Annotated in this window: 46 protein-coding genes (2 of these 46 only partly in view); 13 read left to right on the top strand and 33 right to left on the bottom strand. The window is 72.0% G+C overall.

Features of this window, described 5'->3' with window-relative positions:
- The 18 genes from ACZ6WH_RS15280 to ACZ6WH_RS15195 form a co-directional block, all read right to left on the bottom strand.
- A protein-coding gene (locus ACZ6WH_RS15280; RefSeq protein WP_469728723.1) for a family 2B encapsulin nanocompartment shell protein crosses the window boundary here: on the bottom strand, window positions 1–41 show its beginning. 1375 nt of this gene lie to the left of the window's left edge; 41 of the gene's 1416 nt are visible here — the first part of the coding sequence; it begins with the start codon at window positions 39–41; the stop codon falls past the left edge of the window.
- Between the two features lie 144 nt (window positions 42–185).
- Window positions 186–1619, bottom strand: coding sequence for a family 2B encapsulin nanocompartment shell protein (locus ACZ6WH_RS15275; RefSeq protein WP_469728721.1), 1434 nt, complete (start codon window positions 1617–1619; stop codon window positions 186–188).
- 281 nt (window positions 1620–1900) lie between these two features.
- Window positions 1901–3331 (bottom strand): xylulokinase, encoded by a 1431-nt coding sequence (xylB, locus tag ACZ6WH_RS15270; protein WP_469728719.1) that lies wholly within the window; start codon window positions 3329–3331, stop codon window positions 1901–1903.
- A 61-nt stretch (window positions 3332–3392) separates the two neighbouring features.
- Complete coding sequence (locus ACZ6WH_RS15265; protein ID WP_469728718.1) at window positions 3393–4358, bottom strand: acetylxylan esterase; 966 nt, start codon at window positions 4356–4358, stop codon at window positions 3393–3395.
- 184 nt (window positions 4359–4542) lie between these two features.
- Entirely contained in the window at window positions 4543–5385 is an 843-nt protein-coding gene (locus ACZ6WH_RS15260) for an amino acid ABC transporter ATP-binding protein (protein ID WP_469728717.1), read from the bottom strand.
- Between the two features lie 5 nt (window positions 5386–5390).
- A complete protein-coding gene (locus ACZ6WH_RS15255) occupies window positions 5391–6176 on the bottom strand; it encodes an amino acid ABC transporter permease (RefSeq protein WP_469728716.1) in 786 nt (261 codons plus the stop codon).
- Window positions 6177–6209: 33 nt separating this feature from the next.
- Window positions 6210–7007, bottom strand: coding sequence for a basic amino acid ABC transporter substrate-binding protein (locus ACZ6WH_RS15250; protein ID WP_469728715.1), 798 nt, complete (start codon window positions 7005–7007; stop codon window positions 6210–6212).
- Between the two features lie 185 nt (window positions 7008–7192).
- The gene (mmuM, locus tag ACZ6WH_RS15245; protein ID WP_469728713.1) at window positions 7193–8113 is read right to left on the bottom strand and encodes a homocysteine S-methyltransferase; all 921 of its coding nucleotides are present in this window, start codon (window positions 8111–8113) and stop codon (window positions 7193–7195) included.
- Window positions 8114–8126: 13 nt separating this feature from the next.
- Window positions 8127–11057: a glycoside hydrolase family 2 TIM barrel-domain containing protein gene (locus ACZ6WH_RS15240; protein ID WP_469728711.1), complete on the bottom strand. Its 2931-nt coding sequence runs from the start codon at window positions 11055–11057 to the stop codon at window positions 8127–8129.
- Between the two features lie 105 nt (window positions 11058–11162).
- Window positions 11163–12353, bottom strand: coding sequence for an SfnB family sulfur acquisition oxidoreductase (locus ACZ6WH_RS15235; protein WP_469728710.1), 1191 nt, complete (start codon window positions 12351–12353; stop codon window positions 11163–11165).
- A complete protein-coding gene (ssuE, locus tag ACZ6WH_RS15230; protein WP_469728708.1) occupies window positions 12350–12901 on the bottom strand; it encodes an NADPH-dependent FMN reductase in 552 nt (183 codons plus the stop codon). The genes ACZ6WH_RS15235 and ssuE overlap by 4 nt, the downstream gene beginning before the upstream one ends.
- A 164-nt stretch (window positions 12902–13065) precedes the next feature.
- Entirely contained in the window at window positions 13066–14304 is a 1239-nt protein-coding gene (locus ACZ6WH_RS15225) for an acyl-CoA dehydrogenase family protein (protein WP_469728707.1), read from the bottom strand.
- Window positions 14301–15440, bottom strand: coding sequence for a dimethylsulfone monooxygenase SfnG (gene sfnG / locus ACZ6WH_RS15220; protein WP_469728706.1), 1140 nt, complete (start codon window positions 15438–15440; stop codon window positions 14301–14303). Before sfnG ends, ACZ6WH_RS15225 begins: the two co-directional genes overlap by 4 nt.
- A gap of 231 nt (window positions 15441–15671) precedes the next feature.
- Complete coding sequence (locus tag ACZ6WH_RS15215; protein ID WP_469728704.1) at window positions 15672–15779, bottom strand: putative leader peptide; 108 nt, start codon at window positions 15777–15779, stop codon at window positions 15672–15674.
- A gap of 267 nt (window positions 15780–16046) precedes the next feature.
- Entirely contained in the window at window positions 16047–17408 is a 1362-nt protein-coding gene (locus tag ACZ6WH_RS15210; RefSeq protein WP_469728702.1) for a cytochrome P450, read from the bottom strand.
- A 233-nt stretch (window positions 17409–17641) separates the two neighbouring features.
- Window positions 17642–18610, bottom strand: coding sequence for an aminoglycoside phosphotransferase family protein (locus ACZ6WH_RS15205; protein ID WP_469728700.1), 969 nt, complete (start codon window positions 18608–18610; stop codon window positions 17642–17644).
- Between the two features lie 160 nt (window positions 18611–18770).
- Complete coding sequence (locus tag ACZ6WH_RS15200; RefSeq protein WP_469728699.1) at window positions 18771–20099, bottom strand: SWIM zinc finger family protein; 1329 nt, start codon at window positions 20097–20099, stop codon at window positions 18771–18773.
- Complete coding sequence (locus tag ACZ6WH_RS15195) at window positions 20096–23116, bottom strand: DEAD/DEAH box helicase (RefSeq protein ID WP_469728697.1); 3021 nt, start codon at window positions 23114–23116, stop codon at window positions 20096–20098. The genes ACZ6WH_RS15200 and ACZ6WH_RS15195 overlap by 4 nt, the downstream gene beginning before the upstream one ends.
- A 147-nt stretch (window positions 23117–23263) precedes the next feature.
- On the opposite strand from ACZ6WH_RS15195, the gene ACZ6WH_RS15190 reads away from it, so the two are divergent.
- Window positions 23264–23446: a hypothetical protein gene (locus ACZ6WH_RS15190; protein ID WP_469728695.1), complete on the top strand. Its 183-nt coding sequence runs from the start codon at window positions 23264–23266 to the stop codon at window positions 23444–23446.
- A 227-nt stretch (window positions 23447–23673) separates the two neighbouring features.
- Here ACZ6WH_RS15190 and ACZ6WH_RS15185 read toward each other — a convergent pair whose 3' ends face one another.
- Window positions 23674–24486, bottom strand: coding sequence for a hypothetical protein (locus tag ACZ6WH_RS15185; protein ID WP_432860975.1), 813 nt, complete (start codon window positions 24484–24486; stop codon window positions 23674–23676).
- Window positions 24487–24617: 131 nt separating this feature from the next.
- Entirely contained in the window at window positions 24618–24884 is a 267-nt protein-coding gene (locus ACZ6WH_RS15180) for a hypothetical protein (RefSeq protein WP_469728693.1), read from the bottom strand.
- Between the two features lie 139 nt (window positions 24885–25023).
- Here ACZ6WH_RS15180 and ACZ6WH_RS15175 point away from each other — a divergent pair, with 139 nt between their 5' ends.
- Window positions 25024–25923, top strand: coding sequence for an oxygenase MpaB family protein (locus tag ACZ6WH_RS15175; protein ID WP_469728692.1), 900 nt, complete (start codon window positions 25024–25026; stop codon window positions 25921–25923).
- Between the two features lie 41 nt (window positions 25924–25964).
- Here ACZ6WH_RS15175 and ACZ6WH_RS15170 read toward each other — a convergent pair whose 3' ends face one another.
- Window positions 25965–26612, bottom strand: coding sequence for a class I SAM-dependent methyltransferase (locus ACZ6WH_RS15170; protein WP_469728690.1), 648 nt, complete (start codon window positions 26610–26612; stop codon window positions 25965–25967).
- A gap of 317 nt (window positions 26613–26929) precedes the next feature.
- Between ACZ6WH_RS15170 and ACZ6WH_RS15165 the strand changes: the two genes are divergently transcribed.
- The 3 genes from ACZ6WH_RS15165 (at window position 26930) to ACZ6WH_RS15155 (ending at window position 30375) form a co-directional block, all read left to right on the top strand.
- On the top strand, window positions 26930–29095 hold the full coding sequence (locus ACZ6WH_RS15165; RefSeq protein ID WP_469728689.1) for a sensor histidine kinase: 2166 nt from the start codon (window positions 26930–26932) through the stop codon (window positions 29093–29095).
- Complete coding sequence (locus ACZ6WH_RS15160; protein WP_469728687.1) at window positions 29095–29517, top strand: roadblock/LC7 domain-containing protein; 423 nt, start codon at window positions 29095–29097, stop codon at window positions 29515–29517. The genes ACZ6WH_RS15165 and ACZ6WH_RS15160 overlap by 1 nt, the downstream gene beginning before the upstream one ends.
- Window positions 29518–29760: 243 nt before the next feature.
- On the top strand, window positions 29761–30375 hold the full coding sequence (locus ACZ6WH_RS15155) for a GTP-binding protein (protein WP_469728685.1): 615 nt from the start codon (window positions 29761–29763) through the stop codon (window positions 30373–30375).
- A 23-nt stretch (window positions 30376–30398) separates the two neighbouring features.
- Here the strand turns inward: ACZ6WH_RS15155 and ACZ6WH_RS15150 are convergent, their stop codons facing one another.
- Window positions 30399–30827: a PPOX class F420-dependent oxidoreductase gene (locus ACZ6WH_RS15150; RefSeq protein ID WP_469728683.1), complete on the bottom strand. Its 429-nt coding sequence runs from the start codon at window positions 30825–30827 to the stop codon at window positions 30399–30401.
- 164 nt (window positions 30828–30991) lie between these two features.
- Here ACZ6WH_RS15150 and ACZ6WH_RS15145 point away from each other — a divergent pair, with 164 nt between their 5' ends.
- Together ACZ6WH_RS15145 and ACZ6WH_RS15140 are read left to right on the top strand one after the other, a co-directional pair.
- The gene (locus tag ACZ6WH_RS15145; protein WP_361568405.1) at window positions 30992–31399 is read left to right on the top strand and encodes a roadblock/LC7 domain-containing protein; all 408 of its coding nucleotides are present in this window, start codon (window positions 30992–30994) and stop codon (window positions 31397–31399) included.
- Window positions 31400–31479: 80 nt separating this feature from the next.
- Entirely contained in the window at window positions 31480–32676 is a 1197-nt protein-coding gene (locus ACZ6WH_RS15140; protein WP_469728680.1) for a DUF6397 family protein, read from the top strand.
- Here ACZ6WH_RS15140 and ACZ6WH_RS15135 read toward each other — a convergent pair.
- Both ACZ6WH_RS15135 and ACZ6WH_RS15130 read right to left on the bottom strand, forming a co-directional pair.
- Complete coding sequence (locus ACZ6WH_RS15135) at window positions 32607–33476, bottom strand: acyl-CoA thioesterase (RefSeq protein ID WP_469728679.1); 870 nt, start codon at window positions 33474–33476, stop codon at window positions 32607–32609. The two genes, ACZ6WH_RS15140 and ACZ6WH_RS15135, sit on opposite strands and share 70 nt — an antisense overlap.
- Window positions 33477–33600: 124 nt before the next feature.
- Window positions 33601–36114 (bottom strand): DEAD/DEAH box helicase, encoded by a 2514-nt coding sequence (locus tag ACZ6WH_RS15130; RefSeq protein ID WP_469728677.1) that lies wholly within the window; start codon window positions 36112–36114, stop codon window positions 33601–33603.
- 175 nt (window positions 36115–36289) lie between these two features.
- Here ACZ6WH_RS15130 and ACZ6WH_RS15125 point away from each other — a divergent pair, with 175 nt between their 5' ends.
- Window positions 36290–37081, top strand: coding sequence for a metal-dependent hydrolase (locus tag ACZ6WH_RS15125; RefSeq protein WP_432860994.1), 792 nt, complete (start codon window positions 36290–36292; stop codon window positions 37079–37081).
- 791 nt (window positions 37082–37872) lie between these two features.
- Here ACZ6WH_RS15125 and ACZ6WH_RS15120 read toward each other — a convergent pair.
- Both ACZ6WH_RS15120 and ACZ6WH_RS15115 read right to left on the bottom strand, forming a co-directional pair.
- Window positions 37873–39654: an ABC transporter ATP-binding protein gene (locus ACZ6WH_RS15120; protein ID WP_469728676.1), complete on the bottom strand. Its 1782-nt coding sequence runs from the start codon at window positions 39652–39654 to the stop codon at window positions 37873–37875.
- Complete coding sequence (locus ACZ6WH_RS15115) at window positions 39651–42188, bottom strand: ABC transporter transmembrane domain-containing protein (protein WP_469728674.1); 2538 nt, start codon at window positions 42186–42188, stop codon at window positions 39651–39653. The genes ACZ6WH_RS15120 and ACZ6WH_RS15115 overlap by 4 nt, the downstream gene beginning before the upstream one ends.
- A gap of 330 nt (window positions 42189–42518) precedes the next feature.
- Here ACZ6WH_RS15115 and ACZ6WH_RS15110 point away from each other — a divergent pair, with 330 nt between their 5' ends.
- Window positions 42519–43367 carry a hypothetical protein gene (locus ACZ6WH_RS15110; protein ID WP_469728673.1) on the top strand — a complete coding sequence of 283 codons (849 nt, stop codon included), beginning with the start codon at window positions 42519–42521 and terminating at the stop codon, window positions 43365–43367.
- Window positions 43368–43713: 346 nt separating this feature from the next.
- Window positions 43714–45171, top strand: coding sequence for a cation:dicarboxylate symporter family transporter (locus ACZ6WH_RS15105; RefSeq protein ID WP_469728671.1), 1458 nt, complete (start codon window positions 43714–43716; stop codon window positions 45169–45171).
- Between the two features lie 73 nt (window positions 45172–45244).
- Here the strand turns inward: ACZ6WH_RS15105 and ACZ6WH_RS15100 are convergent, their stop codons facing one another.
- Entirely contained in the window at window positions 45245–46732 is a 1488-nt protein-coding gene (locus tag ACZ6WH_RS15100) for a Gfo/Idh/MocA family protein (RefSeq protein WP_469728669.1), read from the bottom strand.
- Between the two features lie 415 nt (window positions 46733–47147).
- Here ACZ6WH_RS15100 and ACZ6WH_RS15095 point away from each other — a divergent pair, with 415 nt between their 5' ends.
- Window positions 47148–48527: an alpha-amylase gene (locus tag ACZ6WH_RS15095; RefSeq protein WP_469728668.1), complete on the top strand. Its 1380-nt coding sequence runs from the start codon at window positions 47148–47150 to the stop codon at window positions 48525–48527.
- A 29-nt stretch (window positions 48528–48556) separates the two neighbouring features.
- Here the strand turns inward: ACZ6WH_RS15095 and ACZ6WH_RS15090 are convergent, their stop codons facing one another.
- Window positions 48557–51499, bottom strand: coding sequence for an FAD-binding and (Fe-S)-binding domain-containing protein (locus tag ACZ6WH_RS15090; RefSeq protein ID WP_469728666.1), 2943 nt, complete (start codon window positions 51497–51499; stop codon window positions 48557–48559).
- Window positions 51500–51527: 28 nt separating this feature from the next.
- Window positions 51528–52034, bottom strand: coding sequence for a MarR family winged helix-turn-helix transcriptional regulator (locus tag ACZ6WH_RS15085; protein ID WP_469728664.1), 507 nt, complete (start codon window positions 52032–52034; stop codon window positions 51528–51530).
- A 129-nt stretch (window positions 52035–52163) separates the two neighbouring features.
- Between ACZ6WH_RS15085 and ACZ6WH_RS15080 the strand changes: the two genes are divergently transcribed.
- Entirely contained in the window at window positions 52164–54047 is a 1884-nt protein-coding gene (locus ACZ6WH_RS15080; RefSeq protein WP_469728662.1) for an ABC transporter ATP-binding protein, read from the top strand.
- A 50-nt stretch (window positions 54048–54097) separates the two neighbouring features.
- On the opposite strand, the gene ACZ6WH_RS15075 is transcribed toward ACZ6WH_RS15080, so the two are convergent.
- From ACZ6WH_RS15075 to ACZ6WH_RS15065, 3 genes are all read right to left on the bottom strand, one after another.
- Window positions 54098–54931 carry an IS630 family transposase gene (locus ACZ6WH_RS15075; RefSeq protein WP_469728965.1) on the bottom strand — a complete coding sequence of 278 codons (834 nt, stop codon included), beginning with the start codon at window positions 54929–54931 and terminating at the stop codon, window positions 54098–54100.
- 95 nt (window positions 54932–55026) lie between these two features.
- Window positions 55027–55218 carry a helix-turn-helix domain-containing protein gene (locus ACZ6WH_RS15070; RefSeq protein WP_469728963.1) on the bottom strand — a complete coding sequence of 64 codons (192 nt, stop codon included), beginning with the start codon at window positions 55216–55218 and terminating at the stop codon, window positions 55027–55029.
- Between the two features lie 189 nt (window positions 55219–55407).
- Complete coding sequence (locus tag ACZ6WH_RS15065) at window positions 55408–56139, bottom strand: SDR family oxidoreductase (protein WP_469728660.1); 732 nt, start codon at window positions 56137–56139, stop codon at window positions 55408–55410.
- 84 nt (window positions 56140–56223) lie between these two features.
- Here ACZ6WH_RS15065 and ACZ6WH_RS15060 point away from each other — a divergent pair, with 84 nt between their 5' ends.
- Window positions 56224–56841: a TetR/AcrR family transcriptional regulator gene (locus ACZ6WH_RS15060; RefSeq protein ID WP_469728658.1), complete on the top strand. Its 618-nt coding sequence runs from the start codon at window positions 56224–56226 to the stop codon at window positions 56839–56841.
- A 406-nt stretch (window positions 56842–57247) separates the two neighbouring features.
- Here the strand turns inward: ACZ6WH_RS15060 and lacZ are convergent, their stop codons facing one another.
- On the bottom strand, window positions 57248–57313 hold the 3' end of the coding sequence (gene lacZ, locus ACZ6WH_RS15055) for a beta-galactosidase, LacZ type (protein ID WP_469728656.1). It continues 3120 nt past the right edge of the window; 66 of the gene's 3186 nt are visible here — the last part of the coding sequence; the start codon falls outside the window, past its right edge; the stop codon is at window positions 57248–57250.

Below are 57313 nucleotides of genomic sequence, written 5' to 3'. Positions count from 1 at the left end.
GAGTCGTCGAGGCCGGATGTCGGGTCGAGCGAAGTGGTCATGGAGAAGCTCACCTATTCCTGTGCCGGTGTGAAACGTGCAGCCGCAGGGCCGCCCGGTGGGGCGGTCGGCATTCGGCGGGGGTACCGTCCCCCGGTACGGGCCGCGCGGCTGAAATTGCTGCCTCGTTGGCCTGAATTACTCGCTCAGTGGCCGATGGACACGTCGTCGAGAATTCCGAGCGCATCCGGGACCAGGACGGCCGCGGAGTAGTAGGCGCTCACGAGGTAGTTCATGACGGCCTTGTCGTCGACGCCCATAAAACGGACAGAGAGGCTTGGCTGGTATTCATCGGGAATTCCGGTCTGGTGCAGCCCGACGACACCCTGACGCTCCTCGCCGGTGCGCATCACCATGAAGGAGGTGGTGTTGTCGGCGCCGACCGGGATCTTGCCGCTGGGGAAGATCGGCACCCCGCGCCACGACGGCAGGGAGTGGCCCATGAAGTCCACGGCGGTCGGGTACAGGCCACGCTTGCTGCACTCCCGCCCGAAGGCCGCGATGGCCTTGGGGTGCGCCAGCAGGAAGGACGGCTCCTTCCATACGGTGGACAGGAGTTCGTCCAGGTCGTCCGGGGTGGGCGGACCGCTCCGGGCGGGGATCCGCTGCCGCGGGTCGGCGTTGTGCAGGAGGCCGAACTCCTTGTTGTTGATCATCTCGTGCTCTTGCCGCTCGCGCAGCGCCTCGATGGTCAGCCGCAGCTGCTCCTCGACCTGGTTCATCGGGTCGTTGTAGAGGTCCCCGACGCGGGTGTGCGTGCGCAGCACGGTCTGCGCGACGCTCAGCTCGTACTCCCGCGGGCTGAGCTCGTAGTCCACGAACGTGCTGTCCAGGAGCGGCTCGCCGCGGTGGCCGGAAGCGATCTTTATGGCCGCCTCGCCGCTCTCGTTGTGCGGCGCCGGGGCGCCCGATCGCTGCGCTTCGAGGTGGTCCCGCAGCCCCTCCGAGCGGTCCCGGATCTCGGCCAGCGCGCTGCTCGGCAGGGAAAGGACGGTCACCCGGGTCACCGCGCGGTAGGTGAACTGCCAGGTCGCGTCCGCGTCGGTCAAGGGCGCGTCACCGAGGTGGTCGCCGCCGGCCAGCGCGCCGAGCGTGGTCTCGTCGCCGTACTTGCCCGCGCCGATCCGGTCGACCCTGCCGTGCGCGACGAGCACGACGCGGTCGGCGGGGCCCCCGGCCTCGGCGATCACATCACCCGCCGCGTACTGCCGCCGCTCGAACCGCTCGGCGAGCGCGGTGAGCACCTCGCCGTCGGTGAAGTTCCGCAGTGCCGGCAGCTCGCGCAGCTCGTCGGGGATGACGCGCAGGTCCCCGCCCTCCGAGGCGAACTCGATGTGCCCGTCCCCGATGGCATAGGTCAGGCGCCGGTTGACACGGTACGTGCCACCGGAGACCTCTACCCAGGGCAGCAGACGCAGCAGCCACCGCGAGGTGATGTTCTGCATCTGTGGCACGGTCTTGGTGGTGGTCGCCAGATTGCGCGCGGCAGTCGTGGCCAGACTGGTCAGGTTCACATTCTGGCTTTCGCCCGCGGTGTCGGAGAGTGTTTCTTCCGGAACCGTCACAGCTGCCCCACCCATCTCTGGAAGAAGTTGAAATCGGCTATCCGCCGAACAGAGAAGGTAGTCGCACTGATTTTATCTGCACAATCCCTCAAATGAGTGGCATGAAATAGGAATTGAGTGGATAGGCTCGCCGGAATAGCTGCATCGCCGGGCGCGCACGGGCCGGTTGGGTTGCACATATGCGCTGGCGTACGACGGTACGCACGAAGGGCGGCGCCCGCGGGGCGTTGAGGGGCGGCGCCCGCGGGGCTTCGAGGGGCGGCGCCCGCGGCGACGCCCCTCGTGCGTGGGGAACCTCACACCCCGAAGAGGGGCCCCGCCGCCGTGAGGGTCCCCGACAGCCGCTCCCACGCCGCCGCGTCCCGCTCGACCGCTTCGAACCGCTCGCCCCGGCCCGTTCCCCAGCGGCGTGCCACCGCCGCCGGATCCTCACCCAGTAGCAGCCCCGCCGCCTGTGCCGCCGCGCCCAGCGCCACCAGTTCGCCTTCGGCCGGTACCACCACGGACCGGCCCGACAGCCGCCGTACGGTGTCCCGCCAGGCCCGCCCGCGCGCCCCGCCGCCGATCAGCAACAACGCCTCGTCCGCCGCTGTTTCGGGTCCCGCCACCAGGTCCAGCGCCCGCAGCAACGCGAAGACCGCGCCGTCGTACGCCGCCTGCAGCACCTGCCCGCCCGTGGTGTCGTGCCGCAGGCCGTGCAGCAGGCCCGTCGCCTCCGGGAGGTTCGGCGTACGCTCGCCGTCGAGGAACGGCAGCACCACCGCCGAGCCGCCCGGCTCCACGGCCTCCCGGTCCCGGCCCAGCAGCGCCGCCATCCGGTCCACCGCGAGCGTGCAGTTCAGGGTGCAGGCGAGCGGCAGCCAGTCGCCGCGCGCGTCCGCGAACCCCGCGACCGTGCCGGTCGGATCGGCCGGGCGCCGCCCGGTCACCGCGTACACCGTCCCCGAGGTGCCGAGGCTGATCACCGGGTGTCCGGGGCGCAGCCCGAGGCCGAGCGCCGCCGCCATGTTGTCGCCCGTACCGGCCGCCACGAGTGCGCCGCGCGGCAGCGGCAACGAGTCGGGCCGTACGGTCCCCGCCGCCTCACCGGGGCGGGCCACCCGGGGCAGCATCTCCGTCCGCAGCCCCACGTGGTCCAGGATCTCCTTGTCGTAGCTCCCGGTGGCCGAGGACCACCAGCCCGTCCCGGAGGCGTCCCCGCGGTCGGTGACGGCCTCGCCGGTCAGCCGCTCGGTGAGGTAGTCGTGCGGCAGCCGTACCGCGGCGGTGGCCCGCGCCGCCGCCGGCTCCCGGTCGCGCAGCCAGGCCCACTTGGCCACCGTGAACGACGGGCCCGGCAGACTGCCGATCCGCTCCGCCCAGGAGTCCGGGCCGCCCAGCTCCTCCACGAGGCGGCGGCTCTGCGGCGCCGGCCGTACGTCGTTCCACAGCAGCGCGGGCCGTACCGGACGCCCGGCCGCGTCCAGCGTCACCAGCCCGTGCTGCTGGCCCGCGACGGAGACGGCGGACGCCTGCCGTGCCGCGTCGCCGCAGGCCCCCAGCGCCTGCCCGAGCGCGTCCCACCACTCCTCGGGGTCGCTCTCCTTGCCGGGGCCGGCGGCGACGGTGTGCGGCGCCTGGCCCCGTGCCGCGACCTCACCCGTCGACGCGTCCACGACCAGCACCTTGGTCGACTGCGTGGAACTGTCCACGCCGACCACCAGAGGTCCCGCTCCCCACGCGCTCATCGCCACTCCTCCCTCAGATGCCCGGCGTCCACCGGTACTTCATGGACCCGCGGACGCGGCCTCATGCGAACAGCTCCCGTACGAACATGATCTCGTCCGCCTGATGGTGCGTCCCGCCGCCCTCGTGTCCGTTGAACCGCCACACCCGGAGGTCCTTCGGACCCGCGTAGTGGTGGTAAGCGGCGAAACCGGTGGACGCCGGCGTGACGGTGTCGGCCAGGCCCGTACCGAAGAGCGCGGGAGCCTCCGCGCGGGCGGCGAAGTTCAGCACGTCGAAGTGGTCCAGCGTGTCCAGTGCGGTGTCGATGTGCAGCCGCTCCCCGGCGAAGTACGCGGCCAGTTCGGTGTACGGGCCGGTCTCGGCCACCTCCACGGCGCGCCGGATGTGGGCCATGAACGGTACCCGCACCAGCGCGGCGGCGAGCCCCGGCACCAGCCCGGCCACCGCGAGCGCCTGCGCGCCGCCCTGGCTGTTGCCCTCCACGACGATGCGGTCCGGGTCCACCGCCGCGTGTTCGCGCGCGGCCTCCACGGCCCGTACGGCGTCCGTGTAGAGCCGGCGGAAGTAGTACGCGTCGGGGTCGAGCACGCCCCGCGTCATCATGCCGCCGACGGAGGGGTTGTCGGAGCCCACCGGGTCGGGGGTGTCCCCTGACCGGTTCGGGCCGGTCTGGCCCCGGGGGTCCATCACGAGGGTGGCGTACCCGGCGGCCGGCCACAGCAGCCAGTCGTGCGGCAGGCTGCGCCCGCCCCCGTAGCCCAGGTACCGCACGACACAGGGGAGCGGCCGCCCCGCACCCCTCGGGGCAAGGAACCAGCCGCGGACACGGTGCCCGCCGAACCCGGAGAACTCCAGGTCGTAGGTGTCGAGCAGGTCCAGGCCCACGTCGACGGGGGTGAAGCGTGCGTCGAGGGGGAACGTGCGCGCCTCTTTGAGGGTGCGCTGCCAGAAGGCGTCGAAGCCGGCCGGTTCGGGCCGGGCGGGACGATAGGTGCGCAGGTCTTCGAGGGGCATGTCGAGGAACACCGGCGGGCTCCTGAGGCTCGGGGAAAACCGATCACCGGACACCATGCCCCGGGAGCGGCCGGTACGACCGCGGGCGGGCGCCACGCGTCTCCGCGCGCCACCCGTCCGTACGGCCGCGTACGGGCCGGAGGCGTCCGTACGGCCCCTCATCGGCCCGGGGGTCCGCCGCGGCCGCCCGCGGGGCTCAGCGGTCCACGCGCTTGCCCTCCGGACCGGTGTCGGCCACCTCGCCGACCCGGGCCGCCGCCGGGTCCAGCACACGGGCCAGGAAGGTACGCGTCCGCTCGTGCTGCGGGTCACCCACCACACGGTCCGGCGGCCCCTGCTCGACGATCACCCCGCCGTCCATGAAGACGACCCGGTCGGCGACCTCCCGCGCGAAGCTCATCTCGTGCGTGACGACGAGCATGGTCATGCCCTCGTCGGCGAGCGACCGCATGACGGCGAGCACGTCGCCCACCAGCTCCGGGTCGAGCGCGGAGGTCGGCTCGTCGAAGAGCATCAGCTCCGGGTCCATCGAGAGCGCGCGGGCGATGGCCACCCGCTGCTGCTGGCCCCCGGAGAGCTGGGCGGGGTAGGAGCGCTCCTTGTCGCTCAGTCCGACGCGTGCCAGGTTCGCCCGCGCGACCCGCTCCGCCTCGGCCTTCTCGCGGCGCAGCACGCGCCGCTGGGCGATCGTCAGGTTCTCCAGCGCGGTCAGGTGCGGGAAGAGGTTGAAGGACTGGAAGACCATCCCGATCCGGCGCCGTACGCGGTCGATGTCCACGTCCGGGTCCGTGACCTCGGTACCGGCCACCACGACCGTCCCCGAGGTGGGCTCCTCCAGCAGGTTGACGCAGCGCAGCAGCGTCGACTTGCCCGACCCCGAGGGGCCGATGACGCACACCACCTCGCCGCGCCGCACCGTGAAGTCGATGCCCTTGAGCACTTCGAGGTCGCCGAACGCCTTGTGCAGCTCGGTGACCTCGATGGCGGTCGGGTTCCCGGCCGCGGGCGCCCGGCCCGTCGCCGCCGAGTCGGTCGTCATGCCGGTCACCTGGCCTTCGCGGTACGGACTTCGAGCCGCCGGACCAGGTGGCCGAGCGGCAGGGTGATGACGAGGTAGAGCAGGCCGGCCACGAGGATCGGGGTCAGGCTCTTGTACTCGTTGAGCGCGTCCCGCCCGAAGTTGGCCAGCTCGTACTGGCCGAGCGACAGCCCCAGCAGGTACACCAGCGAGGAGTCCTTGGTCAGCAGGATCAGTTCGTTGGTGAGCGGTGGCAGGACGATGCGGAACGCCTGCGGGATGACGATGGAGACCATCGCCCGGCCGTGCGACATGCCGAGCGACCGGGCCGCCTCGGTCTGGCCCTTGGGCACGGCCCGGATGCCCGCCCTGATGGTCTCCGCCATGTAGGCGGCGCCGACCAGCCCCAGGGAGAGCATCACGGTGACGTACTGGTCCAGCGCGACCTCGAAGGCGAGCGGCACACCGAAGCCCAGCGCGATGAAGACCAGAAGGGCGGGCACGCCCCGGAAGAACTCGATGTACGTGACGGCGATCCAGCGGTACGGCGGTACCGAAGAGAGCCGCATCAGCGCCAGGACGAGCCCGACCACCAGCCCGAATCCGAAGCCGAGCAGGGTGTAGAGCACCGTGTTGACCAGCGCCGTGGTGACGATGTCGGGGAACAGATCCGCCACGATGCCGACATCGAAGAAGGCCCGCTGCAGTTGGCCCCAGTCGGCGACCAGCGCGACGACGGCCACGACGAGGACCAGAAGGGCGTACTGCGACCCGCGGACCGCGCGGGTCCGCTGCCGTTTGGTCAGGGGCATGCGGGCAGAGCTCCTCAGGGTGGACGGCCGGGATCAGCTCTGCGGCGTGGTACCGAACCACTTCTTGTAGATGCGGTCGTAACTACCGTTCGACCTGGCCTTCTTGAGGGAGGCGTTGATCTGCTTCAGGAGTGCGCCGTTGCCCTTGCGCACCGCGACCCCGTAGTGCTCACCCGTGTCGAACTCGGCGGTGACCTCGGTGTCGGGGTTGGACTTGACGTAGTCGAGCAGCACGCCGTTGTCCATGATGGCGGCGTCCACCTTGCGGGTCTTCACCGCGGTGAGCAGCAGTCCGAGGTCCTCGTACTCCACGAGGTCCACGTCCTTGCCCGCGTGCTCCTTGGCGTAGATGCCGCCGGTCGTGGCCTTCTGGTATCCCAGCTTCCGGCCCTTGAGGTCCTCGATCCTCTTGTAGGGCTCGCCCTTCTTCGTGATCAGCGCCTGCGTGGCGTTGAAGTACGGGTCGGAGAAGTCCATGACCTTCTTGCGCTCGGGCGTGATCGTCATGCCCGCCGCGGCCAGGTCGCACTTGCGAATATTGAAGTCCTGGCCGGTCTCGATGCCCTCGAAGGGCGTGTTCACGACCTCCTGCTCGACCTTCATGTCCTTGGCCACGAGGTCGATCAGGTCCACGTCGAATCCGACGATTTCGCCGCCCTTCTTCACCTGGAAGGGCGCGTACGGCAGGTGGGTGCAGGTCTTGAGCGTCCCCTTGGACACCAGCTGCAACCCGGAACCCTGGTTCCCCCCGGACTTCGTGCTGGTGCAGCCGGCCGCCAGGGCGACGGCCGCGACGGCGGCTATGACAGGCAGCGACGAGCGAGCTGACACCGGTCCTCCAGGGAAAGGTGAAGATCAACAGCAGGCTGCTGACGGCGAGTTGCGCTGAATCCTGCCACCGGCCGTGTCCGCTGTCTCCGCCGTGAGGGTTGCGTCTGCATAACGACCTTGATCCGACACGCACGGGGAGCGGCCCCGCCGCATACGGGCGGGGCCGCTGCTCGGCAGGGGGAGCGTCAGGGCGTGAGGAGGCCGGCGAGGGCGGAGACGGAGCCGGGTCCCACGCGGCAGCAGCCACCGATGAGGCGTGCGCCGCCCGCCGCCCATGCCGTCACCCGTTCCGCCGTGAACGTCGTGCGACCGCGCCACGCACGCGCCTGCGCGTCCCACTCCTCACCGCTGTTCGGATAGACCACCACGGGCTTGCCGGTCACCCGCGCCGCCGTCTCCACCGCCGCGTCCGCGTCCTCCGGCACGCAGCAGTTGACCCCCACGGCCACGATCTCCGGCGCCTCGGCAGCGAGCGCGAAGGCCTCCTCCAGCGGCTGCCCGGCCCGCGTCCGGCCGCCCTCGATGCTGTACGACAGCCAGGCAGGCACCCCGAGGCCGCGCACCGCGCTCACCAGCGCCCGGCCCTCCTCCGCGTCCGGCACCGTCTCCAGCGCCAGTACGTCCGGCTCCGCCGCCGCCAGCACCTCCAGCCGCGGCCGGTGGAACCGCTCCAGCTCGCCGACGCTCAGCCCGTACCGGCCGCGGTACTCCGAGCCGTCCGCGAGCATCGCGCCGTACGGGCCCGCGGAGGCCGCGACGTACAGGGGGCCCGGCACACCGCCCTTCATGGCGCGCCGGGCGGCCTCCCGGGCCAGCTCCACACTGCGGCGCAGCAGCCCGGCCGCCGCCTCTCCCTCGATGCCGCGCCGCGCGAAGCCCTCGAACGTGGCCTGGTAGCTGGAGGTGATCGCGACCCTGGCGCCCGCCTCGTAGTACGCCTGGTGCGCGGCGGTGATCGCCTCCGGCTGCTCGGCGAGCAGCCGGGCCGACCACAGCTCGTCACTGAGGTCGTGCCCGGCCGACTCCAGCTGGTTGGAGAGTCCGCCGTCGAGGACGACGGGGCCGCCGGCCAGGGCGGCCACGAAGGAGGGGGAGGTAGTGCTCATACGGTGAAGCCTGTCATTCCGCCGTCCGGAACGTGAAGGCGAACGCGGCCGGAGCGGCTTCGAGGCGGTAGCGGGGGAGCACCCCGGGGCCGCACGACTGGCTGCCGATCCCGTGCTGCGCGTGGTCCAGGTGGAGCCACACGCGGTCGCCCGGGACGAGGTCCGGCGTGTGCCGGGCGGAGTCCAGTTCCTCCGTGGTCCACCTCCGGGCCGTGAGGAAGAAGTCCGGCTCCCCTTCGATGCGCAGCCCCGTCCCGTCCGGGCCTGTCAGCTCCGCCCAGCGCACGCCGATGCGCGCGCCGTTCTCCTGCGGTCGCACGTACGGGGTCTGCCACTCGTCGACCGACAGCGCCCAGCGGCCCACGCGGGCCGCTGCGGACGTGTCCGGGTAGGCCTCGCCCGGACCGCCGCCGAACCACCGCACGGCGCCCAGATCGCCGCCGACGCCCATTCGCAGGCCCAGCCGCGGCAGCGCGACCGGCCAGTCTCCTTCCGGCGTCACGGCCACCTCCAGCCGCAGCGCGGCGCCGTCCGAGATCCAGCGGTGCGTCACCGCGAAGCCCAGTGCCGTGGCGGCCGGCGCGACCCTGGTGCGGACGACCAGCGCGTCCCCGTCCGCCACCACCGTGTCCGTGCGGTGCCGCATCCGGTGCAGGCCGATCCGCCGCCACTCGGGTCCGCAGCGCTGCCCCGGCTGCCAGGGCGCGCCCTCGTCGTTGTCCGTGGGCGCCCGCCAGACGTCCAGCCGCGGGCCGGCCACCGGCCGGCCCCCGAGCCTGCTCAGGACTCCAGTGACGGCGTCGAAGACACCCGGGCCGAGCGCGATCGTGCCCTCCTCGCCCCACCGCGGTGCCGCGGCCGCCACGACCGGGCGCGGTACCGGGCGCGGGCCGGCGGACAGCTGGCCCCACGCGACTTCGTGCCCGGCGGCGGCCCAGGCGGTGTCCTGGGCCAGGACCGCGCGTACCGTCCACAGCGCTTCGCCGGGCGCGGGCCCGTCGGCGGGCGGCGGCAGCTTCAGCTCGGCGCTCTCGCCGGGCAGCAGCGGCGGCACCGCGAGCGTCCCCTCCGCGACGGGGCGGCCCTCGACCTCGTAGCGCCACGGGAAGACGAGCGCCGACAGGTCCGCGAAGTCCTGCAGGTTGGTGACGCGCACCGCTCCCGGGGCGGCGTCCGGCCCGGCCGCCTCGATGCGCACCGGCTCGATGACCTTCTTGTACTCGATCAGCCCCGGCGAGGGTGTGCGCTCCGGGAACACGAGCCCGTCGCACACGAAGTTGCCGTCGTGCAGCTCCTCCCCGAAGTCGCCGCCGTACGCGTGGTACGGGACGCCGTCCGCGGTCTTCTGCCGCAGACCGTGGTCGATCCACTCCCACACGAAGCCGCCCTGGCAGCGCTCGTAGGTCTCGAACAGCCGCTGGTAGTCGCTCAGCCCGCCGGGCCCGTTGCCCATGGCGTGCGCGTACTCGCACAGCACGAAGGGCAGGTCGCGGCGCCGGGCGTCCAGTGCCGCGTCGTCCAGGGGCTCCTCCGTGCGCCGCCCGATGCGTTCCACCTCGGCGTGGTCGGCGTACATCCGGGAGTAGACATCGGTGTCGGCGCAGCCGGGGTCGCCTTCGTAGTGCAGCGGCCGGGACGGATCGCGCTCCCGCATCCACGCGGCCATCGCGGACAGCCCGCGGCCCGTACCGCACTCGTTGCCGAGCGACCACATGATGACGGACGGGTGGTTCTTGTCGCGCTCGACCATCCGCCGGGCCCGGTCGAGCAGGGCCGGCGTCCACCGCTCGTCGTCGACGGGGTTGCCCCGCCAGCCCTGCTGAGCGAAGCCGTGCGTCTCCAGATCGCACTCGTCGACCACCCACAGCCCCAGCTCGTCGCAGAGCTCCAGAAAGGCCGGATGGGGCGGGTAGTGACTGGTGCGCACGGCGTTGATGTTGTGCTGCTTCATCAGCAGCAGGTCGTGCCGCATCACGTCCGTGGTCAGCGCGCGGCCTTGCGCCGGGTGGAACTCGTGCCGGTTGACGCCGCGCAGCAGCAGTGGCCGCCCGTTGACCTTCAGCAGCCCGCCCTCGACGACGACCGTGCGGAACCCGATGCGCAGCCGCACGCGCTCCCCGGGGGTGGCCAGCTCCGCGTCGTACAGCCGGGGCGTCTCCGCCGTCCACGGCTCGACGGGAACCGTCGCGCTCTCGCCGGTCGCCAGGTCCAGGCCCAGTGCCGGCACGGTCACCCGCCCGGCCGGAGCACAGTCCACCCGGAGGGTGCCGCTTCCGGTGCGGTGGTCGTACCCGGCGTGCACGAAGACGTCCCGCACCGCGCCTTCGGGACGCTGCGCCAGCTCCACCTCCCGGAAGACGCCCGGCAGCCACCACTGGTCCTGGTCCTCCAGGTACGTGCCGGAGGACCACTGGTGCACACGGACGGCCAGGACGTTGCGGCCGGGCCGCAGCAGCGTCCCCACCTCGAACTCATGCGGCAGCCTGCTGCCCTTGAAGTGGCCCAGCTCGTTGCCGTTCAGCCACACCCGTGCGCAGGATTCGACGCCCCCGAAGCGCAGCACGGTGGAGCCGGCCGGCCAGTCTTCCGGAAGGTCGAACGCGTACCGGTGGTCACCGGTGGGGTTCTCGTCCGGCACCCGGGGCGGGTCCACGGGAAAGGGGTAGCCGGTGTTCGTGTAGGCCGGGGCGCCGTGCCCCTGAAGCACCCAGTGTCCCGGCACGGTCAGCCCGGCCCACGCCGAGTCGTCGTACTCGGGGCGGGCGAAGGTCTCGTCCTCCGTGGTCGCCGCCGGCGACAGCCGGAACCGCCAGGTCCCGTTCAGCGACAGCCGCCGGGCGTCCGTCCCGGGCAGCCACGCGGCGGGCGGCAGAGCGCCGCTCCCCGGCGACACGTCTTCGTAGTACGGCACGTCTTCCTCGGAATGCGCTTCGTCTCGCGGCACGTCTTCCTCGTACGACACCATGCCGCCAGCGAAGCACGCGCGTCCTCCGATTGCGACCACCGATGGCGACTGCATCCGCGTGTTCACCGGGGGTGCGCCCGCTGTTCAAAGGAGGCCGTGCCGGGGCGGCCGGGTGCCGTTCAGCACGTACCGGCCGATGTGCTGCACCTTCCAGCGCACCGGGTCGTGCAGCGTGTGGGTGCGTGCGTCGCGCCAGTGCCGGTGCAGGTTCAGCCCGTTCAGTGCCGCGCGGGTGCCGGCCGCTTCGAAGAGCGCGCTGCCGGCCTCCACCGCGGCACGGGCGGCCTGCACCTTCGCGGCGGCCACCGCGATCGACGCCGCGGCCGCGCTGTCGTCGGTGAGGCCGCCCGCTGCCGCGTCGACCGTGCGCGCGGCCTCGGAGAGCAGCGCGCCCGCCGCCCGTACGGCCAGCGCCAGCTCACCGAACTGCTGGATGAGCAGCGGATCCTCCGCCGCGGTTGCCGGCCGGCTCTCGAACCACGGGCGGCTCTTGACCCGGACGAACTCCACCGCCTCGGAGAGCGCCCCCTCGGCGATCCCGGTGTCGATGGCCGCGTGCAGCAACTGCGCGAGCGCGCCGTGCAGCTGCGGGCCGCGGAAGGTGAGGTGGTGCGGCACCACACGGTCCCGCGGGACCAGTACCGACTCCAGGCGCACCGTGCCGCTGGCGGTGGTCCGTTGGCCCATGCCGTCCCAGTCGTCCACGACCGTCACGCCGGGCGCGTGCCGGGGTACGTAGGCGACGTACAGCTCCTCGTCGGCGCCGCGGGCCAGCACCGGGATCCAGTCCGCGAACAGCGCGCCCGTGGAGTAGTGCTTGGTGCCCTCCAGGACGTGCGACCCGTCCGGCTGCGGGACGAGCCGGGTACGGATGTCCTGCACGTGCTTGGTGCCCGCCTCGGACTGCGCGTTGCCCAGCCGCCGTCCGGCCAGCACCTCCTGGAAGAAGAACTTCCGCTGCTCCTCGTCTCCCTGGCGGCGGAGCACCGCCACGTACACGAAGTGGCTCTGCGGGATCTGCGCCAGGCTCGCGTCAGCGGCGGCCAGCAGCCGGAAGACGCCGGCGAGCGTCTCGGCCGACACCGCGGCGCCACCGTGCTCACGCGGCACGGTGACGCCCAGCAGGCCGCTGTCGGACAGCCGGTCCAGCTCGGGGCCCGGCAGCCGGCGCTCGGCGTCCCGGCGGGCCGCGCCGGTGCGGAACTCCGCCGCCAGCTCGGCCGCCACGGCCAGCGCCTCCGCGTCGTCGGCGATCACATGCGCGGTGCCGGTCATGCCGCCACTCGCAGAGGCGCGCGGTCCAGCGCCGTCGCGAACTGGCCGACCACACCGTCCAGCGCCTCGCGCGTCTCCGGTGCCACGTGGACCCCGCCGCCCTCCTGCACGGTGATGTCGCGGTCCAGGACGAACCAGCCCGGCACGATGTGCGAGGCGCCCATGGAGGACAGCACGGGCCGCAGCGCGTAGTCGATCGCGAGGACGTGCGCGGTGGAACCGCCGGTGGCCAGCGGCAGCACGGTCTTCCCGGCCAGCGCGTACTGGGGCAGCAGGTCCAGGAGGGACTTCAGCAGCCCCGAGTACGCGGCCTTGTAGACGGGCGTGCCGACCACGAGGCCGTCGGCGGCCTCGACGAACCGGGTCGCCCGGACGATCGCCGGGTGGCCGAAGTCCGCGCCCAGCAGTGCCTCGGCCGGCAGCGTCCGTACGTCCAGTGGGATCACCTCGTGTCCCTGTGCGACGAGCGTGGCGTCCAGATGGCGCAGCAGTCGCGCCGTACGGGATGTGGGGGAGGGGCTCCCGGAGAGGGACAGCACGGTGGCCATGAATGTTCACCTCGAAGTGTGTGGTGCGGAGTCTGTGGTGGCGCGGAGCACGAGTACCGAGCGGGCCCCGCTTCACGAGTACCGAGCGGGAGCGGTCCTACGGGGGCGCGCGGGCTCACGAACACGAGGGAGCCCGCGCGCGCCGAGTACGAGCGGACGGGCCGTTACGAGTACCAGGTGGGCTGCGGCAGCTCGCCCGTGAGCACGAAGCGGCCGACCTCACGGCGCTTGTAGGCGACGGGGTCGTGGAGGGTGTGCGTACGAATGTTGCGCCAGAAGCGGTCCAGCCCCTCGGTGGTGGCCGTGGAGCGGGCGCCGGTGACCTCGAAGACCCGGTTCGCCACCTCCAGGGCCACGTCCGTGGCCCGCGCCTTCACGGCGGCGACGCGCACCTCGTGCTCTCCCCGCGTCTGCTCGGTCACCGCGTCGGGGTCCGAGTGCAGTTCCCAGCCCTCCTCGGCCACCTGGTCGGCCAGCGCCTCGGCCGCCCACAGTTTCGCCGTCAGGTCCCCGTAGACGTCGATCACGTACGGTTCGTCGACGGCCTGGTCGTGTCCCCCGTGCAGCCAGGAGCGGGACTTCGTACGGGTGTAGGTCCGCGCGGTCTCCAGGGCGCCGGCCGCGATCCCCAGGTAGAAGTGCGCGAACACCAGCTGGATCGTGGGCACGTTGAGCGTGTTGTAGACACGTCGCTGGAACGACTTGTCTACGTAGCCCGCCGCCGCGCTCCACGGGACGCGCACCGCGTCGATCGACACGCTGCCGCTCTCGGTGAGCCGCTGGCCGATGTTGTCCCAGTCGTCGTGGAAGGTCAGGCCCGCGCTGTCGGACGGCACGATGGCGAAGACGTGGTCGCCTTCGGGGTTGTCGGGGCCGACGCTGCCCTCCAGGACGCCTTCCAGCACGGTGACGTCGGAGACCTTGCTGCCGGTGGAGAAGGACTTGCGGCCGGTGAACGTGAGCGTCTCGCCCTCGTCCCGTACGGCCACGTCGTTGTCGCGCGGGTTGACGGCACCCCCGAAGAACCAGCGGTTGCGGGCGGCCTCGGCCTCGACGTGCTCCCACTGCTCCTGAGTGCCGACCAGCCGGGCCGCCCAGTTCCACAGGTAGTGGTAGCCGAGCAACTGCCCTATCGAGCCGTCGGCCTTGGCGACCTCGCGGATCACCCGGTACGCGGTCGGCCAGTCCTGGCCGCCCCCGCCGTGCCCGGCCGGCCCCAACAGGGTGACCAGCCCGGACTCCTTGAGCAGCCGGACCTCCTCGTACGGTGTGGCCCCTGCCCGGTCCCGGGCCGCGGCGTCGGTCGCGAGGACGGCGGCGACCTCGGCGGCGCGGTCGATCCACGCCTCCGGAGTGGCCGGCGCGGGACGGTGCTGCCAGTCGGTGTGTGCGGCGGTGCTCATACCAGTACTCCTTCGGTGCGGTCCTTCTCCTGGGCTTCCAGTTCGCGCACGAGCGGCAGCACCCGCTCGCCGAAGTACTCGACCTCCTCCAGGTAGTGCAGGAAGCCGAGCAGGAAGAGATCCACGCCGAGCCGCTTGTAGGCCACGATGCGCTCGGCGATCTGCTCCGGGGTGCCGATCAGCCCCGTACGGAATCCGTCGTTGTACTGGACGAGGTCCTCGAACGAGGAGTCCCGCCACATGCCCTTGCCGTCGCTGGTGGAACTGCCCGCCTGCTGGACGGCCCGGCCGAAGCCGTGGACCGCCTCGGTGTCCGCCTTGGCGACGATCTCGCGCAGAACCTGCCGGGCCTCCTTCTCGGTGTCCCGGGCGATCAGGAAGCCGTTGAGGCCGAATTTGGGGGCAGTACGGCCGGCGGCCGCGGCGGCCGCCCGGACGTCGGTGAGCTGTTCGGTGACGCCGTCGAAGTCCTTGCCGTTGCTGAAGTACCAGTCGGAGACCCGGCCGGCCATCGCGCGGGCCGCGGTGGAGTTGCCGCCCTGGAAGATCTCCGGGTGCGGCCGGTCCGCGCGGTTCAGGGGCTTCGGCTTCAGCGAGAAGTCCCGGATCCGGTAGAAGTCCCCGGCCAGTTCGGCGTGGTCCTCGGTCCACACCGACCGCAGGGCGCGGATGAACTCCTCCGCGCGCCGGTACCGTTCGTCGTGCTCCAGCCAGGGCTCGCCGAGCGCGGTGAACTCCTGCTTGAACCAGCCGCTGACGACGTTGACGGCGAACCGGCCACCGGAGAGGTGGTCGGCGGTGGCCCCGAACTTGGCGAGCACGCCCGGGTGCCACAGCCCGGGGTGGACCGCGGCGATGACCTTCAGGCGCTCGGTGGCGAGCAGCAGCGCCAGGCTGAAGGAGGTGGATTCGTGCTGGTTCTCGGCGCCGTAGCCGGCCATGTAGCGGACCTGGCTGAGCGCGTACTCGAAGCCGTTGTCCTCGGCGAGCCGGGCGAGCCGGCGGTTGTATTCGTAGCCCCAGTCGGTGCGCTGTTCGATGGTGCTGGTGACCAGGCCACCGCTGACGTTGGGTACCCAGTAGGCGAACCGCGCCGGATCACCGGCGGGCTGTGGAACTCGGTCGGATGCGGACATGGAAGAACTCCGGAGAGGTGGAAAAGGGCAGGGGGAATCGGAGAGCGATGTGCGAGAAAACCCCTTCGGGGCAGGCGGAATTACTGGACGCATTTCTGGCATGGGAAATGCGTGGCAGGCCTGCGCGAATGAGGGAGCCGGCGCGCAGGCATGCGTGAGACGTCACGCGGATGCGGCGCGCGGAGACGCGGAATCACCGGATCGGTGCAGGTCCGCGGAGTGGGAGGGCGCTCAGGCCGAACGTCGACACAGGGCGCTGGAGACCCTGACGAGGTCGACGTGGCGCCGCTCCGTCAGGCACTCCGCCGGGCGCTGGGCCGACTTCTGTCGGGGCTTCATCAACACGTCACCTCCCAGCAACATTTCGTTCGCATCGGGCCGCAAAGGCCTCGGAGGTGCCCACGGAATTACCGGCGGCACTGCCGGGGAGTTTACCTCGGAAACCGCAAGGTCGATACCCCCAACGCTGGGAACGCAACGGGCGGGACGGGCACGGGAAATGGGCCGGGAAAGAATTCCCGGCCCAGCGTTGCGCACTCGCGTACGGGGAAAGGCCACGCGCACGGAAGGCGCCACCCGGCGTGAACGGTGGTGCCCTGCGCCTGCTCAGCCGTCGGCGGCCGTGCCGCGCGGACGGCAGGTCATGAACAGCCGCCCGGGGCCGAGCGTGCCCCTGACCTGAACACGCAGGGTCGCCCCGGGGTCGGGCCGCACGCTCCAGCGGGCGCAGACGCTGGCCAGCGCCATGGTCATCTCGACCAGCGCGTACTGGTCGCCGATGCACTTGCGGTTCCCGCCGCCGAACGGCACGTGCGCCCCTCGGGGGAGGCAGTCGCCGCTCCTGTCGAGCCAGCGGTCGGGGTCGAAACGCTCGGGGTCGGGAAACAGGTCGGGCCGGTGGTGGAGGAGATAGGCGCTGTACAGGAGGGCCGTGCCCGCGGGGAGCCGGTGCCCGGCGAGCGTGGTCTCCGTAGTGGTGACGCGGGTGAAGAACCAGCCCGGTGGATACATCCGCAGCACTTCATGGACGACGCGTCGCGTGTAGTCCAGCCCGTCGAGGTCGGCCGGGGTGGCGGTCCGCCCGGCCAGGGTCCTGTCCACCTCGTCGTGCACCCGCTTCTCGGCCTCCGGGTGCTGGCTGAGCAGCCAGAAGGCGAACGCCAGCGAATTGGCCGTGGTCTCGAAGCCGGCGCCGCTCATCACCACCAGCTGGTCGCGGATGTCCTTGTCCGACAGCGGCTCGCCGGTGTCCTCGTCGCGCGCCTCCAGCAGCATGGCGACCAGGTCGTCGTCCCCGGGCGAGGCCCGTCGCTCGGCGATGATGCCGTCGATGGCCCGGTGCAGCCGGGTACAGGCGCTGCGGTAGCGGCGGTTTCCGGGGGTCGGCAGGCGGTAGAGCGGGCCGAGGGGCAGCATCACCCGCTGGTAGATGCCGTCGATGACGGTGTGCAGGCTGTGCTGTACGTCGGCAACGGCCTCGTCCTCGGCCTCCGCGGCGAGCACGCTGCGGGTCACGATGCGCAGCGTCAGAGTGGTCAGCGAAGCCGTGAGATCGAACCGCATACCGGGCCGCCAGGCGGCGGTCATCCGGTCGATCTCCTCGCCCATGACCCCGGCGTACGCATCGATGCGCTCGGGCTGGAAGGCGGGCTGCATCTGCCGGCGCTGCCAGCGGTGCTCCCGCCAGCCGGCCATCGGCAGGCTGCTGCCGAAGAGCACCCGCGCCTTGTCGAAGAACGGCCCGCCCTTGTCGAAGGTGCGGGAGTCGGTGAGCATCCGGTGGGCCGCCTCCGGCCCGCAGACGACGTAGGCCGGGTAGGGGCCCATGCCGATCCGTACGAGGTCGCCGTGGGCCGGCAGGGAGGACAGGAACTCCAACGGGCGGGAGTGGAGCTGCCAGGCGTGGCCGAGCAGCGGCCAGGCGCCGGGGGCGGCTCCCGTACGCGGGAGCGGGGTCGTGGTGGTCACAGCGGGACACCTCCGGGGAAAGAGCCAGGCTCTGAGCTCTTGTGGCCCCGAATATCCTCCCTCCCGGCACGGCCGGTAACCCGGCGCGAAGTAGCTCGCGACGGCGCGTCGGTGCCGTGTGCAACGTCGTGTGACGCGGCGGTGAGGGAACGTCCCATGCTGCGGAGACGGCCCGCGGCGGAGACCCCGGGAAGCGCGCGGGCCTCCGCCGGCAGTGGGGAGGCTCGGCTCCGCTAGCCGCCGAGGATGTCCGTCGTCAGTGGGGCACGCTGCCGCCACAGGTCGATCGTCGGTGCCATCATCGGGCCGAGCTCGGGCATCGACGGCACCACCGCCAGCGCTCCCACGATCTGCAGCAGCCGGGCCCGCTCCATGACGTCCAGCAGCGGGCGGTCCAGGGGGCGCCCGCTCACCCGCTCGTACGCCGCGACGGCGCGCGGCCCGACCAGGGCCAGGTCCCACTCCACCGGACCGCGCGTGGCGTCCTCGAAGTCGCTGAAGAGGTGCCCGTCGGCGGTCCGCAGCAGGTTGTACGACGGCCCGTCCCCGTGCAACGCCTGTATGCGTGCTTCGGGGAAGCGGCCCGGCAGGTCGGCCACAAGGGCTTCGAGGACCGCGTACTCCTGCTCCGCACGGTCCAGTTCGGCCGTTGTGAGCCCCTGCGGGTCCTTCCGCAGCCCTTCCAGGAGCGGTGCGATCGTGGGCACCAGAGGGGACAGCACCGGCAGATCGCCCGGATAGCGGGCGAGGAGGTCGTGCAGCTCCACGGCCCAGCCCGTCTGCTCGACGAAGCGGTCCTCCAGAGCCTCCGTACCGTCCGCCGCGACCTCCCGCATCGGGTCCTTCTCGTCGACGTACTCCCAGAGGACGAGTGACCTGCCGTCGCACTCGACGGGCTCCCGCGGCACCAGGGGGCTGGGCCGTACGACCGGCGCGCCCGCGTCGGCCAGCCAGCCCACCACGTCCAGCTCGCGCCGCTGCTTGCCCGCCAGCTCCTCGACCGGCACCAGAGTGAGCGACGGTACGCGCACCACCACCGGGTGCGGCGCGAGGTGCACCAGTACGTTGAACATGTCGTGCAGGACGCGCGGTTCGTCCGCCCGCAGGCCCAGCCGGCGCCCGGCTCTGACCGCGATGCCCACGGCGCGCTCGGCGCGTTCGCTGAGAGGGGTACCGGCAGGGTCCGGCTGGGGATTCGCCATGGGCCGATCATGACGGTTGCCGGGGCGGGTGTCGACGCAATTCCGGCGGAACGGCCGCGGGGACGGACTCGCCGATATGCGACCGGTGTACTCAACGGAGCCGGTGGGGGCCGGGCCCGAGGGCCCTGCGTCTGCTCGGCCCCCGGGCCCCGCTCTCCGTCTACCCCGAGGCAGGCTCCTCGGCCGCCCCGGTGAGGGACGCCAGTGCCGCTGCCGGGTCCTCGTCGGGCGGCCCCGAAGGCAGCCAGCGCCCCTGCTCCTTGCGGTACGGCCACCAGCGTCCGTCCCGGCCCAGCCGCAGCTGCGTACCGGTGCCGACCACCGTCCAACGGTTGCGCGAGGCCCGCATCCGGGGCCGGTCCGCCTCGTCTTCCCAAGCGGCGGCGAGCCCGGTGGTGGCGCGAGCCAACTCCTCGGCCCCGGGCGTCCACTCCTCCTCCAGCACCGCAAGCGCCGCCGGGCCGCCCTGCCGCCACGCCCGTACGGCAGCAGCTAGCCCCTTGGCGTCCCGCCCGGAGCCCGCGGCCAGCCGCGCGGCGACCGTGGCGGGCGGCCCTGCCGCCACGAGCCGCACCGCGTCCTCGGAGAGCGTCGGCTCGGCCGGCGGCGGGGTGTCGGCGTGCCGACCCGACAGCGCCTCGGCGAGGTGCCTTCTGGCCCGCTCCGCGGTGTTCCCGATCAGGAACTCCAGTGCCGGTGCGTCGATCCCGGAAGCGGGCGGGGTGCCGCCGCCCAGCGCCGGCACGGCACCCACCCCCTCCACCCGGGGCGGTGGCGCCGGCAGCGGGGCCAGGCCCTCCTGAGCCGCGAATGCCTTGGCCGCCGCCACACCGGACTCGGCAACCGTTACGCCCCCGGGTGCCTCGGCCGCTTCCGGCACGTAGGCCTGCGCGCGTGCGGCGCTCCGTTCCTGGAGCTCGCCGAGCAGCTCCTCCTCGCCGCGCCCGCGCAACAGGAGCAGCACGAACGGATCCTGGTCCAGCAGCCGCGCCATCTGGTAGCTGAGCGCCGCGGTATGGGCGCAGTGGTCCCATGCCTCACAGTCGCAGGAAGGTTCCAGATCCCCGATGCCGGGGAGCAGTTCGATGCCGGCCGCCGCCGCGTCCTCGACGAGCTGGGGTGGCATGTCGCGGTCCAGCAGCGCCGCGATGTGCCCCGCCCGGTCGGCGATCAGGTCCAGCAGGCGGTCCCATTCCGATGCGCTCAGCTCCTGGACCAGCACGTCCGAACGGTGCGCGGTGCGGTCGCGGTCCTGTACGACGGCGGTGATGCGGCCCGGCCGTACGGACACCGCGCCCACGGCACCCGCACGGGCGTGCCGGCGGCCCAGCTTCAGTTGCTGGGTGTCCAGCGCGGTGTCCTCCAGCGCCTTCAGCCAGGCCTGCCCCCACCAGGTGCGGGCGAAGCCGCGCCCATGGGCGGGCGGCAGCGCTTCGAAGGTCCGCGCGTCGCGGTAGGTGTCGTCCTCGTCGCTGTGGAAGTCGCTCATCGTTCGCCCCCTCGGAGCTCCACCAGCTCCGCCAGTTCCGCGTCGGTCAGTTCGGTGAGTGCGGCCTCGCCCGCCCCCAGTACCGCGTCCGCGAGGCGCTGCTTGCGGGCGAGCATGTCGGCGATCCGGTCCTCCACCGTGCCCTCGGCGATCATGCGGTGCACCTGTACCGGCCTGGTCTGTCCCATTCGATGGGCGCGGTCGGTGGCCTGTGCCTCGACGGCGGGGTTCCACCAGCGGTCGAAGTGCACGACGTGCGAGGCCCGGGTGAGGTTCAGCCCCGTGCCCGCGGCCTTCAGGGACAGCAGGAAGACCGGTACGCCGCCGTCCTGGAAGCGGCGCACCATCTCCTCCCGCCGTGCGACGGGCGTGCCACCGTGCAGCAGCTGAGTGGCCACCCCGCGTGCCGCCAGGTGCCCCTCCAGAAGACGCGCCATCCGTACGTACTGCGTGAAGACCAGCACGCCGGCCCCTTCGGCGAGCAGCGTGTCCAGGAGCTCGTCCAGCAGCTCGACCTTGCCCGAGCGCTCCGCGAACCGCCGCGCACGCTGTCCGTCGGCGCCGTCCTCCTTGAGGTACTGCGCCGGGTGGTTGCAGATCTGCTTCAGCGAGGTCAGCAGCTTGACGACCAGGCCGTGGCGGGCGAATCCGTCCGTTCCGGCGATGTCGGCCAGCCCCTCGCGGACCACCGCCTCGTACAGCCCGGCCTGTTCCGCCGTGAGTGCCACCGCGCGGTCGGTCTCGGTCTTGGGCGGCAGCTCGGGAGCGATGCCCGGATCGGTCTTGCGGCGGCGCAGCAGGAACGGCCGCACCAGCCGGGCCAGCCGCTCGGCAGCGGCCGGGTCGGCACCGCCCTCGACCGCTTGGGCGTACCGCGTGCGGAAGCGGCCCAGGGGCCCCAGGAGGCCCGGTGTGGTCCAGTCGAGGATCGCCCACAGCTCGGAGAGGTTGTTCTCCACCGGGGTGCCGGTCAGCGCGACCCGGGCCCGGGCCGGCAGCGTCCGCAGCTGCCGCGCGGTCGCGGAGAACGGATTCTTCACATGCTGGGCCTCGTCGGCCACGACCATGCCCCAGTGCACGCCGGCCAGTTTCCCGGCGTCCACCCGCATCGTGCCGTACGTGGTGAGCACGAACTCGTCGTCCGCCAGGTCCGAGAGATCACGCTGCCCGGCGTGGAAGCGGCGCACGGGCGTACCGGGTGCGAACCTCGCGATCTCGCGCTGCCAGTTGCCCATCAGGGAGGTCGGGCAGACCACCAGCGTCGGGCCGGCGGCTGCCGCGTCCGCCCGTCGGTGCAGGTGGAGCGCGATCAGTGTGATCGTCTTGCCCAGCCCCATGTCGTCGGCCAGGCAGCACCCGAGGCCGAGTGACGTCATACGGTGCAGCCAGCCCAGCCCGCGCAACTGATAGTCGCGCAGCGTCGCGGCGAGCGCGGCGGGCTGCTCGGGAGCGTCGCTCCCGGAGTGCTCGGGGGCGGCGAGCCTGTCGCGCAACTCCCGCAGCAGGCCGGATGCCTGCACCTCCAGCTGCTCGCCGTCTCCGCCGTCGACCGTCCCCGTGAGCGCCGCACCCAGTGCGTCCATGGGCGCGACCTTCCGGTCCCGCCTCTCGTGCGCGGTGCGCAGCGCTTCGGGGGCGACGAGCACCCACTGGTCCTGCAGCCGTACGAGGGGCCGCCCGGCCTCCGCCAAGCGGTCCAGCTCGGTCCGGCTCAGCTCGTGCTCCCCGACGGCGAACCGCCAGCTGAACGACAGCAGCGCATCGGCCGACAGCAGCGACGGCAGCCCGGACTCGGTGCGGTCCGGTGCCACGTCCGAGGAGTCCGCCGCATCCGACGGGCCCACGACGGCCCGTGTGGTCAGGCTCCGGGCGAGACTCCTGGGCCAGTGCACCTGGACCCCTGCGGCCGCGAGTGCCCGGGCCCCGGGGCCGAGCAGCTCGCCGATCTCCTCCTCGGCGAGGTCGAGGGCGTCCGGTACGGCGGCGGAGAGCAGTGGGGACAGCGGCGCCCACGCGGAGGCCGCGCGCCGCAGCGTCAGCAGGGAGTCGGTACGCGCGCGTGCCCCGAAGGCCCGCCCCGCGGGAGAGTCGCCGGCCCACACCTCGGAGACGTCGGCGACCAGCGTCGGGTCGGTCAGGCTGTGCAACTGGAGTACGGCGGTGAACCGGGGACGGGCGGGGGAGTCCCCCGCGGCGCCGGAGAACCTCTCCCCACGGCCGCCGGAGGGCCTGTCACGGGCGATGGCAGCCGCGTCCGCATCGCTGTCGTCCGCGGCGTCGTCCAGCCCGGAGACCGCGGGGTCGTCCAGCCCCGAGACCTCGATGCGAAGCGACAGGCGCACCCCGGCGTCGTGCCCCGCCGCCACATCGGCAGCCCAGGCCCGCTGCTCGGGGAGGTACTGCGGGAGCGCCGCCGCGTAAGCCGGTCCGCCCAGAGCCGTCCCGGCCGCGGGCGAACGCGGCAGTTCGTCGGCCACGGCGTCCAGGAACGAGCGCAACAGCCGCTCCGGCTCGGGCAGCCGCACCGGATCGCTTCCGGGGAGCGGCGTGGCGTGCGCGTACGGAGGCATCACGGCCGACAGCTCCCGTATGCGGGCCAGGTCGGACGGTTCGAGGGGGCCGCATCGCCAGGCGTCGTGATCGCCCGGGCTCAGCCCGGGGAGCAGTTTGCCGCGCGCCACCAGGTGCAGCGCGATCAGAGAGGCGGTGCCCCAGAAGGCCGCGGCCGGGTGCGCTGTACGGGAGGCGCGGGCCCGGGTCAGTACGGGGAGCGCGGTGCCGACGGGCAGCAGGAGGGCGGGCACCTCCCGGGTGAGGACCCGGCCTCCTTCGGCGAGGGCCACCGTCAGTTCCTCCAGGGCCGCGCCGTCCGGAGGGGAGCCCTCGGACAGCGGCTCGCCGCCCGGCCGCCAGAACGCGATCCGCCCCGTACGCGGTGGATCACCTGGCACGTAAGTGGCGGCGCACCGGGAGAGGCCGGCGATCCGGTCGAGGCTGAGCGCGGGAAGGGCTGGCACGTGCCGTCGGCTCCTCAAGTTTGACTACCTGCCTTTGGAGCGGCCGAGGGTACAGCACGATCCGGGCTTGCGTGGAACCTCCGGCGCCGATCCGGCGTTCAATGGAAGACAACGGACGCGGCATCCGCCGCGGAAAGGTCGTGAAGGATGTCCACTCGTGCGAAGGTCGCCGTCGGCGGTGTGGCGGCAGGCGTGATCCTGCTGTGGCTGCTGCCGTTCTGGGCGGCGTTGCTTGTCATGATCGGAGTTCCGGCGATCGCCTATCTGACGCTGGACTCCTCGCAGCGGCGGCGGCTGCGCCGCGTCTCCCGCAAGGAGCTGGGCCGCTGAACGTCCCGGGCGCCTCGGAGACGGGCCGAGCGCCCCGCGGGCAGGGCTCGGGTGATTCGACCGCCTGAGGACCCGGTGTCCGACGGGAGGACAGCATCGGGGCCCGGCCGCGGCTGGGCGTGTCCGGCGATCCGGCCGACCGGGACGCCGAGCGGCGGCCCCGCCGCGTACGGGGCCACGCGGTCGGGCCGCGGCCCGTGGTCCACGGAGGAGTGAGCCGAGCCGCCTCAGGCCGGCCGGGCCGCCATCGCGTCCAGCGACTGCAGCAGACCGGGGAGCTCCGGGCCGCGGCCCACCGGCAGGACCTCACCCGGCTCGTCGTCCAGCAGCACGAAGGCGATGTCGTCGGTCCGCGCGACCATGCTCCAGCCCGGCCCGTCCACCCGCAACGTGCGCGCCTCACCGGCCGCGAACGACGAGCGCACCCGCCCGGGCGGCGGAGGCTGCTGCACGTACCCCCGCGCCTCGTCCAGCACCCGGCGTACTCCCGGGTGCGGCTTGCTGCCGGGCTCGACGAAGGTGACCTCGCCGTCGACCTGCTCGCGCCACGCGGCCCACTGCAGCGCGATCTCGTCCGCACCGAGGCGCCGTTGGGCAGGCCCCCACTCCAGCGCGTCCGGCGGCGTCAGCGGCTCCGGATCGCCCTCCTCCGGCGCCGGGTCGTGGGGCGCCGGCACCCCGGGCGCCGCCACCGCGAGCGCGAGCGGCCAGCCAGGCAGCGCGGCGACGATGCTGTTCTCGTCGGGGGAGAGGTCGTACTCCATACCGCAGTCCCAGGCGGCTATCGCACAGGCGACCAGGGTGACGTCCTCCGTCGCGACGGTCCAGCGCGCACCCCGGCCGTCCTGCCCGAGCACCAGCCCGTAACCCTCTTCGTACGGTTCCAGGCGCAGCTTGGCGCAGACCTCGGGATAGTCGTCACCCAGCACACTCGGGAACTGCCCGGGCGTCAGCAACACGGCCGTCAGTACGAACAGCTGGTCGTCATCGACCTCGCCGGCGCCGATGCCGTCACCGACTGCGCCCTCCGTCGCGGACACTCGGGCCTCCCACTCGCTCGCGGCCGGAGAAAGCTGCCGACCACACAGATCATGTTGTCGGCGCACCTTAATTGGCCGGACAGGCGCTTGTCACGGCCTCGGTGCCCGCTTCCGGTGGGAGCCGGTACCGCTCAGGCGGCCGGCAGGCTGAGCAGGTCCCTGGCCACCTCGTGCGGCGACTGGCGGCGCTCCCGTGCGAGCGCGATCAGCGCACGGCAGGCCAGTTCGTTGATCCCGAAGGCGAGGGCCTCCGGTGACACCCAGTCCGCCGCCTCGGCTTCCCGGTCCTCGTCCCCCTCGGCGCACGCCGCCACGTGCGCGGCGGCCGCTTCGAAGAGGTTGTGCGGGCCCTTCTTGCCCCGTTCCCGCTCCGGACGCGGCTCTCTGGGCCCGAACATGTTCCGGGGCAGACGGGACCGGAGTCTACGGAGGAGGTCGGTCATCATTCCCCCAACGGGTGGAGAGAGTGTGCGGCCTTCCAAGTCTCCCCTGTCCACGTACTGTTGGACCTTCCTCGACGGAAGGGACGGTGCTCTCGTGGGGCGTTACGATCTGCTCAAGGAGATCCAGCGGCTGGACCCGGAAAAGGACTACCTGCGGATCTTCCGCATCACTGTGACGCACGAGTTCCCATGGGACGTCACCAGAGCGCTTGAACTCGCTCTCTACCGGACATACGCCGTCCCCAGCATCGGCCGTCTGCTCGCACAGACCGCCGAGATGACCGAGCGTACGCAGAAGCGCTACGACGACACCGCGCTCCTACTGGACTCGGTTGTCGAGCACGGCTTCGAGACCGAGGACGGCCGCACGGCCATCCGGCGCATCAATCAGATGCACCGCAGCTACGACATCAGCAATGACGACATGCGCTATGTGCTGTGCACGTTCGTGGTCGTGCCGAAGCGCTGGATCGATCAGTACGGCTGGCGGCGGCTGTGCGAGCACGAGAAGCGCGCGATGGCGGCGTACTACCGGAGGCTCGGCGAGCACATGGGGATCAGCGAGGTGCCCCGGACCTACCAGGAGTTCGAACGCTGCCTGGACGACTACGAGCACGAGCACTTCGGCTGGGACCAGGGCGGCAGGCGTGTCTCCGACGCCTCGCTCGACCTGATGGCCGGTTGGTACGGCCCGCTCGCCCCCGCCGTGCGCGCCGCAAGCAAGGCGCTGCTGGACGACGCCCTGCTGGAGGCCTTCCGCTACGAGCGGCCGCACCCGGCTGTCCAAGGGGCCGTGCGTGGCGCGCTGCGGCTGCGGGCCAAGGCCGTCCGCCTGCTGCCGCCGCGCCGCACACCGCACTACGCCCGGCAGAACCCGGAGATCAAGGGCTATCCGAACGGCTACCGCATCGCCGAGCTCGGTACCTTCCCCGAGAGGCGGCGGAGCGGCCCGGGATGCCCGGTGCCGCACACCCGCGGCGCGGCGACGCCGTGAGCGGGTGCGCCGCCGCCGGGTCGGCGCACCCCGATGCGCGGTCAGCCCTGCCGTACGGCCAGCGCCAGGTAGCGCGCGTCCTCGTCCACGTACCGGACGAGCTCCCAGCCGCTGCCGGCCAGCAGCGGCCGCAGATTCGGTTCCGCGCGCAGGTCGTCCGGGGTGAGCGGGCGTCCCTTACGGGCGGCGAGGGCGGCCCGGCCGACCGGATGGAAGAGCGCCAGCCGCCCTCCCGGCCGGACCACCCTGGCCAGTTCGGCGAGGTCGCGGGCAGGGTCCCCCAGATGTGAGATCAGCCCGGCCGCGAAGACCGAGTCCAGCACGCCGTCGCGGACCGGCAGCGCCGAGACGTCCGCGTGCAGCAGGGCCGCCTCCGCGCCCCGTCCGGCCCGTACCGCCGCCTCCAGCATCTCCGGCGTGAGATCGGCCCCGAGCACCACGCCGGACGCTCCTACGGCCGCACGCAGCGCCGGCAGCGCCCGCCCCGTGCCGCACCCGGCGTCCAGCACACGGTCGCCCGCCCGCAGGCCCAGCTCCGCGACGCCCGCGGCGTACGCCGGCCCGTCGTCGGGGAAGCGGGCGTCCCAGTCCCGCGCCCGCTGCCCGAAGAACTCCCGTACGTCGTGCGACCCGTGGCCGGAGCGGTCACGGCCACCGCCCGCCCGGGTGCTGTCACTGAATTCGCTCATGGTGACGACATGATCCCCCATGGGCCGGACGGTGTGGTGTTCCGTATCCCACAACGACCGGAACATCCGTACGGCGCACACGTTCGGGCAAGGGCCGATCGGGCGCTGGCAAGGCCCGTCAAATGACAGCACTTCTGAACTGCGTGCCCGGTGTGTCGTCCCGGCAGGTCTAGCGTCCCGGAGCCATGGGACACCTGGACGACGCCGCCCCCGGCCGGCCCCCGACCGGTCGCGGAGCACACGGGGAGCGGAGGGGCCGTGGCCGCCGCCCCTGTACGGTCCGCGCCCGCCTCGTCCGCCTGCTCATCGTCCCCCTCGTGGCCCTCCTCGTGCTTCTGGGCGCCGTGACGGCCGACGCATTGCATGACGCGTCGACAGCAAGCCAGGCGCGGCACATCGATGCCGAGATCCGCCTTCCCCTGCATGAGCTGGTGCGTGCGCTCCAGGAGGAACGCCGGGCGGCCGTCGCCTACCTGGCGGCTCCCACCCGGGCCCGCGAGGACGCCTTCGTGAGGCGCGCCGGGAAGACCACGAGGACCGCCGCGCGGCTGCGGCTCGACGGCCGGCACAGGGCCGCGGAGAGCACTCGGCTCCCGAACCGCGCGGCGGACCGCCTGGCGGCCTTCACCGCGAGGCTGGACGCCTTGAGGAAGCAGCGCCGACCGACGACGGAACGCTCCCTCACCTGGCCGCAGGCGTACGGGCGCTACACATCTGCCGTCGCGTCGGCTCTCGCCCTCGACGCGGCACTGGGCGGCGCGGCGGCCACCCCGCTGCTGACCCGGGCCCGCGAACTGCTCGCCCAGGAGGACGCCGTCCTCGCTGCCGCCGACCTCACCGGCACGCTCGACAAGGAGGAGCAGCGGTCGTTCACCGGCACGGTGGCGGCGCGGCGCCTCATGGAACGCATCGTCACAGAGCACCTGCCCGACGACGCGGCCACGGAGTGGCGCACGATCGCTGCAGGCAGGGCGCATGCCGATGTGCGCGCCATGGAGAACGCGGTGAGCGCCGCCGCCCCGGGACGTGACGCGGCACGGGCCGCCCCGAGGGGCCGCTGGCAGCCCTCCTACGAGGCACTGCGGCGCGATGCGAACGACTTCGAGGAGGGCGTGGGCAAGGGAGTCGCAGATGGTCATGGCCCCTCCGTGTACGGAGTTCCGGCCTCCACGGGGGTGGTCATCGGACTCGGACTCGTGGCGCTCGTCCTCTCCTCGGTCGTCTCCGTACGGGTCGGTTGCGGCCTGACCCGGGACCTCACCGCGCTGCGTGACGAGGCACTCGACATGGCCCGGCGGGAACTCCCGGATACGCTGCGCGAAGCCCACCAGGGACGACAGGCCGGCGTTTCCGCCGAACCTGCCGGTGACTCCCAGGACCCGCCCGCAGCCGACTCCTCGGGCACGCCCGCCGCCGATGAGGTCAGCCAGGTCCGAGCGGCGCTGGAGAGCGTGCGCCGGGCAGCGCGGGACGCAGCGGTGGAACATGCCGCGGCGGCCGACGCCGTCAACGGTGTCTTCGTGAACCTCGCCCGCCGCGGCCAGGTGCTCCTCCATCGCCAGCTCGCCCTGCTGGACAGCATGGAGCGCCGCTCCCAGGACCCGGCCGAACTCGGCGACCTCTTCCGGCTCGACCACCTCACCACCCGTATGCGACGCCACGCGGAGAGCCTGATCATCCTGTCCGGCGCCGCACCGGGACGCGCCTGGCGGTCACCGGTACCGCTCACGGATGTCGTGCGCGCCGCGGTCTCGGAGATCGAGGACTACGCGCGCATCGAAGTACGGCGCCTCCCCGCCGGCGCGGTACCGGGCGGCGTGGTCGCCGACCTCACCCACCTGCTGGCCGAACTCATCGAGAACGCGGCGCAGTTCTCACCCCCGCACACCAAGGTGCGGGTGCACGGCGAACAGGTCGGTACCGGCCACGTCCTGGAGATCGAGGACCGTGGGCTCGGCATGGCGGAGGAAGCGCTGGAGGAGGCCAACCGCCGCATCGCGCAGACCGGAACGCCCGCCCCCGCCGACAGCGACCGGCTGGGCCTCTTCGTGGCGAGCCGGCTGGCCTCCCGGCACGGCGTACGCGTCGTGCTGCGTCCTTCGGTGTACGGCGGCACGACGGCGGTGGTGCTGCTGCCGAACGCCCTCGTGCACGGCGCCGAGCCCCCGGAACGCATCGACTCCGCCCCCGGCCCGGTCCTCGACGCGCCACTGGAACGCGTACGGGCGCATGTCGGACGCCTGGCCGACCGCGCACTGGAGCCGTCGGCGAACGAGGCCGCGGTGGCCCCGCCCGACGGTACGGACGGCCTTCCGCGCCGCATACGGCAGCGCAGTCTGGCCGGGCGGCTGCGCGAGACGCCGCCCGCGGAGACGGGCCCGCTGCCAGAGACGGGGCCCACGGTCTCCCCGGAAGAGGCGCGTACCCGCATGACCGCCTACCACCAGGGCTGGGCGCGCGGCTCCACGAAGGGAGAACCCTGATGCACGAGGAACGAGCGAGTCGCGCACCACTGAGCGCCAGGGACCGCCTCAGCCGGTTGTTGGACGACCTGACAGACCGAGTGCCGGAGGTCCGGCACGCCGTGGTGCTCGGCGGCGACGACACGGTCGCCGGGGCCTCCGGCTCGCTGCTGCGGGAGGACGCCGATCACCTGGCGGCCGTCGCCTCGGGATTCCACAGCCTGGCCAGGGGGACGGGGTGGCACTTCTCCTCCGGAGAGCTGCGCCGGACGATGGTGGAGATGGAGAGCGGTTACTTGGTCGTCGCCGCGGTCGGGGACGGCGCGTGCCTGGCGGTGCTGAGCGTGCCGGGCGCCGACATCGGGGTGGTCGCTTACGAGACGGCGTCCCTCGTCCAGGGTGTGGCGGAACACCTGCGCATCGCGTCGCATTTCGCCACATGAGCCGGGCGACAGTCGTGACGGGCGGGACGACTGTGATCCAGTTCACCGAATCACCCCGCGCCGCGGCACAAGAGGGGTTACGGTCCTGCCGTGTGACTCCCGGGGGGCCTGAGACGGTCCACCGGAACGGTCCACCGAAGCCGGGCGTCCCGGCGCACGCCGGGCTCCGGCACCCATGAACGCGAGCACCTTCACCCGCGCGTACTCCTGACGCGCCCATCGCTTCCTGGAGGACAAGTACCGATGGATCCCGTGGACGCGCACTCCGAAACGGTGCGGGACGAGGCCGACATGGCCTTGAAGATCCTGATAGCGGGCGGCTTCGGAGTCGGGAAGACGACCCTGGTCGGGTCGGTCAGCGAAATCCGCCCGCTGCGCACGGAGGAGTACCTCAGCGAAGTGGGTGAGGCGGTGGACGACACCCGCGGTGTCGACCGCAAGGCCACCACCACGGTGGCGATGGACTTCGGCCGGATCACCATCAGGCAGGGCCTGTCGCTGTACCTCTTCGGGACGCCCGGGCAGGACCGCTTCTGGTTCCTGTGGGACGACCTCTCCGCGGGCGCGCTGGGCGCCGTGGTCCTCGCCGACACCCGAAGACTGGCGGACTGCTTCCCGGCCGTGGACTACTTCGAGAACCGCCGGGTGCCGTTCCTCGTGGCCGTCAACTGCTTCCCCGGCGCCCGCGACTACGGCGCGGACGACGTGTCACGGGCGCTGGACCTGGACAGCGCTACGCCGGTGGTGCTGTGCGACGCTCGTGACCGCGACTCCGGCAAGGAAGTCCTCATCCGGCTGGTCGAGCACGCGGGGCGGATGCACACGGCCCGCATGCTCGACACGGCGAGCCGGCCGTAGGCGCTGCCAGGGGCCGGCCGGGCTCAGTCCGCGATCTCCGCCAGCGCCACCGCTTTGTCGACCTGGACCCGCACCAGCAGCTCCCCGGCCACGCCGTTGCGTGCCCCGTACTCCTCGGCACGGTCCTCGCCCATGTAACGCGCGGCGATCCGTGCCGCCCAGGCACGTACCTCCGACAGCTCCTCGCTCACGCGCGCTCGCCCCTCGAGCACGACGAAGTCGAACGGCGGCCGGTCGTCGTCCACGCACAGGGCCAGCCGGCCGTCCCGGATCAGGTTCTGTCCCTTCACGGTCTTCGCGCCGGTATTGAACACCACGTCGTCGCCGTCCAGCAGGAACCACACGGGGGCGACGTGCGGCCTCCCGTCGGCTCGTACGGTCGCCAGCTTGCCCGTGCGGGTACCGGCGGAGACGAACGCCTGCCACTCGTCCTTGGTCATCTTTCGCGCCATGGGCTCATCCTGCGGTATCCGGCCCGTGAGCGGCAGGAGGACGCGCGTCGACGTGTCCGGGCCGCTTGCCGAGACGGCAGAGGTGAGCGAGGCTGACACAGCGGCGCGCGACAGGTGGTGCCGCAGCCCAGTAGGTAGCACGGTGTTACGGGGAGGAAGCGGGAATGGCACTGAGCAGCGGACTGGACTGGCTGCTGGACGACCTGACACGACGCGTCGATCAGGTGCGGCACGCACTCGTGCTCTCCAACGACGGCTTGGTCACGGGGGCGAGCGAGGGACTGGCACGGGAGGACGCCGAACATCTGGCGGCAGTCGCTTCCGGGCTGCACAGCCTGGCCAAGGGGTCAGGGCAGCAGTTCCGGGCGGGCCGGGTGCGGCAGACCATGGTCGAATTCGACGACGGAGTGCTGTTCGTGACGGCGGCGGGTGACGGCAGTTGCCTGTGCGTGCTGTCCGAGGCCGAATCCGACCTGGGGCAGATCGCGTACGAAATGACGCTGTTGGTCAACCGGGTCGGTGAACATCTCGCCGTGGCGGCGCGGCAGCCGGAAAGTTATCCACAGGTCTGAGGCGGGGGTTGACCCGCTGTCACACCTCGCGGCTACAGTCGTGACTGTCAGTAATTGGACTGTAGCGGGGGAGAAGTGACATGACCGTGAGGTATGAGGGCTCGGAAACGCTCGCGATGGGGCGGGCGGCCCGGGAACTGGGGTTGAAAACCGGCGAGTTCGACCTCGCCGTGCAGCTCGACGAGGTAGGTACGGTACCGCCGGGGCCGGGCGACGCGTCCGGCCGACGGCGGGTGCCGGCGGCGGAGATCGAGCGGCTGCAGGAAGAAAAGGGATTCCCCGACACCCTGCGTGAGCGGATCCGGGTCGTCGGCGCGACGGAGGGCGCCGCGCTGATGGGCATCGCTCCCGGCAGGTTCCTCCGCTTGGCCAGGGCGGGATGCTTCGGCCCTGTCCGCTTTTATGTGAACCGCTACGGCGCGATCGTGTGGCAGTACCTGGCAGCCGAGCTGTCGGCCTTCGCCGGCAGGGAATGCAGCCTCATCCATGGCCCCACGCCGCCGCCCATGCGGGCGCTGCTCTGCTCCGGCCAGGACTGGCGGGGCAGGCTGTGGCGGAGCCGGCGTGTGGCGCAACTCGTGACGGACGCAGACGGGTCCTGGGCGGTGTCGGCGGTGATCGCCGCAGTGCTGCCGCCGGAGGAGCTGGCGGCACTCGTACGCGACCCGGCCGAGCGGGTCTGGCTGCGCAAGCTCAGGCCTTGCCTCTCGTCCGCGGGTGCGAACACGACCCGCACCCGTGCGGCCGTCGAACGGGCCGAGACAGCGGAGGAGTTCGACGAGGTGATGTGGTACCGCATCAGCCTCTCCCGGCAGCTCGACGCAGCCCGCCGGGAACATCCGGCCCCGGCCCTGCCCCCCTCCGCGGCGGTGCCGCCGTCCGACGCGGGGACCGGGAGTGGTGGTGAGGTACACGTCGATGAACCCACCGAGACCGGTAAAGCCGTCGAGGCCCAGGACTCCGGAGGGGCCAGGACCCCTGTAAAGGACAGGGGTCCGACCTCCGAATTGAAGGGCGATGTCCGGGGGCTGCCGGCTCCCGCCACCGTGCCTTCGCCCCGGGCCCGCCTCATCCGGGCCCGAACGGGCCCCGGCGCTCAATCCCCGGCCGGCACCCGCCCCAGGGCGGCGGTCACCGGAGGCGGTCCCGCGCGGCACGGCGCCTTCCTGGCCCGCCGCGCTCGCGCCTCTTCGGGCCGGGCCCGGGTTCAGTCGCCCAGCTTCCGGAAGAGTCCTTCCTGGACCACGGAGACGAGCAGCCTGCCCTCGCGGTCGTAGATCCGGCCGCGGGCCAGGCCCCGGGCGCCCGTCGCGATGGGCGACTCCTGGTCGTAGAGGAACCACTCATCGGCACGGAACGGCCGGTGGAACCACATCGCATGGTCGAGGGAGGCCATGTCGAAACCGCGCGGGCCCCACAGCGGTTCGATGGGGATGCGCACGGCATCCAGCAGTGTCATGTCGCTGGCGTAGGTCAGCGCGCAGGTGTGGACGAGCGGGTCGTCACCCAGCGGCCCGACCGCCCGCATCCACACGGCGCTGCGCGGCTCCGCCCCCTCGATCTCCGCCGGCCGCCACCGCAGCCGGTCGACGTAGCGGATGTCGAAGGGCTGGCGGCGGGCCATGCGTTCCAGCGCCTCGGGCAGTCCGCCCAGGTGCTCGCGGACCTCTTCGGCGACAGTGGGCAGCTCCTCGGGGGGTGGCACCACTCGGCCGATCGGAAGCTGATGCTCGAACCCCGGTTCGGGCTTGTGAAAGGAGGCGGTCAGATTGAAGATCGTGCGCCCCTGCTGGACGGCCACGACCCGGCGCGTGGTGAAGGAACGCCCGTCCCGCACCCGCTCCACCTGGTACACGATGGGCACCCCTGGCCGACCCGGCCGCAGGAAGTACGCGTGCAGCGAGTGCACGGGGCGGTCGCCTTCCGTGGTCCGCCCGGCGGCCACCAGCGCCTGCCCGGCGACCTGGCCGCCGAAGACGCGCTGCAGGGATTCCTGGGGGCTGCGCCCGCGGAAGATGTTCACCTCGATCTGTTCAAGATCGAGCAGGTCCACCAGCTTTTCTGCCGGACTGGTCATCTACGGGTGCCCTTCATCGGAGTCGGGGAGCGGTCGGAGCAGAGGCCTTCGGTCGGATCGGTGCGGTGGCCGCCGGCCGGTCGTGGGCGAACGCCCACGACCGGGGCCGGGCAGGTCATTGTGGTCAGAGCTGGCCCACGGAGGTGACCCGCACGACCGCGCGGCCCTCTTCGTCGGACGCGGCGAGGTCCACCTCGGCGGAGATGCCCCAGTCGTGGTCGCCGTTCGGGTCGGCGAACGTCTGGCGCACGCGCCACAGGCCGTGCTCCTCGTCCTCCTCGATCTGCAGGAGCTTGGGGCCCCGGGCGTCCGGGCCGGTGCCCAGGTCCTCGTACTCGTCCCAGTAGGCGTCCATCGCGTCCGCCCAGGCGTCCTCGTCCCACCCGGAGTCGGCGTCCATCTCGCCCAGCTCCTCGACCTTGTCCAGAGCCGCGAGCTCCACCCGCCGGAACATCGCGTTGCGGACGAGCACCCGGAAGGCCCGCACGTTCTTGGTGACCGGCTTGACCTCGTCGGCGTGCTCCATGGCCTCCTCGGCCGTCTCCTCCTCCGGGTTGGCGAGCTGTTCCCACTCGTCCAGGAGGCTGGAGTCGACCTGGCGGACCATTTCGCCGAGCCAGGCGATGATGTCCTCGAAGTCCTCGGACTTCAGGTCGTCGGGCACGGTGTGGTCGAGCGCCTTGTACGCGCTGGCGAGGTAGCGCAGCACGATGCCCTCGGTGCGGGCGAGCTCGTAGTAGGAGACGAACTCCGTGAAGGTCATGGCCCGCTCGTACATGTCGCGGATGACCGACTTGGGCGACAGCGGGTGGTCGCCGACCCAGGGGTGGCTGCGCCGGTAGAGGCCGTAGGCGTGGGAGAGCAACTCCTCCAGCGGCTTGGGGTACTCGACGTCCATGAGGCGCTCCATGCGGTCCTCGTACTCGACGCCGTCGGCCTTCATCTGGGCGACCGCCTCGCCCTTGGCCTTGTTCTGCTGCGCGGCCAGGATCTGCCGGGGGTCGTCCAGGGTGGACTCCACGACCGAGACCATGTCCAGCGCGTAGGAGGGCGACTCGGGGTCGAGCAGGTCGAAGGCGGCCAGCGCGAAGGTGGACAGCGGCTGGTTGAGCGCGAAGTCCTGCTGCAGGTCGACGGTGAGCCGCACGATCCGGCCCTCGGCGTCCGGCTCGTCCAGGCGCTCCACGATCCCGCCGTCCAGCAGGGAGCGGTAGATGGCGATGGCCCGCCGGATGTGCCGCAGCTGGTTCTTGCGCGACTCGTGGTTGTCCTCCAGCAGCCGGCGCATGGCCTCGAAGGCGTTGCCGGGCCGGGCGATCACGGAGAGCAGCATCGCGTGGGTGACGCGGAAGCGGGAGGTCAGCGGCTCCGGCTCGGCGGCGATCAGCTTCTCGAAGGTGTTCTGTCCCCAGTTGATGAACCCCTCGGGCGCCTTCTTCCGCACGACCTTGCGGCGCTTCTTCGGATCGTCCCCGGCCTTCGCGAGCGCCTTCTCGTTCTCGATGACATGCTCGGGCGCCTGCGCGACGACGAAGCCGGCGGTGTCGAAGCCGGCCCGCCCGGCCCGCCCTGCGATCTGGTGGAACTCACGGGCCCGCAGGGTGCGCACCCGGGTCCCGTCGTACTTCGTGAGTGCGGTGAACAGCACGGTGCGAATCGGTACGTTGACCCCCACACCGAGGGTGTCCGTCCCGCAGATCACCTTCAGCAGGCCGGCCTGGGCCAGCTTCTCCACCAGCCGTCGGTACTTCGGCAGCATGCCGGCGTGGTGCACGCCGATTCCGTGACGCACGTACCGCGAGAGGTTCTGCCCGAACTTGGTGGTGAAACGGAAATTGCCGATCAGCTTGGCAATCTCGTCCTTCTCGGCCCGGGTGCACATATTGATGCTCATCAGGGCCTGCGCCCGCTCCACGGCCGCGGCCTGTGTGAAGTGCACGATGTAGACCGGAGCCTGGTGCGTCTCGAGAAGCTCGGTCAGCGTCTCCGTCATCGGCGTCGAGCGGTACTCGTACGACAGCGGAACGGGCCGTGTCGCGGACCGTACGACCGAGGTCGGCTTGCCGGTGCGCCGCGTCAGGTCCTTCTCGAACATCGCGACGTCACCGAGCGTCGCCGACATCAGGACGAACTGCGCCTGCGGCAGTTCCAGCAGCGGGATCTGCCAGGCCCAGCCGCGATCCGGCTCGGCGTAGAAGTGGAACTCGTCCATGACGACCTGGCCGATGTCGGCGTCCTTGCCGTCCCGCAGCGCGATCGAGGCGAGCACCTCGGCGGTGCAGCAGATCACGGGGGCGTCGGCGTTCACGGAGGCGTCGCCGGTGAGCATCCCGACGTTCTCGGTGCCGAAGAGCTTGCACAGGTCGAAGAACTTCTCCGAGACCAGTGCCTTGATGGGGGCGGTATAGAAGGTGACCTGGTCGTTGGCCAGGGCGGTGAAGTGCGCGCCCGCCGCGACCAGGCTCTTACCGGAGCCGGTGGGGGTGGACAGGATGACGTTCGCCCCCGAGACCACCTCGATCAGTGCCTCCTCCTGGGCAGGGTAGAGCGAGATGCCCTGCTCTTCGGCCCAGGTCGAAAAGGCTTCGAAGAGGGCATCGGGGTCGGCGTCGTTCGGGAGATGATCGATGAGGGTCACGCCCCCATACTGCCTTCCCCGACCCCGGAAGCGGGAACCGGCGGGTCCTACAGTGATCATCTGACGCTACGCTGTGTCGCCGACCGCGCGTCAGCTCCGCGACGCCCAGTGCCGGCGGCGCGAGGCCGGGGAGCATCGGCGCAAGAACAAAAACGACAAGGGGTGGGGAACAACCATGATGGGACCGGCGCACTCGCTGTCCGGGGCCGCGGCCTGGCTGGGGGTGGGCGCGGCGGCCGGTGCCCTGGGGCACCCGATGCCCTGGCCGGTGGTCGTCGTCGGCGCGCTGATCTGTGCCGGTGCGGCCCTCGCCCCCGACCTGGACCACAAGGCGGCCACGATCTCCCGTGCCTTCGGCCCGCTGTCGCGGGGGCTGTGCGAGGTCGTCGACAACATCTCGCACGCCGTCTACAAAGCCACTCGGATGAAGGGGGACGCCCGCCGGTCCGGTGGTCACCGCACCTTGACCCATACCTGGCTGTGGGCGGTGCTCGTCGGGGCCGGTATGTCGGTACTGGCGGTGCAGGGCGGCCGCTGGGCGGTGCTCGGCATCCTCTTCGTGCACATGGTGCTCGCCATCGAAGGGCTGCTGTGGCGGGCGGCGCGGGTCTCCAGCGATGTGCTGGTGTGGCTGCTGGGCGCGGCCACGGCGTGGATTCTCGCCGGGGTGCTGGACCAGCCGGGGAACGGTTCGCACTGGCTGTTCACCGAGCCGAACCAGGCGTACCTGTGGCTGGGCCTGCCGATCGTGCTGGGTGCGCTGGTGCACGACATCGGGGACGCGCTGACCGTCTCGGGCTGCCCGATCATGTGGCCCATCCCGATAGGCCGCAAGCGCTGGTACCCGGTGGGCCCGCCCAAGGGTATGCGCTTCCGTGCCGGCAGCTGGGTGGAGCTGAAGGTCCTGATGCCGATCTTCACCCTCCTCGGCGGGATAGGCGGTCTGACGGCCCTCGGCTTCCTGTAGCCCCTCGGCCGCTATGTACCGATGGCCCGCGTGAGCGGGCAGGCGGAGCCCGTGCCGCGGGTGCGGGCGCTCCGCCGAGCGCATCCCGTAACGATCAAGAGCGGGGAGGCGCGGCACGCGGGGCGCCGTACCGGTCCGATGCGGACGGGCCCTGCTCCCCGTGGCGACCGTCCTCTCGCGGCGGCGTGGCCGAAGCCGGGGCTCCGCTCCTTGAGGGGACACGCCCCGAGAGCGGGACGCTCCCGGTATGCGGGCCGCCCTCCGGGGACGGACCACGCCCTGAGCAGGGGCCACGCCCACGGGGCGGGCCGCACCCGGACGGCCGGCCAAGCCCGGGGACCGGGCTGAGCCGGACCCCGGGTGCCGAAGCTCGGCCCGTCCCAGACGGCGCGCATACATGCCCGGGCCGGGAAGACGGCCCGGCCGAGTCCCCTGGGCGGTCCCGGTCCGCCGTGCTACCCGAGTTCCCTCCGCGGTTCGGGTTCGCCACGCTCCCCGGACCTCTTCGGCAGTCCTGGCGGGGCGGGCTTCCGGAATCCCCTCGGCGGTCCCGGTCCGCCGCGTTGCCCGAGTTCCCTCCGCGGTTCGGGTCCGCCGCGTTCCCCGGCTGCCGTCCGGGCCCGGGCCGTCCGGCCCCAGCGCCTTCCCACCCGGGCCGTCCGGCCCCAGCGCTTTCCCGCCCGGGCCGTCCGGCCCCAGCGCTTTCCCGCCCGGGCCGTCCGGCCCCAGGGCGTTCGGGCCCGGGCTGTTCAAGACCGGGTCGTGCTGAGCCGGTGAGCGCGGGTGTCGGGTTACGCGTGCCAGGAGCGCCAGAGGGCGGCGTACGGGCCGTTGGCGGAGACGAGTTCGTCGTGGGTGCCGAGTTCGGTGATGCGGCCGGCTTCGACGACAGCGATGACGTCCGCGTCGTGGGCCGTGTGCAACCGGTGGGCGATGGCGACGACCGTTCGGCCGTCCAGCACCTTGCCGAGCGAGCGCTCCAGGTGGCGGGCGGCCCGCGGGTCGAGGAGCGAGGTGGCCTCGTCCAGGACCAGCGTGTGCGGGTCCGCCAGGACCAGCCTGGCCAGGGCGATCTGCTGGGCCTGCGCCGGGGTCAGCGCGTGGCCGCCGGAGCCGACCTCCGTGTCCAGCCCCTTCTCCAGCCCCCTCGCCCAGTTGTCCGCGTCGACCGCGGCCAGTGCCGACCACAGGTCGGTGTCGTCCGCGCCCGTGCGGGCCAGCAGCAGGTTGTCGCGCAGCGAGCCCACGAAGACGTGGTGCTCCTGGTTGACCAGTGCCACATGGGCTCGTACCCGCTCGGCGGGCATCCGGGACAGTGCGGCACCGCCGAGGGTGACCTCGCCCTTGCGGGGCGTGTAGATGCCGGCGAGGAGCCGGCCGAGTGTGGACTTGCCCGCGCCCGAGGGGCCGACGAGCGCCACGCGGCTGCCGGGCCGTACCTGCAGCGACACGTCGTGCAGGACGTCCACGTCGGCGCGGTAGCCGAAGCGGACACCGTCGGCGCGGACGTGCCGGCCGTCCGGGGCGATCCGTTCGTCCGCGGCCTCGGGTTCGATCTCCCGCACCCCGACGAGCCGGGCGATCGACACCTGGGCCACCTGGAGTTCGTCGTACCAGCGCAGGATCATGCCGATCGGCTCGATCATCATCTGGGACAGCAGTGCGCCCGTGGTCAGCTGGCCGATCGTCATCCAGCCCTGGAAGACGAAGGCGCCGCCGAGCATCAGCACGGAACCGAGGTTCAGGGTGTGGGTGCCGTTGATCACCGGGAAGAGGACCGAGCGGAGGTAGAGCGTGTACCGCTCCCACTGGGTCCACTCGCGGATGCGCCGCTCCGACAGCCGGGTGCGGCGGTCGCCGAGCCGGTGCGCCTCGATGGTGCGCCCCGCGTCGACTGTCTCGGTGAGCGCGGCGGACACCGCGGCGTATCCGGCGGCCTCGGAACGATAAGCGCTCGGCGCCCGTTTGAAGTACCAGCGGCACCCGACGATCAGCAGGGGCAGCGGGACCAGTACGGACAGGGCGAGCGGTGGTGCGGTCAGGCCGAGCGCCCCGACCAGCAGGCCGATCCAGACGACGCCGATGGACAGCTGCGGCACGGCCTCCCGCATCGCGTTGGCCAGCCGGTCGATGTCCGTCGTGATGCGGGAGAGCAGGTCTCCGGTGCCGGCCCGCTCCAGCACGCCGGGCGGCAGTCCGACGGACCGTACGAGGAAGTCCTCGCGCAGGTCCGCCAGCATCCGCTCGCCGAGCATCGCGCCGCGCAGCCGGACCATCCGTACGAAGAAGGTCTGGATGACCAGGGCGATCGCGAACAGGCCGACGGTGAGCTCCAGATGGATGTCGCGCACGCCGTCGGAGAGGTCCTCCACAAGGCCGCCGAGGAGATACGGGCCGACCATCGAGGCGGTGACGGCGATGGCGTTGACGGTGACGAGGAGGATGAATGCCTTGCGGTGACGGCGGATCAGCCCCGCGACGTAGCTGCGTACGGTCGCGGGGGAGCCGACGGGGAGGATGGTCGTCGTACGTGCGGCTTCCGGATCGTGCTCCGGCGGCGCCAGGCCGATCATGCCGTCTCCTCGATCGATTCGAGCGCGCCCACCCGGGCGCGCGAAGGGGTGGATCCGGTGGATCCGTCCGTCTCCCGCAGGAGTTCCGAGGGACCGCCGCCCGGGAGTTCCGCAGGACTGCCATCCGGGAGTTCCGCGGGACCGCCATGCGGGAATTCCTCGGAACCGTCGTCCAGAAGCTCCTCGGAGCCGTCATCCGTGCGGTCGACGGCCCCTGCCCGGTCGATGGCCCCCGTGCGGTCGGCAGCCTCCGAGCGGTCGACGGTCCCCGTGCGGTCCACGGCCCCCGTGCGGCCGGCGGACTCCGAGGAGTCGGCGGTCTCCGTGCGGCCGCCGGTCGCGGCCCCCGTGCGGGCGCGTTCCTCGTCGGTCTCGCGGGTGACGACCGCGTGGTAGGCCGGTGTGGTGCGCAGGAGTTCGCGGTGCGGGCCGACGGCGGTGACCTTGCCCTCGGGCAGGAACACCACTCGGTCCGCGCGGTCCAGCACCAGAGGGCTGGAGGTGAGGACGACCGTCGTCCGGCCCTTGCGCAGGACGCGCAGGCCGTCGGCGATCCGTGCCTCGGTGTGCGAGTCGACGGCGCTGGTCGGCTCGTCGAGCACCAGCACCTCCGGATCGGTGAGCAGCGACCGGGCCAGCGCGAGCCGCTGGCGCTGGCCACCGGAGAGGGAACGGCCGCGTTCGGTGATGCGGCTGCGCATCGGGTCGTCCGACCCGTCGGTGCCGGCCTGGGCGAGCGCCGCCAGTACGTCGTCGCACTGTGCGGCGGCCAGGGCCTGCCGCGCGGTGACGGCGCCGGACGACGGTACGTCGAAGAGTTCCCGCAGCGTCCCCGACAGCAGCACCGGGTCCTTGTCCTGGACCAGCACGGCCTGCCGGGCGGCGTCGCGCGGTACGTCGTCCAGGGCGGTGCCGCCCAGTTCGACGGAGGGGAGTCGCGGCTCGGCGGAGGGCAGCGCGCCGCGCGTGGACCCGGGCTCGTCCGCCGGGCCCGTACACGAGGTCACGCCCTCCGCTGCCGAATCCGCCTCCGGGGATGCCGATTCCGCCTCCGTGGACACGGTCTCCTGCGCATGCTTCTCCTGCGCATGCTCGGCCGCCCGGGCGCGAGAGCCTTCCTGCACCGTGCCGCCGGCGTCGGCGCCCTGCACTGCCTCACCGGTCGTCACGGCCGCACCGTCCTCACCAGCGGGCATCGCCTCACCGGTCTTCGTGGCCGCGCCGCCCTCACCGGCCGGCATCGTCTCACCGGCCGGCATCGTCTCACCGGTCGTCACGGCCGCGCCGTCCTCACCGGCCGACATCGCCTTACCAGCAGGCATCGCCTCACCGACCCTGTCGACCTCCTCCGTCTCGTCAAGGACGGCCTCGTCCAAAGCGCTCGCCGGGTGGCCGCCCAGGCGTTCTGCGAGCCGGCCCGCTGCGTCCGGGTCGCCGCAGACCACCGCCGTGAGGTGGCCTGCCGGGGCCAGCAGGCCGGTGGCCGGGTCGTAAAGGTCGCCGTCGAGCGGGGCGTGGTCGGTGACGCGGCCGTCGACCGGGCGGCTGAGCGCCAGAACGCGGGCGGCCCGCTTCGCGGACGGCCGGGAGAAGGAGTATGCCTGCGCGATCTCCTCGAAGTGCTGCAAGGGATAGAGCAGGAAGGTGACCGCGCTGTACATCGTGACCAGCGCGCCGACCTCGATACGGCCGTCCAGGGCCAGCCGCGCGCCGTACCAGACGACCGCGATCAGCAGCAGTCCCGGGAGCGCGACCTGGACGGCCGAGATGAGCGACCACATCCGGGCACTGCGCACGGCGGCCCTGCGGACGTCCTGGGAGGCGGTGCGGTAGCGGCCGAGGAAGAGTTCCTCGCCGCCGATGCCGCGCAGCACACGAAGGCCCGCGACGGTGTCGGAGGCCAGTTCCGTGGCGTGCCCGGCCTTCTCGCGCTGTTCGTCGGCGCGTCGCGTCGCGCGGGGCAGCAGCGGCAGCACGGCGAGCGCCACCACGGGTACCCCGACCGCGACGACGACGCCCAGGGTGGGCTGGTAGAGCACCAGCGCCACACATACGCCGACGGAGGTGAGCGCGGCGGCCGAGAAGCGGGAGATGGCCTCCACGAACCATCCGATCTTCTCCAGGTCACCGGTGCTGACCGCGACCACTTCGCCGGCCGCGACCCGCCGGGTCAGGGCCGAGCCCAGCTCCGCGGTCTTGCGGGCGAGCAGCTGCTGGACGCGGGCAACGGCGGTGACCCAGTTGGTGACGGCGGCGCGGTGCAGCATCGTGTCGCCGACCGAGACCAGCACACCCAGCAGCACCATCAGCCCGCCCGCGAGGGCGAGCCGGGCGCCGGAGCGGTCGGCGACGGCCTGTACGGCGATGCCCACCGGCAGCGGGAAGGAGGCCACGGCGCCGGTGTGCACCAGCCCCCAGGCCAAGGCCTTGAGCTGGCCGCCCAGTTGCCGGCGGTAGAGCCAGACCAGGAAGCGGCCGCCGGTACGGACGTCGGGGACACCCGGGTCGGGATGCGGTAGATCGCGAATCTGCATGACGTCCAAGCGTGTCGTCGGGTCAGGTGCCGGGCGCGGAGGTCCGGCAGGAGAGCGGGCCGGGCGCTCCCGCCGGCGCGGTGGGCGCAGCGGAGCAGGGCAGGGCTGTGCCACTCGCTGCCGCTTGCGCCCGCGACAGGAGCAGGGCGGAGCCATGGAAGGTTGGCGTGGAATGGCCGCGAATTTCAATCGTTTTTCTGGCGGAACGCACGGATCGGGCCACGATGTGCGGCCCCCGGTGTCGCTCCCTCCGTCCGCGGGGGTTCCCTCGACGTCCGCGGTGTCACCTCGACCGATCACGAGTCGGCCGTCGGTGCGACGATGGGAGCCATGCGGAGTACACGTAAGACGGCCGGGCAGGCACGGACGGTCTCAGCGATACGGACGGTCACGGCGATACGGACGGCAGCGCTGGCCGCCGCGGGAATCGTGCTGGTCGCAGGCTGCGGCGGATCGGGGCAGGAGGGTGAGAAGGCCGCCGGGCGGGCGGGGCATCCGAGTGCCACGCCTGCCACCGGACTGACGCGCATCCCCGGGGTGGGGGAGCGGCTGCAGTCCCGGATCCCGGCCGATTCCCGGCAGGTGATCGCGGTGTACGGGGACGGCAGGAACGACACCAGCTCGACCGTCGTGCTGTACACGAAGGGTGAGAAGGGCGGGGCCGACAACAAGGCGGCCAAGGCGGCCAAGGCAGCCAAGAGCGGCTCGGACACGAACGGCAGCGGTGGGAGCACCTGGAACCGCGACCGGAGCTGGCAGGGGCACAACGGCAAGCGCGGCTGGACCCTGGATCATCACGAAGGAGACAAGCGCAGCCCGGTGGGGGTGTACTCGCTGTCCGACGCGGGCGGTGTGCTGCCCGACCCGGGCGCGAAGCTGCCGTACACCGCGACCGCGGCCTTCACCCCGCCCTCGTACTGGGCCAAGAAGACCCGGCACGACTTCGACTACGTCATCGCCATCGACTACAACCGCGCCAAGGGCGTCTCGCCGCTGGACCCGGCCCGGCCCGAGGGCCGGTCCAAGGGCGGCAGCATCTGGCTGCACATGGACCACGGGAGCGGTACGTCCGGTTGCGTGAGCATCCCCAAGTCCGGCATGCGGTACCTGCTGCGCACGCTCGACCCCGCGCAGCACCCCGTCGTGGTCATGGGGGACAAGGCCGATCTGAAGACCTGAGTCACCGGATGAATCGGATGACGTCGGGTGGCACGGCATGACACCGCATGACACCGATGACACCCCGATGAGAGCGGATGGCACCGGATAACGCCTGGTACCACGGGCGCACGGCCCGTGGCGCCACCCGGTGCGGGCCCGTCACGGCACGGTGGCGGGGGCGTGTACCAGCGGTTACTTGGAGATAGCTCCAAGATTTTCTTCGATGTAACACCGGACTCTTCTCTGAGGCATAGGGCTCAGCCATAGTGGCGGACCGCGGAAGTCCTTTTCCGTATCCCAAAATCCGTCCAAGGGAGAGCCCGTGCCGCTCGCCACCGGATCGCTCGCTCGCCGGGCAGGCCGCATGCTGCGCACCAGTCTGTTCACGCAGGTCCTCGTAGCCCTGTTCCTCGGAGTCCTCGTCGGACGGCTGTGGCCGGAGTTCGGCTCGGCCGTCAAGCCGCTCGGCGACGGCTTCGTCCGCCTCATCAAGGCGATGATCGCCCCGCTCGTGTTCTGTGTCGTCGTCGCCGGCATCACCAAGGCCGGCGACCTCAAGGCCTTCGGCCGGATCGGCCTCAAGGCGCTGATCTGGTTCGAGGTGGCGACCACCGTCGCGCTCGTCGTCGGGCTGCTCGCGGGCAATGTCTTCGCGCCCGGTGCGGGCATGCACGTCGACCCGTCCTCGCTCGACCAGAGCGCCGTCGACGAGAAGACCGGCGGCGGGCACCTGCCGTCCACCGCGCAGTTCGTCCTCGAATCGCTGCCCGACAGCGCGGTCGGGGCGTTCGCGGACAACTCGCTGCTCCAGGTCCTCGTCCTGTCCTGCCTGGTGGGCGCGGCGCTGCTGCACCTCGGCCAGACGAAGGTGCCGCAGATCCTGCCGTTCATCGAGCAGGCGCAGGACGTCGTCTTCACGATCGTCGGCTACATCATGCGTCTCGCGCCGCTCGCCGTCTTCGGGGCCACCGCTCACCTCGTGGGCGAGTACGGCCTCGGCGCGATGACGACGTACGCGAAGCTGATCGCGGTCTGCTACGGCGTCGCGCTCGCCTTCCTCGTCCTGCTGGGGCTCGCGCTCAAGGCCGTCACGGGACTCAGCCTGTGGAAGTTCGTCCGCTACACCCGTGAGGAGCTGCTGCTGGCCCTCGGTACGGGGTCCAGCGAGACGGTGATGCCGCGGATGATGCAGAAGCTGCGGGCCGCGGGCTGCCGGGACGACGCGGTGGGCCTGGTCCTGCCGACCGGCTACTCCTTCAACCTCGACGGTGCGTCGATCTACCTCTCCATCGGCACCCTCTTCATCGCGCAGGCCGTCGGGGTCGATCTGTCGATAGGTCAGCAAATCACCGTCGTGCTGGTACTGATGCTGACCAGCAAGGGCATGGCGGGCGTGCCCGGTTCGGCGTTCCTGGCGCTGTCGGCGACCGCGTCCGCGCTGGGCGTCATCCCCGCCGCCGCGGTGGCGCTGCTGCTCGGCGTCGACCGGATCATGGACTCGATGCGGGTGGCGACCAACCTGCTCGGCAACTGCGTCGCGGTCTTCGCGGTCTCCCGCTGGGAGGGTGCGCTGGACCGCGTCACGGCGAAGAAGGTTCTCAACGGGGAGGTGCCGGCCGGTGCGGGCGGGCCCGCCACCGCCGACGGAGCCACCGCCGATGGAGCCACCGCTGACCGAGCCGCCCCCGGCGGAGCCACCACCGCCGAAGCAGCCGCCGCCATCGGGACGTCCGTGACCACCGAGAGGCCGGTCACCTCCGAGGCGGCGGCGACCACCCGGGCGCCCGCGGCCGCCGACAGGCCGGGCTCCTCCGAGAAGTGACACCGCGGGGCCCGGCGAACCGCCGGGCCCCGGTGCCGGTCACGCCTCGGCGCCCGTCACACCCGCGCGCCCGTCACGCCTTCGGCTTCTCCGAGTCCATCCCCGGCCGGGCCTTCTTCCAGTCCCCGCGGGTGAAGTCCGGGATCTCCAGCGGCTTGCCGTGTGCCTTGATCGACAGGTCGCTCAGCGGTACCGGCGCGGTCCAGGTCGCCGCGTCGTACACGTCGAAGTCGGGCACCAGGCCCAGGTGCATGCACTGGGTCAGCCGGAAGACCAGCATGTAGTCCATGCCGCCGTGGCCACCGGGCGGGTTGGCGTGCTCCTTCCACAGCCAGTGGTCCCACTCGGCGTACGCCCCGAAGTCGCCCCACTCGTCGTTGCTGTGGTCCGGCTCGATGTAGATCCGCTCGGGGTAGTCCTCGAAGACGCCCTTCGTGCCGCCGAGGCTGTTGATGCGGCTGTACGGGTGCGGCGTGGACACGTCGTGCTCCAGGCGGATCACGCGGCCCTTGGCGGTCTGGACGAGGGAAATCGTCCGGTCGCTCTCGATGTACGTCTCCTTCCAGCTCGGGTCGCCCGCCGGCATGCGCTCCTTGCGGTACGCGGCCAGGCCCAGGGCGGGCGTGCCGAAGCTGGAGATCCGTACGGCGCGGTCGCCGCGGTTGACGTCCATGTAGTTGGCGACGGGCCCGAACCCGTGGTTGGGGTACAGATCGCCGCGCAGCCGGGTGTGCCACAGCCGCCGCCACGGGCCCTCGTAGTAGTCCGGGTCGAACATCAGGCCGCGCAGGTCGTGGTTGTAGGCCCCGGCGCCGTGCAGCAGGTCGCCGAAGAGGCCCGCGTGCGCCATCCGCAGCACCCGCATCTCGTTCCGCCCGTAACAGCAGTTCTCCAGCTGGAGACAGTGCTTGCGGGTGTACTCCGAGAGGTCGACCAGCTCCCACAGCTGGTCCAGCCGCAGCGCGATCGGGCACTCGACGCCCACGTGCTTGCCGTTGAGCATGGCGGTCTTCGCCATCTCGAAGTGCCAGTCCCAGGGCGACGCGACGTACACGAAGTCGATGTCGCCGCGCTTGCAGAGGTTCTCGAAGTCGCGGTCGCCCTTGGCGTAGACGGCGGGCGCCGGCTGCCCGGCGTCGGTGACCTTCTTCGCCGCCCTGGCGGTCTTCTCCTTGACCGGGTCGCACACCGCCACGACCCGTGTGTTCGGCACCGCGAGGAAGAGGTCGATCATGGAGCCGCCGCGGTTGCCGAGGCCGACGATGCCGACGCGTACGGTGCTGCGCCCCTCGAACGGTACGCCGATCATGGTCCTGCCGCGCCGCTTCGGTGCCGCGGCGGTGTCGGCGGCCCCGCCGGGCGCCGGTGCGGCCGCCGCCGTGCCGCTCGCGCCGAACGCGCCCAGCCCGGCGAGCCCGAGACCGGCGCCGGCCGTGCCCGCGGTCCGCAGGACCGACCGGCGGCTCGGCCCGTCGCCGTCGGGCGCGGCCGGCTCCGTGCCGTCCGGGGCGCCGTGGCGGCGGCTCTCGTCGTCGTGCTGCTCGGGTCTTGCGTCATGCATGGGGCCTCCTGGAGTGCGGACGGTGCCCGGCGGCTGCGTGCGTGGACCTCGGTGGGGCTGTGTGCGGGTGGAACTCCGTACGGGCGGCTGCCTGGGCCACCGCGGCCGTGCGGACTTGCGCGTACGGGTGAAGCGCGGCACGGCGTGTGCCGCGAGGTATGCCGACGCGTGTGCGCGAACCTCGCTGAGGACCCTGGCGGTTGATGCGGACGCGCCACAAGGGGGCGAATTGGACTCCTGAGGTGAACACTTGGACTCCCGTCTTGCGCAAGTGACTGGAATTTCTTGCGAAATGCCTTGACGTGTTCACTTCGTAAAGGCAGGCTCCCTCGCGGATTCCCCCCACGGCGGCCTCGGCGCGTGGCTGCCTTCGAGGGCGCGGCTCCCTGCCGCGTCCGTTCGTTGAAGGAGCCGCATGCTGCATCACCGATCCCGGATACTCGGCGGCACGCTGGCCGGTGTGCTCGTCGCCGGCGGCCTCGCCGCGCTCGCCCCGTGGAGCTCGCAGGCCACCCCGCCCGGAGAGAAGACCGTCACCGCCACGCTGTTCGAGCGGCCGTACGCGGACGTCGCCAAGATCTGCACCGATCAGCTCGGCCCGGCCGGTTACGGCTACGTCGAGGTCTCGCCCGCTTCGGAGCACATCAAGGGCGACCAGTGGTGGACGTCGTACCAGCCGGTCAGCTACAAGATCGCGGGGCGGCTCGGCGACCGGGACGCCTTCGCGTCGATGGTCTCCGCCTGCCACGAAGCGGGCGTCAAGGTCGTCGCCGACGCCGTCATCAACCACATGTCGTCCGGGTCCGGCACCGGAACCGGCGGCACGCAGTACACGAAGTACGACTATCCCGGGTACTTCCAGGACCAGGACTTCCACGCCTGCCGCAAGGACATCTCCGACTACGGCAACCGGGAGAACGTCCAGACCTGCGAACTGGTCGGGCTGTCCGACCTGGACACCGGCAGCGACGCCGTCCGGACCACCATCGCGAAGTACCTCGACGACCTGCGCTCCCTCGGCGTCGACGGCTTCCGTATCGACGCGGCCAAGCACATGGCGGCCGACGACATGGCCGCGATCAAGGGCAAGATGAGCGACCCGGGTTTCTGGGTCTCCGAAGTCATCTACGGCGGCGGCGAGGCGGTGCAGCCCGACGAGTACAAGGGCGTCGGCGACGTCGACGAGTTCCGTTACGGGGGCCACCTCAAGAGCGCCTTCCAGGGCGGCAGCATCGCCCAGCTCAAGAACATCGCCGACGGAAAGCTCAGCAGCGAGTCGGCACGTACCTTTGTCGACAACTGGGACACCGAGCGTAACGGCTCGACGCTCACCTACAAGGACGGCGCGGCGTACACGCTCGCCAATGCCTTCATGCTGGCCTCGCCCTACGGCTCGCCGAACGTCTTCTCCGGCTACGAGTGGTCCGACAAGGACGCGGGCCCGCCCAGCGGCGCTGACGGCTGGACGAACATGCACGCGAAGCAGGAGATCACCGGGATGGTGGGCTTCCGCAACGCGGTCGGCGGCGCCGAGCTGACCGACTGGTGGGACAACGGGTCGAGCGCGATCGCCTTCGGGCGCGGCGCCAAGGGCTTCGTCGCCCTCAACGCCGGGGACGGTGAGCTGTCCCAGTCCTTCGCGACCTCGCTGCCGGCCGGTACCTACTGCAACGTCGCCAAGGCCGCGCCGGACGACTGCGACGGCAACACCGTCACCGTCGGCGACGACGGCAAGGCGCAGCTGACCGTCCCCGCGAAGGGCGCGGTGGCCCTGCACGTGGACGCCAGGAGCTGAACGCGCGCACGTGAGGCGCGGCCCGCCCCTCAGGCGGGCCGCGTCGCGCGTTCCAGCTCCAAGAGGACGGAGTAGTACCCGCGGCCCCGTGTCGCGTGATCCATGCCCACCTCGCACATGCGGTTCGCCGACAGGTGCGCGTCGAAGTGACGGGATGTCACCTCGGCCGCCTCCCGGGCCGTCGCCGCCTCGGTCAGCTCCTTGTGCAGCATCCCGCGGTCGCCCGCGAAGGCGCAGCAGCCCGCGTCGTCCGGCACCACGACCTCCTGGGCGCACGCCTCCGCGACCGTACGCAGCTGCGCCTCGTCGCCCAGGTGGCGCATCGAGCAGGTGGGGTGCAGCACCGCGGAGTCCACGGTCCGCACCACTTCCAGGTGCGGCAGCAGTTCCTCGGCCGCCCAGACGACGGAGTCGACGACGGTCAGCTCGGCGTGCAGCTGCTTGTTGTCCTCGGTGAGGTACGGGACCACCTCGTGGGCGATGCCCAGCGTGCACGAGGACGCGTCCACGACCAGCGGGAGGCGGCCGCCGGCGGTCCAGCCCCAGGCCGCCTCGACGATCCGGTTCGCCATCACGGCGTTGCCCGCGTCGTAGCCCTTGGAGTGCCAGATCGTGGCGCAGCAGGTGCCCGCGACGTCGTCCGGGATCCACACCGGCTTCCCGGCCCGCCGGGAGACCGCGACGACGGCCTCGGGGAGCGAGGGGCCCCGGTACCCGTTCGGTTCGCCGAAGATCCGGTTGACGCAGGCCGGGTAGTAGACGGCGACCGCGTCCTGCTTGCGGGTGGGCGGCAGCCGGCGGGCCGCGGCGCCCGGTACCTCGGGCAGCCAGCGCGGTACGAGATCGGGGCGTACGGCCTTGCGGGCGGCGTCCGTCACGGTCTCCAGCAGCCGGTCGCCGAGCCGCTGCCCGATCCGGTCCGCCGCCGCGACCGCGAGCCGTGCCGACGCCTCGACGGTCTTGAAGCGCTTCGCGGTGAGCGCGGCGGTCCTCTCCTCGCGCGGGGAGTGCCGCCGGTGCCGGAAGTCCTTCATCATCGCGCCGGTGTCGATGCCCACCGGGCAGGCCAGCTTGCAGGTGGAGTCGCCCGCGCAGGTGTCCACCGCGTCGTAGCCGTAGGCGTCCAGGAGCGCGTCGGTCACCGGCGAGTCCGGGTGCTGGCGCATCATCTCGCGGCGCAGCACGATGCGCTGGCGGGGCGTGGTGGTGAGGTCGCGGCTGGGGCAGACCGGTTCGCAGAAGCCGCACTCGATGCAGGGGTCGGCGACCGCTTCGACCTCGGGGATGGTCTTGAGGCCGTGGAGGTGGGCCTTCGGGTCGCGGGTCAGGACGACGCCGGGCGCGAGGATGCCGTGCGGGTCGAACAGGTCCTTGATCCGCCACATGAGGTCCGTGGCGCGCGGGCCCCATTCCAGCTCCAGGAAGGGCGCGATGTTGCGGCCCGTGGCGTGCTCGGCCTTGAGCGAGCCGTCGAAGCGCTCCACGGTCATCCGGCAGAACTCGTCCATGAACGCCGCGTAGCGCGCCACGTCCTCGGGCTTCGCCGCGTCGAACGCGAGGAGGAAGTGCAGGTTGCCGTGGGCGGCGTGGCCGGCGACCGCGGCGTCGAAGCCGTGCCGGGCCTGCATCTCCAGCAGGGCCGTACAGGCGTCGGCGAGCCGCTCGGGCGGTACGGCGAAGTCCTCGGTGATCAGCGTCGTACCGGAGGGCCGGGAGCCGCCGACCGCGGTGACGAACGCCTTGCGGGCCTTCCAGTAGCCCGCGATGGTGCCCGGGTCGCGGGTGAACTCGTTGGTGACGGACTCGACCGGAGCAACCAGTTCCAGGTCGTCCAGCAGCTGCTCGACGGCGGCCTCGTACGCCGCCTGCCGCTCCTCGTCGGGCGCGCGGAACTCCACGAGCAGCGCGGTCGTTTCCGTGGGGAGTGCCGCCCAGTCGGCGGGCACTCCGGCGACGCGCACCGAGGCGCGCAGCGTGTTGCCGTCCATCAGCTCCACGGCGAGCGCGCCCGCTTCGTTGAAGCGCGGGACGGCGGCGGCAGCGGCCCGCAGATCGGGGAAGAAGAGCAATGCGGTGGAGGTGCGGCGGCCCAGCGGGAGGGTGTCGAATACGGTCTCGGCGATGAAGCCGAGGGTGCCCTGCGATCCGATGATCAGGCCGCGCAGGATCTCGACGGGGGTGGCGCCGTCGAGGAAGGCGTCGAGCCGGTAGCCGTTGGTGTTCTTGAGGGTGTACTTGGCGCGGATGCGGGCGACCAGCTCCGGGTCGGCCTCGATCTCCGCCTTCAGGGCCAGCAGCCCTTCGCACAGCGCGGGTTCGGCGTGGGCCAGCTCCTCGTCGGCGGCCGGGTCGGCGGTGTCCACGACGGTGCCGGACGGGAGCACGACGGTGGCGGAGGCCAGGGTGCGGTAGGAGTTCCGGGTGGTGCCGGCCGTCATGCCGGAGGCGTTGTTGGCGACGACGCCGCCGACGGTGCAGGCGAGGGCGCTGGCCGGGTCGGGGCCGAGGAGGCGGCCGTGGCGGGCGAGGGTGATGTTGGCCCGTGCGACGGTCGTGCCGGGACCGATGCGGGCGCGCTCGCCGTCGCCCAGCACCTCGATGCCGTCCCAGTGCCGGCGCACGTCGACGAGGATGTCCTCGCCCTGCGCCTGCCCGTTGAGCGAGGTGCCGGCGGCGCGCAGCACCACCTTCCGGCCGCGGCCGTGCGCGTAGGAGAAGACCGCCGAGACGTCGTCGATGTCCTCGGCGACCACGACCACCTGCGGGACGAACCGGTACGGGCTGGCGTCGGAGGCGTACTTCACCAGGTCGGAGAGGCCGTGCAGGACCTTCTCCGGGCCGAGCAGCGCGGTCAGGTCGCCGCGCAGCGGTTCGGGGGTGCCGGACGCCTGCTCGTCCGTCACCCGGTCGACCGCCGGGCCCTCGGTGGTGGCGGGCCGCAGTGCGGTCGGTTCCGGCTCCAGCAACGGCATGGCTACTCCTCGTCAGCGGCCCATCGGGTCAGCGGTGCCGCCCCGGCCCGTCGACCAGGGTGGCCAGCAGACCGCCGAGCACCTCGCGCTGGTCGGCGGTCAATGGAGCAAGGATGTCCTCCGCGGCGGCCCGGCGCGCGTTCCGCAGCGCCCCGAGTGTCGTGCGGCCGGTCTCGGTCAGCTCGATCCGCACCACCCGGCGGTTGGCCGGGTCCGGCACCCGGCGTACCGCGTCCGCCGCCTCCAGGGCGTCCACCAGGGTGGTCACGGCACGCGGGACGACGTCCAGCCGCGCTGCCAGGTCCGCCATCCGGGGCGGGGTGTCGCAGTGCGCCACGATACGCAGCAGCCGGGACTGGGCGGGGGTGAGGGCGAGCGGTTCGAGATGCCGCTTCTGGGCGCGGTGCATGCGCCGGGTGAGCCGTACCAGCTGTTCGGCGAGGTCGGTGTCGGGGGCGGCGGGCGCGTCGGCGCGCGGGCCGGCGTCCTTCCGCGCGCGCGTTCCGGTGCCGGGCTCGGTCTGGGGGGAGGGCATGCCCGGAGGGTATCAGGACAAAGTTCATTGTGAGTATAGGTAACAATGGGCTACGCTCGGCGAACGACGCTCGACGGATGCTCGGCCCCGCCGGGCTCCCGACCCCCCTCCACCGCTCGAAGGAGCTCATTGCGCCCCGAAAACGTCGACTGGACCCCACCGCCCAAGGACGAGCAGCAGCCCGTCCAGCTGCGCCGGATCCTCCGCCTCTTCCGTCCCTACCGCGGCCGGCTGGCCGTGGTCGGCCTGCTCGTGGCCGCCGCGTCCCTGGTCTCCGTCGCCTCGCCGTTCCTGCTGCGCGAGGTCCTGGACGTGGCGATCCCGGAGCGGCGCACCGGACTGCTCAGCCTGCTCGCGCTCGGCATGATCGTCACCGCGGTGATGAACAGCGTCTTCGGTGTGCTCCAGACGCTGATCTCCACCACCGTCGGCCAGCGCGTCATGCACGATCTGCGGACCGGCGTCTACGCCAAGCTCCAGCGGATGCCACTGGCGTTCTTCACCCGTACGCGCACCGGCGAGGTGCAGTCCCGCATCGCCAATGACATCGGCGGCATGCAGGCCACCGTCACCTCCACCGCGACCTCCCTGGTCTCCAACCTCACCAGCGTGGTCGCCACCGTCGTGGCCATGATCGCCCTGGACTGGCGGCTCACCGTCGTCTCGCTCCTGCTGCTGCCGCTCTTCGTCTGGGTCAGCCGCCGCGTCGGCAACGAGCGCAAGCGCATCACCACCAAGCGGCAGAAGCAGATGGCCACGATGTCCGCGATCGTCACCGAATCGCTCTCCGTCTCGGGCATCCTGCTCGGCCGCACGATGGGCCGCGCCGACTCGCTCACCCGGAACTTCACCGCCGAGTCCGAGCGCCTGGTCGACCTTGAGGTACGCGCCAACATGGCCGGCCGCTGGCGCATGGCCACCATCGGCATCGTCATGGCCGCCATGCCCGCGCTGATCTACTGGGCGGCGGGCATCGTCCTCCGGATCGGCGGGCCGGTCTTCTCCATAGGCACACTCGTTGCCTTCGTCTCCCTCCAGCAGGGCCTGCTGCGCCCGGCCACCTCGCTGCTGACCACCGGCGTGCAGATGCAGACGTCGCTCGCGCTGTTCCAGCGCATCTTCGAGTACCTCGACCTGCCCGTGGCCATCACCGAGCCCGAGCAGCCGGTACGGCTGGCGAAGCCCCGCGGCGAGGTCCGCTTCGAGGACGTGTCCTTCGCGTACGACCCCGCCGCCGCGCCCACGCTCAGCGGCATCGACCTGACCGTCCCCGCGGGCGGCAGCCTCGCCGTGGTCGGCCCGACCGGCAGCGGCAAGTCCACGCTCAGCTATCTGGTGCCGCGGCTGTACGACGTGACCGGCGGCCGGGTGACCCTGGACGGGGTGGACGTCCGCGAGCTGGACTTCGACACCCTCGCCCGCTCGGTCGGCGTGGTGTCCCAGGAGACCTACCTCTTCCACGCCTCGGTCGCCGAGAACCTGCGCTTCGCCAAGCCCGACGCGACCGACGAGGACATCGAGCGCGCCGCGCGGGCCGCCCAGATCCACGACCACATCGCCGCCCTGCCCGAGGGCTACGACACCGTCGTCGGCGAGCGCGGCTACCGCTTCTCCGGTGGCGAGAAGCAGCGCCTGGCCATCGCCCGCACGATCCTGCGCGACCCGCCGGTCCTGGTGCTCGACGAGGCCACCAGCGCCCTGGACACCCGTACCGAGCACGCCGTCCAGCGGGCCATCGACAACCTCTCGGCCGGCCGTACGACCATCACCATCGCGCACCGGCTCTCCACCGTCCGCGACGCCGACCAGATCGTCGTCCTGGACGCCGGCCGGATAGCCGAACGCGGCACGCACGACGAGCTGCTGGCGGCCGACGGGCGGTACGCCGCACTGGTACGCCGGGACGCGCACGCCGCACCGGCCGGAGCACCGGGCGGCAGCGCGGGGACCGGCAGCGACCGGGCCCCGCACGCCCCGGAAGAGCCGGCGCACCTGGTCCAGCCGGCCCCCTAGTGCAGTAGGTCGCAAGTCCTGTTCGGGTTGGCGGCGACGCTGTGCGATCGTCATGTGGCCTTGGCAAGGTCGTCCTGGGCGGATTCCTGGGGCCGGGGGCGGTGGGCGAGATAGCGGGCATGGTCGGTATCCGCGTCGTAGCGCCACCGGTATGGGCAGGCGGTGTGGTTGTGCCGGATCGTGAAGGCGGTGATCGTGGCTTCGAGGTCGTCGCGGGAGGCGAAGTCGCCGCCGCGCAGGGCCCGGCGGGTCAGCGCGGAGAACCACTGCTCGATCACGTGGGGCCAGCTGGCGTGCTTGGGCGTGTAGGTGACGGTGAAGCGCGGGCGGGCGGCGAGCCAGGCGCGGGTGGCCCTGAAGGTGTGCGAGGAGCCGTTGTCCATGATCAGGTGGATGCGCAGGGCCGGGTCGGTCAGCCGGTCCAACTGCCGCAGGAAGGCGATGAAGTGGGCGGAGTCGTTGCGCTCGATGCGCTCGGCGAGGACGTGGCCGGTAGCCACGTCCATGGCGGCGACGAGGGAGACGGTGCCGTGGCGCTTGTACTCGAATTCCACACGGCGGTCGTATCCGGGCCGGGCGGCCTGGGCGGGGTGGATGCGGGAGCGGGCCTGGATCCCGGTCTTCTCGTCGATGCCGACCAGCAGCGCGTCCGGCGGGATATCGCGGTAGAGGCGGCACACGGTTCCGGCCCGTGCCCAAAAGGCTTCGTCGTCGCGGCGGTTGAGCCAGCCGCGGACCTTGTGCGGGCGAACCCTGGCCTCGGCCGGGATGCGGCGCACGGTCGACCGCGAGGGTGCCGGGCCCCGTGCGGCTAAGTGGTCGGCGATCAGCGCCTGCGTCCAGCGGGCCTCGCCCTCGGGCGGCAAGGAGGTGGCGACGGCGATGACGACCAGCGGTCGCTGGGCCCGTAGGTCTCGGGGCGGCCGCTGCGCGGGCGGTCGAACAGGCCCGCCACTCCACGGCGGCGGAAGCGTTCGCGTCAGGTGCGCACGGTGGGCACACTGCAGCCGAGCTCGGCGGCGATGGCGGTGGTGGGCCGGCCCGCGGCCAGCAGTACGATCCGTGCGCGCCGCACCACCGTCTGCCCGGTCCCGGCAGCGGCCACGAGCGTGCGCACCTTGCGTTCCTGCTTGCGTGCCAGTGGCAACGGTGGTGCGGGTGGATGGGCCACGAAGGGGAGCGTTTCCTTGGAGTGAGCACCAGCCGGAAGCTGGCGTGATCATTAATTGCTGACAGTCTTCTGACGCTTCGCTCCATGCCGGGCAGGCGGGCGAAGCCGGAAGATCCCCGGTCAGGTCCGTCCCTGCAGAGGAAACGCACCCGGGCGTCGATGAGTTCGCTCAGCCGGGCCCGCGAGGCGTCAGCTCTGTGCTGTGGGGCGGACGACGATGTCGCCGACGTCGACGTTCGACGGCTGCTCGATCGCGTAGGCGACAGCGCGGGCGATGTCGTCGGGGGAGAGGGAGAAGTCGACCGCCGGGGTCTGCGACTTGACGGTGGGGCTGGTGACCGAGTCGGCGAACTCCGTCGCGACGTAGCCGGGCGAGACCATGGTGACCCGCAGGTCGGGCCCGGCCTCCTGGCGCAGCCCCTCCGAGACGGTGCGGACTGCGTTCTTCGTCGCCGCGTAGACGGCCTGGTTCGGCACGATGCGCAGCCCGGCGGTCGAGACGACGTTGACGAACTGCCCCCTGCCCTGCTTGCGGAACACGGGGAGCGCTGCCGCGATCCCGTGCAGCACACCGCGGAAGTTGACGTCGATCATCTGGTCCCAGTCCTCGACCCGCAACTCGTCGAACGGCGAGATGGGGCCGATCCCGGCGTTGCTGACGAGGACGTCGAGCGCGCCATAGCGCCCGCAGGCGTACGCCACGAGGTCCGCGAGGTCCCTGCGGCGACGCACGTCCGTCGTCGTCCAGGCTGCCGTGCCGCCATCGGCCTCGATGCGGGCGACGAGCGCTTCCAGCCGGTCGCTCCGACGCGCTCCGAGGACGAGCTTCGCGCCACGCGACGCGAGGAGCAGCGCGCTCGCCTCGCCGATCCCGCTGCCCGCGCCCGTGATGGCCACCACCTTGCCGTCGATCCCTGTCATGCGCGGCCTCCAGTGCTAGAAGTGAGAGGGCTATCACTTCTAAAGTAAGTGGCCTCTTACTTATGGTCAAGGAAGGTGGACTGAGTGACTGACGCAGCAGCTGGGGCGGGCAGTGAGCGCCCTGCCCGGGGGCGGCTCCGCTCGGCGCTGATCGCTGAGAGCTTCGTGCTGCTCTCCGAGACGGGGATGGCCGGCTTCTCCGTCGCCGAACTCGCCCGCAGGCTCGGGGTGAGCACGGCCGCCCCGTACCGTCACTTCCCCAACCGTGACGCGCTGCTCGCCGTCGTCGCGGCACAGGCCGCCGACGAGCTCACCCGGTCCATGGAGGCCGCCGCCCAGGCGGCCGGCCCCGACCCGATCGACCGGCTCGCGGCCACCGCGGGGGCATACGTGCGCCACGTGTCCGACCGCGGCGCCGGCCTCGACGTGATCTTCGCCCGGGAGCTGAGGCCGCTGCGCGACGCCGACGTTGCCCGGGCCGGCCGGAACCTGATGACGCTGCTGCTCGACCTCGCCCGGCAAGCGGGCCACGCCGACCCCTCCCAGGCGCTGCTCCTACTTGAACAGCTCTTCGTCCTGGCCCACGGCTACGTCACCCTGGACACGGAGGACTTCCTGACCCGCTCCCGCCTCTCTTCTGAGGATGTCGCCACCCGCGCCACGCGCGCGGCGACGGCGCTGCTGCGCGGCAACGTGACGTGAGCACCAGCCGGGAACTTGGGTGGTCACCATTCCCCGACAGCCTTCTGATGGTTCGCCGCATGCCGGACAGGCGGGCGAAGTCGGGAGATCCCCGGTCAGGCCCGTCCCTCCAGAGGAAAGCACCCGCCACGAAGACTCCTGCGACAGCGAGATGACGGATTGCCGCCACCGCGTCCTGCACCACGACAATGCCTGGGGCTTCGCCATGGACTTGAGTGCCACCGACGCTAGACCGACGCGGTCTTGCGCACCGGCAGCCCGGCGGCAGCCTTCGACACCGCCGTCCTCGTCCACCTCGCCGACTACCACGCGTAGCCAGACCCAGCGCACTCAATCAGCAAAGGACCTGCGGCGCGCTGCACCAGGCCGCACGCCACGCCCCCGGCCGCGCCCGCCGCCGGTCCCGCTACGCGGGCATCAGCCGGTACGCGTACGTGTACTCCCGGTCCGCGTGCAGCAGGTACTCCTCCAG

Source organism: Streptomyces sp. NPDC050806 (assembly GCF_055586425.1).
This window is presented reverse-complemented; position numbering and strand designations above follow the sequence as displayed.

Excerpts from the sequence above, each read along its gene's own strand:
- sfnG (WP_469728706.1), bottom strand. The coding sequence starts at position 15,440 with ATGTCCGCATCCGACCGAGTTCCACAGCCCGCCGGTGATCCGGCGCGG.
- mmuM (WP_469728713.1), bottom strand. The coding sequence starts at position 8,113 with ATGAGCACTACCTCCCCCTCCTTCGTGGCCGCCCTGGCCGGCGGCCCC.
- ACZ6WH_RS15225 (WP_469728707.1), bottom strand. The coding sequence starts at position 14,304 with ATGAGCACCGCCGCACACACCGACTGGCAGCACCGTCCCGCGCCGGCC.
- ACZ6WH_RS15215 (WP_469728704.1), bottom strand. The coding sequence starts at position 15,779 with ATGAAGCCCCGACAGAAGTCGGCCCAGCGCCCGGCGGAGTGCCTGACG.
- ACZ6WH_RS15275 (WP_469728721.1), bottom strand. The coding sequence starts at position 1,619 with ATGGGTGGGGCAGCTGTGACGGTTCCGGAAGAAACACTCTCCGACACC.
- ACZ6WH_RS15120 (WP_469728676.1), bottom strand. The coding sequence starts at position 39,654 with ATGATCGGCCTGGCGCCGCCGGAGCACGATCCGGAAGCCGCACGTACG.
- ACZ6WH_RS15190 (WP_469728695.1), top strand. The coding sequence starts at position 23,264 with ATGTCCACTCGTGCGAAGGTCGCCGTCGGCGGTGTGGCGGCAGGCGTG.
- ACZ6WH_RS15180 (WP_469728693.1), bottom strand. The coding sequence starts at position 24,884 with ATGTTCGGGCCCAGAGAGCCGCGTCCGGAGCGGGAACGGGGCAAGAAG.
- ACZ6WH_RS15105 (WP_469728671.1), top strand. The coding sequence starts at position 43,714 with ATGCTGCGCACCAGTCTGTTCACGCAGGTCCTCGTAGCCCTGTTCCTC.
- ACZ6WH_RS15065 (WP_469728660.1), bottom strand. The coding sequence starts at position 56,139 with ATGACAGGGATCGACGGCAAGGTGGTGGCCATCACGGGCGCGGGCAGC.
- ACZ6WH_RS15155 (WP_469728685.1), top strand. The coding sequence starts at position 29,761 with ATGGATCCCGTGGACGCGCACTCCGAAACGGTGCGGGACGAGGCCGAC.
- ACZ6WH_RS15090 (WP_469728666.1), bottom strand. The coding sequence starts at position 51,499 with ATGCCGTTGCTGGAGCCGGAACCGACCGCACTGCGGCCCGCCACCACC.
- ssuE (WP_469728708.1), bottom strand. The coding sequence starts at position 12,901 with ATGGCCACCGTGCTGTCCCTCTCCGGGAGCCCCTCCCCCACATCCCGT.
- ACZ6WH_RS15140 (WP_469728680.1), top strand. The coding sequence starts at position 31,480 with ATGACCGTGAGGTATGAGGGCTCGGAAACGCTCGCGATGGGGCGGGCG.
- ACZ6WH_RS15110 (WP_469728673.1), top strand. The coding sequence starts at position 42,519 with ATGCGGAGTACACGTAAGACGGCCGGGCAGGCACGGACGGTCTCAGCG.
- ACZ6WH_RS15095 (WP_469728668.1), top strand. The coding sequence starts at position 47,148 with ATGCTGCATCACCGATCCCGGATACTCGGCGGCACGCTGGCCGGTGTG.
- ACZ6WH_RS15170 (WP_469728690.1), bottom strand. The coding sequence starts at position 26,612 with ATGAGCGAATTCAGTGACAGCACCCGGGCGGGCGGTGGCCGTGACCGC.
- ACZ6WH_RS15235 (WP_469728710.1), bottom strand. The coding sequence starts at position 12,353 with ATGACCGGCACCGCGCATGTGATCGCCGACGACGCGGAGGCGCTGGCC.
- ACZ6WH_RS15085 (WP_469728664.1), bottom strand. The coding sequence starts at position 52,034 with ATGCCCTCCCCCCAGACCGAGCCCGGCACCGGAACGCGCGCGCGGAAG.
- ACZ6WH_RS15145 (WP_361568405.1), top strand. The coding sequence starts at position 30,992 with ATGGCACTGAGCAGCGGACTGGACTGGCTGCTGGACGACCTGACACGA.
- ACZ6WH_RS15150 (WP_469728683.1), bottom strand. The coding sequence starts at position 30,827 with ATGGCGCGAAAGATGACCAAGGACGAGTGGCAGGCGTTCGTCTCCGCC.
- ACZ6WH_RS15260 (WP_469728717.1), bottom strand. The coding sequence starts at position 5,385 with ATGACGACCGACTCGGCGGCGACGGGCCGGGCGCCCGCGGCCGGGAAC.
- ACZ6WH_RS15200 (WP_469728699.1), bottom strand. The coding sequence starts at position 20,099 with ATGAGCGACTTCCACAGCGACGAGGACGACACCTACCGCGACGCGCGG.
- xylB (WP_469728719.1), bottom strand. The coding sequence starts at position 3,331 with ATGAGCGCGTGGGGAGCGGGACCTCTGGTGGTCGGCGTGGACAGTTCC.
- ACZ6WH_RS15205 (WP_469728700.1), bottom strand. The coding sequence starts at position 18,610 with ATGGCGAATCCCCAGCCGGACCCTGCCGGTACCCCTCTCAGCGAACGC.
- ACZ6WH_RS15160 (WP_469728687.1), top strand. The coding sequence starts at position 29,095 with ATGCACGAGGAACGAGCGAGTCGCGCACCACTGAGCGCCAGGGACCGC.
- ACZ6WH_RS15255 (WP_469728716.1), bottom strand. The coding sequence starts at position 6,176 with ATGCCCCTGACCAAACGGCAGCGGACCCGCGCGGTCCGCGGGTCGCAG.
- ACZ6WH_RS15125 (WP_432860994.1), top strand. The coding sequence starts at position 36,290 with ATGATGGGACCGGCGCACTCGCTGTCCGGGGCCGCGGCCTGGCTGGGG.
- ACZ6WH_RS15115 (WP_469728674.1), bottom strand. The coding sequence starts at position 42,188 with ATGCAGATTCGCGATCTACCGCATCCCGACCCGGGTGTCCCCGACGTC.
- ACZ6WH_RS15100 (WP_469728669.1), bottom strand. The coding sequence starts at position 46,732 with ATGCATGACGCAAGACCCGAGCAGCACGACGACGAGAGCCGCCGCCAC.
- ACZ6WH_RS15135 (WP_469728679.1), bottom strand. The coding sequence starts at position 33,476 with ATGACCAGTCCGGCAGAAAAGCTGGTGGACCTGCTCGATCTTGAACAG.